Source organism: Methylotuvimicrobium sp. KM1 (assembly GCF_044788715.1).
Classification (GTDB): domain Bacteria; phylum Pseudomonadota; class Gammaproteobacteria; order Methylococcales; family Methylomonadaceae; genus Methylotuvimicrobium.
In genome coordinates, this window is record NZ_CP173170.1 from 3,690,251 (window position 1) to 3,747,921 (window position 57,671).

Here is a 57,671-nt window from a genome sequence, read left to right on the forward strand (position 1 = left end):
GGCTTCGATAGCGGTGGTTGTTACTCGCCGTTCTTGGCTTTGATATCGCGTCTGGGGATCCCTCCCACAGGGGGCAATGGTGCGCGATGCGCAGCCTGCCGATGTTCGGAAATGGGTTGCGATAAAGGGTTTGAACCATTGATGTCATGTGTCGCGAAGCTAGAGCTTCTCGGACGGATTTCCCAAGCTGGAGCTTGGGAAACAGCGTGATCTGGCGCTTGGGGAGCAGCGTGTGTTTCTGCCTTCGCTATGGGGTTAGGGGTCGGCCTTAAAAAGGTTGGCGTGGCCGCAAGCCTTAAGGGATAATGCTTGGCTTTTTAGCCTACGCGGCTTCGATAGCGCTGGTTGTTATCCGTCGTTCTTGGCTCCGATATCGCGATATGGGGATCGCTCCCACAGGAAAGGGTAATGGTGCGCGATACGCACCCTCACTAGCTTTCAGGCAACGGTCAATTGTGTTTCATTGGCTGTCAAGCCAGTTTTGCAGGTCGGTTACGTTTTTAAAATCCAATAAGGCGTCCGCCATGTTTTCCAGCATTGTCAGTTCGATACCCGGCAGCCGTTTCAGCGCTGTTTCGGGAGAAGGCTGGGGTCAGGTTTTGATTTTTTCATGATCCATTACAAGGCGGAGAGATATTAAAATAATACTTCTTCCAAGTATCTCTTTAGTGTTCATCAAAGATGGCTGAAAGTGTCGGCGCGTCGAGCAGTCGTTCGGCCCAAAGGTCCAATTGATCAAGCGTAGCCGTACTCAAGCGGCATTGCGTTTCCTCCGGCAACGGTCCGAATTTTTTGATTAACAGGCGTTGCAGGATCGTGGCTTCGCCTTCGAGTTTGCCTTCGAGTTTACCTTCGAGTTTACCTTCGAGTTTGCCTTTTTTTAGACCTTGTTCCAAACCTTGTTCCATACCGCGTTTAACGGCGTGTCGTTCAACACTGGTAACATAGCGCATTTTGTTTTCTCCTTCGATCGTTTCGATTTCTAACCATAGTTTCTGTTCCAGCTCTTCCGGCAATCGCATCATCCAATCGAGAACGGCAAACAGGTCCAGTATTCGCTGTTTGCCCCAGCCTTGGCGATACAAAAGACGAACCAGGGCTCTCTTGGCTTGGTAGCGGGCCTCCGGGTCATGCTTTGTTTGCCGCGTTTGCAGATGGGCGGTCGTAATCAGTGCGAATGGGTTGGTGTGCGTTTCAAGTTGGTTGATTTGTTCGGCATAGTCCAGCAATTTGACCACCGGAAACTGCAAGCTGTGCCGACATCCCAGTACTTCAAATCCGTAGCCGCCCGGCTTCCAGTCGGGGTCATTATCGGCCAATACGGCAAAGCTGGCAATGGGGCTGTCGTATCGGTCGAACAGTCGGTAATTGTAGGTGAACATGCGCTTGGCAAAATCGATATCGTGTTGTCCCTGTATTTCAATGTGGATATAAATCCAACGCTGTTCTCCATTGATCAGGGTCACTTGCACCAAGACATCTGCGAAGCGCTTGCCTAATTCGGCATCGCGTACCACTTTTCGCAGTTCGGTGTTTTTAAAGTCGTAATCTTGGGTCCAGTCGATCTGAACATGGGCCTCGGGAAAGTAAAACGCGGTGAATTCCGGAAAGGCATGTTCAAGCATGTCTTTCCAAGGGCTATCGTATTCGTCGGTGTAGTTTTCGATTTGTGTGTCGGCTTGTGTCATCGATTTTCAATTTCTCATATCAGTAAACCAAACAAAGATTAGGCCAAGATGAAATCTTGTTGCCGGCCAATTGTAGTTACCTACAAAGTTTGGTCCGGTTTTATTTAAGTCATTGACTATCAGTCTCTTACTTGTATTTTCAATCGGGTCTGTAGGGCGCTTGGCGTGGTTTGCCTCTAGTTTGCGGCATTTGGCTGGAAAAGTACGCGGTTTTTTTTGGTTTTTTTACAATGGGACCGAGGCGACAGTGTTGTTTGTACCATGTGTACTTGCGGTAACTTTTCGGTCCCTCTCTAAAAGATTTCATTTATTGCTTTTTTACTCTTGGCGGCAACGTATCCTGACACAGGGGACTAATAGTCTACACCCAACTTTCTGCCTTGCTAAATGAGTAAAAAAGGAATATTTTGTACTCATGGATGATTTCGAATACGATGACGATAAGAGTCAGGCTAATTTGGAAAAACATGGAATTGACTTCCATGCGGCCCAGAAACTTTGGGATGATCCTGATCTTCTCGAGTTCCCTGCCAAATCCGACAATGAACCTCGATTTCTTGTGATTGGTCGTATCGCGGCGAAGCACTGGTCGGCCGTTGTCACGTACAGAAATAAGCAAATCCGTCTGATATCAGTCAGGCGATCTCGCAAGAAAGAGGTAGAGTTATATGAAAGCTAAAGATTTCGATAAAAAATTTGATGAAGGAAAAGAAGATATTATTGACGATCTTGATCTTTCGCGTGGTCGTCGTGTCAAGCAAATATCAAAACGTATCAATGTCGACTTCCCATCTTGGGTAGTCGAATCTCTGGATCGTGAAGCCGCTCGCATAGGTATTACACGGCAATCAATTATAAAAGTCTGGCTGGTTGAGCGACTAAAGGCTGAAGCTGCTAATAAGCCGCAGAATAGTGACTCCTCAAGCAGCGCACATTAGCGGAACGATAGAATCGCCCGCAGAGGAAACGAGGTCAGGTTTAGCAATATAGCATTTCCTAAACTTTATCTTCATTGCCTCGCTTCAGGATATCGAACAAAGATTACATCAACATGAAATCTTGCTATCGGCCAATTGTAGTTTCATACAAGGTTTAGTACAGTTTTATCTAAGCCATTAACTATCAGCCTCTTGCTTGTATTTTCAATTGGGTCTGCATGGCGCTTGGCGTGGTTTTTCCCCTAGTTTGCGGCATTTTGCTGGAAAAGTACGCGGGTTTTTTGGTTTTTTTTACAATGGGACCGAGGCGACAGTGTTGTTTGTGCCGTGTGTACTTGCGGCGAATAAGGGGTCAGGTTCTGAGGTATCCCCACGAAATAGCCAAATAAAACAATTTTTTGGCTGAAAATTGGTTGATAGATATATTTATTTTTTATCATCGTTCCTACGCTCTGCGCCACTGCCATTAAGTTAAGCCGTCACAGAGATAAGTAATGCTTGCATTCAGGCTCTAATGTGCCTCAAAAGCTTGCCATCCATGGCACTGGATTCCGCCAGTCCATGGCGGAATGACGGGTTTCCCTTAACTTAATGGCAGTGATGCTCTGCGTGGGAACGAGCGTTTTGTGGGGATACCTCAGGGTCAGGTTACTTTTTCAAGAATTAACTGGCTTGAGAGTAAAGCAACTATTCAGTCCCCCTCTTTGAAAAAGACGACTGCATGGGCGCAGGAAGGTAGGGCATCAATAGTAGGCGCTTTAAGCGACAACTATCCTGATATAGGGGGCTTTTTAGCCAATGCGGTTCGATAGCGGCGGTTGTTACCCGCCGTTCTTGGCTTCGATATCGCGATCTGAGGATCGCTCCCACAGGTGGGGGCAATGGTGTGCGATGCGCACACGACTGCTAAGCCTGCTAATTTCAAGACGCATCGAGCAAAGTTTGAACGATTTTTTCGCAGGCATGGCCGTCGCCGTAAGGATTGTGTGCTTTGGACATGCGCTTGTAGACTTCGCCGTCCAATAGTACTTTTTCGACGCCGCTGACGATTTTTGCTTTATCGGTACCGACCAATAAAACGGTGCCGGCATCGACTGCTTCGGGTCTTTCGGTCACTTCGCGCATCACCAATACCGGTTTACCCAGCGAAGGACCTTCTTCTTGAATGCCGCCGGAATCGGTCAGGATCAAGTCGCTTCGGTTCATGATCCAGACGAACGGTTCGTAGTCGAGCGGCGCGATCAGGTAGACGTTATCGAGTCGGTCGAGAATTTCGTAGACCGGTTTTTGCACATTCGGGTTGAGATGAACCGGATAGACTAAGTCCCAATCCGGATGTTTTTGTGCCAGTTCTTTGATCGCATTGCAAAGATCGATGAATCCTTGGCCGAAATTTTCGCGGCGGTGCCCGGTAATCAAAATGAGTTTTCGGCTTGAGTCGCAAATGGTCTTAAACAGTGTTTCGCCGAATTTTTCCTGCCATACGCTATCCGGCTCGTTGATGACTTTGTCCCGGACGATCAGCAAGGCATCGATAACGGTATTGCCGGTTACGACGATGTTTTGCTCCGGAACGCCTTCGGCGAGTAGGTTGTTTTTCGAGGATTGCGTCGGTGCGAAGTGATAATCGGTTATGCGTCCGACCAAAGTCCGATTCGCTTCTTCGGGAAACGGCGCTCTAAGGTTGCCGGTTCTCAACCCCGCTTCGACGTGGCCCAGCTTGATATTTTGGTAGAACGCGGCCAGTCCCGCGGCAAAACAGGTGGTGGTGTCGCCGTGTACCAGCACGATGTCCGGCTGCGCTTCGCGTAATACGTCGCGTAAGCCTAACAGCACTTTCGAGGTGATGTCGAAGAGGTCTTGATTCGGCGCCATCAGGTCTAAATCGTAATCGGGTTTAATGTCAAACAAGTTGAGCACTTGATCGAGCATCTGCCGATGTTGGGCGGTCACGCATACGAGGGATTCCAAACCTTCGGCTTGTTGTAGAGCCAATACGACAGGCGCCATTTTAATCGCTTCCGGCCGGGTGCCGAAAACGGTCAGGATCTTTTTGGTCATAAAATGATTATGTGATGGGTTTGCTGTAATTGATTGAGAACACGCTTTTTCGTTTTAAAAGGCGACTTCTTGATCGGGTACGCTTTTCAGTATACTCATGCCGTTCGGTTTTTTAGCCATTTGCAATTGGGCTTTGATGCGCTTTTGCACCGCTTCGACATGCGAGATCACGCCGACCTTTTTACCGTGCTTCTGCAAGCCTTCCAGGGTCGAAATCACGACATACAGGGTTTCGGCATCCAGGGTACCGAAGCCTTCGTCGAGAAATAGCGAATCGACCGAACGCCCGTTGCCGGCCAGTTCGGAAAGTCCCAGCGCCAAGGCTAAGCTCACGACAAAACTTTCGCCGCCGGACAAGGATTTCGGCAATCGACGGTTGTTGTTTTGATACGTGTCTTCGATTTCGAGCGCTAAGCCCTGCTCGCTCGGCATTTGCCGTAAATAATAGCGTCCGCTGATTTTTTCGAGCACTTGATTGGCTTGGGCCAATAATTTATCGGCCATTTTAATTTGCACGCGCCGACGGAATACGGCGCCGTTTTCTTCGTCGATACGTTTAACTTCCAGCAAGCATTCGTCGACGATTTCTTGCTGCGCAGTCAGTTTAGTCGACAATACGTCGAATTGTTGCCGCATCGCCAGGTTTTTGCCGAGCATCGCTTCCAAACGGGCGGCTTCTTGTCGGGTAATGTCGATTTTTTCGTCGATACCTCGTATGCGAATGACGATATCTTCGACGGTCTGGGTGGTCAATGCCAACGCTTGTTCGGCCGCTAATTCGGCCTGGGTATTTTCCAGCCGGGTTGCAAGATCAGCCAATTCGCTTTGCAATACCGACATGCGCTGCTCGAGCTCCGGCCCGCGCGCAATCAAGTGCAGCAATTCGATAACTTCGTCGACCCGCATGGCTTCATATTTTGTGCCGACTAGTCTTTCGCGGAAAACTTCGCGCATTCGCGCCGCTTCGGCGGTCTGTTGGCCGATCAGTTTTTCCTTGTCTGCAATCAGTTTTTGTTTTTCGATCAATGCCAGATGCAAGCCGGCGGTTTCTTCTTGCTGCAGTTGCGTGCCGGCGGCGGCAATTTTTTCGGATAGTTGCGCAATTTTTCGATTGCTGGCGTCGATCTTTTCGGTAATCGCGGCGATTTCGTCAGTCAGCCCCTTGCGGCGCAATTGATAGGTTTGATATTCCTGACGGCGCTGATTCAAGCGATCGTAAAAGGCGTCTTCCTTTCCTTTGGCGGGCATTTTTTCGCCGACTAAGTCCAATTGATGCAACACCTTCGCGGTTAATTCCTGCTCGTCCTTGCGGCATTTTTCGAGAGTTTGTTCCAATTCTTTCAGTTCTTGAGGGCGGCTTTGCCACTCTTGATCGAGCTGTTTAGCATTTTCCTGCAAACGGCCGATCATCGCTTCGTGCCGAGCCATCAATTCTTTGATTTTGTCGATACGCCTGGCTTGCACGCGATATTGTTGCGCTAGCTTGGTGATATTTTTTAATTCGATCGTTTCAGTTTTCAAAAAGCGCTTGATCGCCCGCGAATTGTTGATTTCCATATCGTCGTTGGCCGCATTCAGGCGGTTACACAAGGTCAACCATTGCGAGCGTAATAATTCGATGCGTTGACGCTTGGCTTTGCTGCCTTCAAGCCGTTTCTCGGTCAATTTGGCTTCTTGTTCGAGGCGTTCGGACGCCGCGACCAAGGATTGGATTTTTGCGCGCTGATCGGCCAGTGCGCGCTTGGAGTCGCCGATTTTCGGTGGCCGAATGACATACGGGTGATCCAGCGCGCCGCATAACGGACATGGCTTGCCGTCTTCAAGATGGACGCGCTCGTCCGCCAGCCTGGCAAGTATTGTCTCGTTCGCTACTGCTTTTTCGAGCGTCAATCTGATATTGTCTTCGCGCATGATGTCGTCTTTGTACTGCGCTAATTCAGCTTGTAAGTCGTCCAGCGTTTTTTCTTCCTTCGCTTTGCCGAAGCCGAAGAAACTAAAGCGTCCGCCGGTTAGGCGCGCATGTTCGCGGCTTAGGTTGTAGAGGGACTGAAAGTCGGCCAAACGCTCTTTTTGATCTTTTAAAAGCTCGTCGATTTCGGCCGCATCTCTACCGAGCGCCACGCCTTCGAGTTTTTGCTCATTGATTTGCAGCTTGAGCTTCAAACGACCGATGGTTTTTTGGGATTTCTGAATTCTAGCCTGATGACCGCTAAGCGAGGCGCCGGTCGCTTGTACCGATTTGGCGGAACGCTTATGTTGTTCGGTCAACGATGCCAGTTCGGCGCGTAATTTTTTTAATTTGGCCGTTTCGGGAAAATTTTCGAGCAGGTTTTCATCGCTCGCGTTGAGTTCCAGCCATTCATCGACCGTCGCCAAAATGCCCTGTTTTTGTTCGCGTTGGATTTCCAGTCCTCGCGTGACATCGGTTTCCAGATGCTTTTCTTGCGTGTGTTGCGAAATCCTAGCTTTTTGCGTTTCTATGGCGTGCTGCTGATCTTCAATCGACTTAGTCGGCGCCGCGCCAAGCGACTCGGGTTCTACGCCCGATAGGGCCAGTTTGTCCTGCAGTCGCTTGAGTTCGCTCCGGTAAGCATTTAACGTTTGCTTGCCTTGTTCGATGTCTTTTTCAAGCGTCTCGAGTTCGTCCGCGGCTTCTTTAAAAGCTAGGGCCTCCGGGTTTTCGGCAATTTGGGTTAATTGTTGCTGGGTTTGTTCGGCTTGGGTCTGCGTTTTTTGCTGTTGCTGGGTTAACGCGGTAATTCGTTTTTCCAGCGTTTCGATATTTTGCAACCAAACTTGCTGTTGTTTGAGTTCGTCGCGCTGTCCGCGAAATTCGCTTATTTGATCTTTGAAATCGGCCAAGTCGTGTTCGGAGGCCTCTTGTTTGGCGGGATCGAGCATATCCAATGCATCGATGTCTTGTTTGAGCGAGGCCAGTAACGCTTGTTCTTCATCGGCTTTGGCGATTACGGCATTTTTGTAGTCGGCGTAGATGTCGCTGCTGATGATTTTTTCGAGTATATCGAGGCGTTCGTTATCCAACGCATTCAAAAACGCCGCAAAATCGCCTTGCGCGAGCATGATCGAGCGGGTGAAATTACGGAAATTCATGCCGGTGATTTCGGCGATTTTTTGACATACCGCATTGGGCGTTTCAGCCAGCAATTGTTCGCGGTCGTCTTCGATTTTTATCAATAGCATTTGCGGCGATTGCAAACGGCCGTTCGAATCTTGCCGTTCGCGTTGTACTTTCCAAGTCGAACGGTAAAGGTTGTCGCCGACCGCAAAATCGACTTCGGAAAAGCTTTCCGCCGTTCGTTTGGTCATGACGTGCACAGCCGGCCGATCGAAACGAAAAGTCTCTCCGTAGAGACCTAAGGTGATCGCGTCGAGAATACTGGATTTACCCGACCCGTTCGGCCCTGTGATCGCGAATAAGCCGGAATCGCTGAACGGCGCCTTCCTGAAATCGACCTGATTATCGCCTTCCAACGAATTGATATTTCTAAATTTTATTTTGAGTATTTTCATTGACGAAAGACTGGGACCGGCAAATGACTTTTCATCGGGTCATTATAGCGCCGTCGGTTTGATTTTTCTCATGTTTGAATCGATCGCGGAATTTAGGGTACGGAAAAAATATCTTTCCGATGGTACCCACGGTCCTCCGTGAGAATCCATACCTTGGTTGCCGAAACAAGATCGGTATGCATTCCCACGCCGGAGCGATGGGAACGAGGAAAAATAATTAACCCTCAACATATTCCCGAATATTTCGAGGGGACAATATGCTATTTTTATAGTCTATTAAAAAAATAACAATGCTTGAGGAAGCGCATCATGTTGAAACCATTTTTGCATCGGTTACTGACTTTTATCTTCAAGGTCGAACTTAAAGGCCTCGATAACTATCATAAAGCCGGCTCCCGCGTAATGATCATTTCCAATCACACCTCGTTTCTCGACCCATTATTGCTTGGTGTTTTTTTACCGGACGATATTACCTTCGCGATCAATACGCAAATATCCGAACGCTGGTGGCTAAAACCGTTTTTGAAGTTGTCGAGAGTGTTTCCGATGGACCCGACCCATCCGATGTCGCTAAAAGAGCTAATCAATCATTTAAAGAATCCTACTAAAACGGTGATTTTTCCCGAGGGCCGCATTACAGTGACCGGCTCGGTCATGAAGATATACGACGGCCCGGGCATGGTCGCCGACAAATCGCAGGCAACCGTTTTACCGATTAGGATTAAAGGCGCCGAATACACGCATTTCTCGAAATTGCGTAACATCGTAAGACTTCGCCTTTTCCCGAAAATTACGATACAAATTCTTCCGCCGACCACAATAGAAGCACCTAACGACTTGCGAGGCCGCCGTCGTCGTCATTTTTGCGGCCAAATTCTTGCCGATATCATGACCGATATGATGTTCGCGACGAGCCATTATCAGCAAAGCATTTTTGCCGCGTTGCTCGAAGCGCGCAGTATTCACGGAGGCAAACACACGGTTGCCGAGGATCTCGAACGCAAGCCGTTATCTTACGACCGATTGATCACGGCGACGTTGTGTCTTGGCCACGTCTTGAAAAAAATTACCGTAACCGGGGAAAATGTCGGAGTCATGCTGCCGAATTCGACTAAAACATTATGTACGATTTTAAGTCTTCAGCTTTACGGCCGTACGCCGGCCATGCTGAATTTCTCGACCGGTTCGGCCGGCATGCTGTCGGCCTGCTCCACAGCAAAAATTAAAACCGTGCTGACTTCGCGCCGCTTTATTGAGCTAGCAAGATTAGAAGATGAAGCCGATCGATTAAGCCAACAGGTCGATCTGCTTTATCTCGAAGACTTAGCTAATCAAATCACCCCGCTAAATAAACTTGTCGGCTTGGTTAAATGCAAAACCGCCAATATTTGGTATAAACACACCGAGTTCAGCTACGACAATCCTGCGGTGATTCTATTTACCTCCGGTTCGGAAGGCACACCGAAAGGTGTCGTGTTATCGCATGCCAACATTCTAGCCAATCACAAGCAATTGGAGGCGAGGATCAATTTTAACGCGCAAGATGTCGTGCTTAATTTTCTGCCGATGTTCCATTCGTTCGGCTTTACCGTCGGCACGATGTTGCCGATATTGAACGGCATGACTACCTTCTTTTATCCGTCGCCGTTGCATTATGCAATCGTTCCTGAGATGGCTTACGAAATCAATGCCACGATCATGTTCGGCACCAATACGTTTTTAGCCGCTTATGCGAAAAAAGCCCATGCCTACGATTTTTACAACATGCGTTATGTCGTGGCCGGCGCCGAAAAATTGCAGGAAGGCACGCGGCAAATTTGGTCGGAAAAGTTCGGCATTCGTATTCTCGAAGGTTACGGCGCCACAGAAACCGCTCCGGTAACTTCGGTTAATACCCCGATGGAATTCAAGGCCGGCACGGTGGGGCGTTTCATGCCGAAAATGGAATACAAGCTGGAGCCGATACCGGGTATCGATCAAGGTGGGCAATTGCATGTTAAAGGTCCCAATATCATGCAAGGTTATTTGCTGGCGAAAAATCCGGGACAACTGGTGCCGCCTAAGTCGGTTTACGGCGAAGGCTGGTACGATACCGGCGATATCGTCGATGTCGACGATGAGGGTTTTATTACGATCAAAGGACGCAGTAAACGCTTCGCCAAAATCGCCGGTGAAATGGTTTCGTTGACTGTCGTCGAACAGTTAGCGACCAAGGCTTGGCCGGATGCGCTTCATGCTGCGATTACCCTACCCGACGAGAAAAAAGGCGAGCAGATTATTTTGCTGACCACGCAAAAATCGGCATCGGCCCACGATTTGGAAGCAGTTGCCGAAGGCGTTGGCAGAATCGCTTTACCGAAAAAGATAATGATTGTCGATAAGGTCCCGGTTTTGGCAAGCGGTAAGATCGATTATCCTGCGGCTACGGAGTTGGCTAAGGCTAGTTAGCGGTTAGCGGTTAGCGGTTAGCGGTTAGCGGTTAGCGGAATTATGTGACATTTTGCGCTCCTTCCCAAGCTCTAGCTTGGGAATGCAGAGACCGGAAGCTCTAGCTTCCCGAGACCTGCCCAGCCGATTGCATTTAGCTTAATTTCTGGTTACCAAGGCCCTCTGCTCGCCGTTATACACAAGTATCGGTAAACTTGCTAAACAGCGTTCGTCGTATACCTGGAAACGGTGCTGTTTGATAAATCTGCGGATATTGAACATCAGTGGCTTCGAAATCGCGACGAAGGCGTCGCTCCCACAAGGGGGGCGGATGCTCTGTGGGAGCGATCCCCAGATCGCGATTTCGAAGTCGGGAACGTTGGGCGACAAAAAATGGTATCGAAGCCTCATTAGCTAAGATTGCAAAACAGTAATTTTTGACTTATGTATAACGATGAGAGGTCCTCCGTGGGAAACCATACCTTGGCTGCAGACTCAAGATCGTTATGCATTCCCACGCTGGAGCGGTAGAAACGAAGATATACATCGGTTTCTCTTTCCCTTTGTACCGCGAAGCTAGAGCTTCACGCATCGGTTTCCCAAGCTGGAGCTTGGGAAACAGCGAATTTCTAATTTCTACTCCCCTTCCCCCGTTCACTACTCACTGCTTTCCGCTGACCGTTCTCAACTCACCGCGCCTCCCCAACAAAAGCTCGAACCAGAGCCCGCAAAGTTTCCTCTGCTTCTTGTAAAGACTCCTTATCAGGCCTGCCGTTAATCGACAATAAACAGACGCCGTGAATGCCGCCCCATAATGCATTTCCGATACGTTGGTTTTGTTGCGGGTTATTTTCCGGATGTAATCGGGCTATTTGCGTTGTAATAATTTCTTCCAACCGATTCATTTTTGCCCGATACCAATCCGGAAAGTGCCCGCTGTCGACAAATCGATTACCGAATAACATCGACCATCGATTAAAGTTTAAACTGGCAAACTTCAAATAAGCTTTGGCTATTTCCTCTAAATCACGAGATGCCGAGCCAGTCTCAACTTTATTCAGCGCACTGGCGATCTCATCTAAGGTTTCAGCATTGACATGAAGAACCAAATCGGCCATGTTTTCAAAAACCATATAGATACTACCGACGGTATAGCCGATAGTCATCGCGATTTTACGAACATTTAAGGCCGCACCACCCTGTTCGACAATAATTTGATTCGCCGCTTGCATAACCATTGCTTTGATCTCTTCCTGGCTATGTTCGTATCGTCTTGCCATAATGACTCTGATTTAAAAATTATAGACGCTCGATCATTCCCACGCAGAGCACTCATCGTTATACATAAGTCAACAATTACTGTTTTGCAATCTTAGCTAATGAGGCTTCGATACCACTTTTTGTCGCCCAACGTTCCCGACTTCGAAATCGCGATCTGGGGATCGCTCCCACAGAGCATCCGCCCCCTTGTGGGAGCGACGCCTTCGTCGCGATTTCGAAGCCACTGATGTTCAATATCCGCAGATTTATCAAACAGCACCGTTTCCAGGTCTACGACGAACTCTGTTTAGCAAGTTTACCGATACTTGTGTATAACGGCGAGCGCAGAGCATGGGAACGATAAACAGCGTACCCTAAGGAGCTCCAGCCTCCCGCTTCTTTATCCTATCCGTGCTGGCATTCATTTGCCAATCAAAATATCGAGTCAAAAAATTCACAAATGTGGTGATCTTCGCCGGAATAAATCTTCTTTGCATATAAGTGACGTAAATAGACAGCGAGGGTATTCGGTAATCTTTTAATATTTCTATTAACTTACCCTGCTCCAAGTAATTGGCAACTGAAATTTCGGGCGCCTGGGTAATACCCATACCCAAGGAAGCTGCCTGACACAATGCCCTGCCGTTATTCGATGCGAAGTGCCAAGTAGTGCGTAACTTTTTTTCCTCGCCATCGACATTAAATACCCAATAATCCTCATGGGGCGTGTCGATATAATGCAAGCAATGATGACGACTCAAATCCTCTATGCGTCTTGGCTCGCCGTATTTGGCTATATATCCTGGCGAAGCGAAAGTACATAATCGAGTTTCCGCGATCTTTCTGGCCACGACACCTAGTTCGAGTGAGTTTGAAACCAATATCGATAAATCATAAATGCCCTCGCTCAAATTAATATGCGCGTTTTGCAACGACATCATGACTTTAACATTCGGGTGTTCGCTTTGATAGGCATTGATCGCCGGCACCATATAAATACCGCCGAAATCGATCGGTGCGGCAATCTTTAAAACGCCTTTAACATTTTGCCCCAATTCGGCCATATCTTCATCCAGCTCGGCGAATTCGTCTAGTAAAGGCTTGCTTCTCGCGTAATAACTCTCCCCGGCTTCGGTCAAACTAATCTTGCGGGTCGTTCTATTCAACAATGCCACGCCGAGCGATTCCTCGAGCTGCGCCATGTATTTGCTCACCATCATTGCCGATACTTTCATTTCGCGCGCGACAGCTGCAAATGTACCCAATTCGACAATTCTGCAAAACACTTTTATATTATTCAATTTATCCATATTGCTGCCACTATAAACTTATGGTTTATAGTTTATAAACTTTTTTTGCTATTTTAAATAAGATTAGTCCTGATAGACTCTTAACCGGAGATAGTTGGACCACCCGGTTTTTTGCATTGACATTGGCCGGGAGGTTCAGTTCTATATTTTCCAATCCTCCATGGCATAAATTAAGCCATAGCGTTACACCTGATACATCCAATTCCTCCCTACACCTCTTCAAGCGAATCCGTGTTTGTATTGACTTATTGACGTGAAAAAGGCTTTATACGGACTTTTGCCAAAATCCATTATCGCCATGCATCAAGAACGCTTATCTATCGTAGACGAAAACGATCGCGTAATCGGCAACGCGCTTCGGAGTATCATTCATCGTGACCGCCTGCTTCATAGGGCCGTGCATATTTTAGTCTTTAACGATTCTAATTTATTATTTTTACAAAAACGCTCCCTGACCAAGGACATCAACCCCGGATTATGGGATAGCTCGGCTGCCGGGCACGTCGATGTCGGCGAAGATTACGACGCATGCGCTTTAAGAGAGCTTCATGAAGAACTCGGAGTTCAAGTCGATAGACTTAGCCCGTTATTTAAGTTATCTGCGACACCCGTCACCGGCATGGAGTTCATTGAAGTTTACCGCTGCGACCATAACGGACCCTTTTCGCTAGCCGCCGAGGAGATCGAAGAAGGACGATGGTTTGATACGAAGGAGATCGACGCTCGGGTTAACGACGACGATCCTACGTTAACCGATACTTTTAAATCACTCTGGCGTCACTATGAATTACTAAGGAACAAACATGAAATAACTTCGACAAATGTAGGAAGGGGGTTCGGTGGCTCGATTGACAAGTGTCGGCGGCAGGGATAGCCGTCGTCAAGCCTACATGGACGTATTCACGGCGTCCTGTCAAGCGAGTCACCGAACCGCCACAAAGCGTAATGCTTGTAGAAATTATTTTGTGCATATTCCTATACAAGAACTAAACGATGATTAGCCGCCAACAATTGAACGATTTTTATCATAACCTGCTGAATCCTGGTGCTTATAAAGATTACGGCCCGAATGGATTGCAGATCGAAGGTACCGAAACTATCGATAAAATAGCCTTTGCCGTGTCGGCAACACGCGATTCGATTTCCCAAGCCATCGAGCAACAGGCCAAGGCATTAGTTGTTCATCACGGCCTATTTTGGGACTTTCACGGCGCACGCACGCTGACGGGTCCTTTTGCCAGTCGCGTATTGCCTTTAGTTCGAAACGATATAAACCTGTTCGCTTATCATTTGCCTTTGGACGGCCATCCTGAAGTCGGTAATGCAGCGGTGTTAGGCAGACTAATCGGCTGCATGCAGCAAGAACCTTTCGGCGATTATAAGGGCTGCGCGACCGGCATCAAGGGAACTTTCGACAAGCCGCTGCCGGCGTCGCAACTACGGCACGTATTGGAATCCGTGCTGAACCATCCGGTTATTCTGGCATCGCCCAATGAAAATGAATCGATTCATTCGATCGGCATCATTACCGGCGGCGCGAATCGCGAATGGAAGTTGGCGGCAAATGAAGGACTCGATGCCTATATCACCGGAGAAATCAGCGAGCATGACTGGCATGACAGCCAAGAACACGGCATTCATATGTTCGCAGGCGGACACCATGCAACCGAAAGATTTGGAATTAAGGAATTGATGAGAAAAACAGAACTGCATTTCGACATTCAATGCAGTTATATCGACAGCGATAACCCTGTCTGAGGAATTGTTGGCGGAGCGGACGGGACTCGAACCCGCGACCCCCGGCGTGACAGGCCGGTATTCTAACCAACTGAACTACCGCTCCGTTGAAGAGCGAGCATTGTATAGGATTTCACGGATACGTCAAGTTAATTAACGCAGATTGTAAAAAATACCCTTTTTTTTGCTCCCTCTGCCTCAGTGTGGGACTGCATACTGATCTTGCATCGGAACCCGAGGTATGGGTTCCCACGGAGGACCGCTCATCGTTATACATAAGTCAAAAATTACGGTTTTGCAATCTTAGCTAATGAGGCTTCGATACCATTTTTTGTCGCCCAACGTTCCCGACTTCGAAATCGCGACGAAGGCGTCGCTCCCACAAGGGGCCGGATGCTCTGTGGGAGCGATCCCCAGATCGCGATCTCGGAGCCACTGATATCCAATATCCGCAGATTTATCAAACAGCACCGTTTCCAGGTATACGATGCCCTCTGTTTAGCAAGTTTATCGATATTTGTGTATATACCTTTCGCACTTCAAATTTCGGCAGTGTCTTAGGAGGCGCCGGGGTGCTCGGCAAAGGCTTTGCCAGCATGGAGCTGGCATAGAGCCTACATGGACGTATTCACGGCGTCCTTTGACGGGCACCCCGGTGCCGAATTTTGATCTCCGATAGGTATAACTAAAGAGCGGAGGACCGTGGGACCCAGAAACTTTTCACTACTAACAAATACAGCTCCAAATGAAACTCGACGATCATCTACATTGTCCGCTCTGCGAGGAATCGAAGATTGAACATTTTCATAGCGATAAGCAACGCGATTATTTTCTTTGCTCGACCTGCGCGCTAGTCTTTGTTCCGCCCGCTCAGCAACTCGATTTGCAACAACAAAAAACGATTTACGACCATCATCAAAACGATGTGCACGATCAAGGCTATCGGAAATTTTTGTCGAGGCTCGCAATCCCTCTTTCCGCTCGTCTATTACCGGGAGCAAGCGGGCTTGATTTCGGCTGTGGCCCCGGTCCCGCACTTAGTTCAATGCTAAAAGAACAAGGATTTCCGACGGCAATATACGATCCGATTTACGCCGATTTTGCGGAGGTTTTGCAGGGCCGATACGACTTCATTAGCTGCACCGAAGTAGCGGAACACTTTACCGCACCGGGCCTTGAATTCAGCCGGCTTTTTTCCATGATCAAAACTCAAGGCATTCTCGCGATCATGACTAAGCGCGTAATCGACCGACAGGCATTTACGCAATGGCATTATAAAGCCGACCCAACACACGTTTGTTTCTTTTCCGACAGGACCTTTCTCTGGCTTGCAGACCGTTTCCGTTGTCAAATCGAATTTATCGACAGGGATGTCGTGATATTGAGTCGGTTGAATTGAAAGTTGATCCTAAAAAAGCAATTCACCATGAAGGGAAGAGAATTGAGTACTTTATGAACTGTCTCAATATCACAGACAAACTCAATGCAGTAATACAGCGTTTTCAGATCCAGTTAATGACTAAAAAATATCAAAACAATGGCGGGACGGAGTCCAGTCAATAATGATGACATAGGCTGTTAACCTAAAAAGAGCAGTTGGCATGTGCAGTAGGCCGTTCATGCTGAGCCAAGTCGAAGCATGAAGGGCCTACTGCACTTTCACCGGCCTGGTGAAGCCTCAAACTACCCTTCACCCTTCGACAGGGCTCTCCTGAGCGTAGCCGAAGGGGCCCTCCTGAGCGCAGCCGAAGTGGCTCAGGGCGAACGGAAGTTTGAGACTCTCAACTGCTCTTTTTAGGGTTAATGGTTAGCGCCGTAGGATGCGCATCGCGCACCATTCCACGGTGTCGAACCGACGAGAGTTCCCGACCCAGGTGCGCGATGCGCACCCTACACCTGCCGCTTTATAGCCTATGAACACCAACAACCATGCAATCGTCATTTTCAAGGAGAGGGATTGAATACTTACAATTTATTAATTCGACAACGGCCAAATTAACGGAATCAGCCCTATCGAGGTAATCGCAATGATGATATTCATCGGCACCCCGACTTTCAAAAAGTCTTTGAAATAATAGCCGCCGGGCCCGTAAACCATCAAATTGGTCTGATAACCGATCGGCGTTGCAAAACTGGCCGATGCTGCCACCATCGTGGCAAACACGAAAGGCTCCGGATTGAGCCCGAGACTTCCGGTAATCGCTAAAACGATCGGCAGCATCAGTAATGCCGCGGCATTATTGGTAATCACCTCGGTCATTATCGAAACGATAATATAAGTCAAACCTAACAACAACCAGGCGTTACCATCGGCAATAGACAAGACATGACGAGCTATGAAATCGGCGGCGCCGCTGATTTGTAACGCATTACCCAACGCAAAACTCGCCGCGATTGTGACGATTACGGTTAAATCCAGGCTTCTTCGCGCTTCGTTGATGCTGCAACAACCGGTCGCGACCATTGCTCCGGCACCGATCAAAGCGGCATTCAACATACTGGTTAAGCCGCTCGTTGCCAGAATAATAACGCCTAGCAATAAGGCCCAGGATAAATTCGCTCGACTGTGATTAGGCCGCGTTTCCGCCAAATCATTGATCATTAAAAAATCGCGCTGCACGCGTTGACGCGTGACAAAAGCCGGCCGCGCTTCCAGTAACAGTACATCGCCTGCCTGCAACTCGATAGACCCTAGATTACCTTGAATGGGCTCGCCGTTCCGCGCTACGGCCAACACGACGGCACCGTACCTATCTCTAAATTGGGAATCCCGAATCGTTGTGCCGATGCTATCGCAATGCGGCGAAACCACCGCTTCAACCAAACACCGCTCCGGCGCATCTTTTTCGATGACCGGATGTTGATTATCGGAAGGCACCAAGCCATTGGTTCTTAAAATATCGAAAATAGCACTGGTTTCCCCGACGAATACCAACCGGTCGCCGCCTTGCAATTTTTCTTCCGAAGATACGGCCGTCACGATACTGCCGTTGCGTTCGACTTCGGCTAAATAGATTTTGTGAAGATTTCTTAAGCCGGCCTCGGCAATGGTCACCCCTTCTAAAGGCCCGTTGAATGCCACGGCCACTTCGAAAGTAAACTTTTTCCTATCCGCGAATTGTTCGGAAGCGCTTTGCCGCTGCGGCAATAATATCGGCAATAAGAAAACGATAAACAGAATGCCGACAAAAGCAACCGGAAGCCCGATCATCGTGATATCGAACAATCCGAAACCGCTTTTACCGGTCAATACTTGGTATTGCCCATTGATAACTAGATTGGTACTGGTACCGATTAGCGTTAGCGTACCGCCTAATATGGCAGCGTAGCTTAATGGAATCATGAGCTTAGACGGACTGACTCCGATACGTTTGGACCAGCGAGTCACTGCCGGAATCATCGTTGCGACAACCGGGGTGTTGTTGAGAAAAGCGCTGAGCGGAATGATAGGCAAAACCAGGCGAAACAAGGCGCTGCGAAGGTTTTTTGGATTACCCAACATGAGATTGACGATCAATTCGACACCGCCGGATGCTCTTATGCCGGCAGCGATAATAAACATGGCGGCAACCGTGATCAGCCCTTCGTTACTGAATCCTGACAACGCTTGTTTGGCATCGAGAACCCCGCAAACGCTCAGTACGGTCAGCGCGGCCATCAATACGATATCGGGGGTTAGGCGGGAAAAAACCAGGGTAGTCAAGACCCCAAGCGTCAAAAATATAGTAAGCCAACCTTGCCAGTCCATTGTTTCCTCTAAAAATAATTGAAGGCGATCGATACGCCTGGGACAGGAGACTTATTATAGAACAAATATCTAATGTACAGCACTTCCCTGTGCTTGTGATCAATGTTGCGCGAATCAACCTTTACCGGGCAACATGCCTACGCTGCCAGGTTTAATACGTTTGCATTGCACAACGACGTCTTCCAAATGACAGGTTACGCCGGTTTTGGATGTATCGGGACAAGCTTCGCAAACTGCTTTCCCGGTATCTTTGACTTTATCGACGTGCCAACCGTAGCCCTGAGTTTGACAAAACTTCTTACTGAACCGCTTGATATTATAATCTCTCGAAGCGTGCGCGATTGCGTCTTCTTCGACCATGCATTTCGGCGAAGCCAATGTATTGGCCATTAGATCTCGATAAATATATTCCGTGGCCATCGACCCTCCCGCGTAGAAGGACAATGTCATCAATAAGCCTATCAACTTTAGTTTCATAACTTTATTCTCTGCTTTTTCTTAAGATAATGGGGCAAATAAACGTTTATTCGTCTTGAATGTTTAATCTATCGTTGATGCTTAATTCAAGACACGAATATTCATCAACGCCTCTTCTTCCTTGAGTTGCTCTTTGATTGGTGCAAATTTTTCGTCCTCGTTCATTTTGACCAATAGCAGCGTTATCACTAAAGCTGATGTCAGGCAACCGACATAAAGCCAAAATCTATCTTTTTTAGGTTCTTCAGTCGTCATGGTTATTTACCTCTCTTATAATTATGTTAACCCAGGCTGATTTTTAAAAGCCGGGTAAAGTGGGTATGATTCTTAACCCATATAACTCAACATCTTAGACGCTACATTTGCTAAGTCTGGGGTAAGTTGTCGAACGATGCATCTCGTCGGAATCCATCTATTATGCAGATCCCATAGACTTCAAAAAGCCTAAAAATCAAGCCATCATCCTTAAAAGAGCTGTTGACATGTTTTGTAGACCGTTCGTGCTGAGCTAAGTCGAAGCATGAAGGGTTTACAATACCTTCACCGACTTGGTGAGGCCTCAAACTATCGTTCACCCTTCGACAGGGCTCTCCTGAGCGCAGCCGAAGGGGCTCAGGGCGAACGGTAGTTTGAGACTCTCAACTGCTCTTTTTAAGATCATGCGCTCCATGAATGCTCGAATCTTTGATCCAACATCATTTTTTAACTTGCATGGGTTAACTTAGCCAGGCCCTTGTCAACCCATGCAAGCCGCCGGATCTTGTTATCATCGTCGACATACAATCGCTACTAAAACGGCAAGTCATTATCGACCCTTTCCATTTAGTAGTGATTCGAAACTATAAGAATGATAGAGAAAAAAGTCAATTAATTATCGATTCGATACCAATTAACTTTCCGAATGCCCCGCGAAAATCGAAGCGGATATAGGATGAAAGGCCTGTTATTGGCGCTTATTCTTTGGCATTGAATGCCGAAAATATTTGCATCGGATGAGTTGAGGACAAATTGTCGGCATCCCTTTAAAAAAAGGGAATTAGGTAGGAATGAATAGAGGCGCCAAATTAAGCGTCATTCCGCCAGGGATTCACTCCGGGCTATCCTGCCCGGAGCCCTTCGGGTAAATGCAAATCCGTTCCATACGGATTTGTCACTCCGGGCTATCCTGCCCGGAGCCCTTCGGGTAAATGCAAATCCGTTCCATACGGATTTGTAGCGGCATCTAGTACCGCGGATGGCAAGATCAAGCACACCTTGAGTACCCGAATGTGTCGGCACAGGAAAATTTGTCGAAAAATGATTTTTTGCCAAATCCTCAAGGAACGGTATGTTCCTGGCAGATTTTTTCGCTATCGGATTTTGTGAGCGGTTCTCCAGTCAAACCGCAAAAGAAACCTTCGGGCTTGGTCGTAAAATATTTGCATGTTCCGCAAAGCCCGAAAGAATGTGACTGGTGCGCTTTTTGCAATGCGGTCAAAGCTTCGATGAAAGGCGCATCACCGACCTCCGGACAATTTTTTTCAAGGAATTCCGCAGCCTTATTAAATAAGTCCTTCGGATAAGCTTGACGCAACACCTCCCATCCCTCCGCAACCAATTGCAAATGGACCATGCGCTTGTCGGCAAGATCGGGGACTTTCCGAATAAATCCTTTTCTTTCCAATAACAATAAAGTCTGTGAAACGGTTCCTTTGGTCATGCCCAAATAATGGGTCAATGCCGCAGGCGTATCACTATATTTATTGCATCGAGACAAATAATCCAAAACTTGAAAATGAACGATCTGAATACCCAGTTCTGTGCATCTTTTGCGTTCTTCGGACCTGATCAAGGCCGCCATGCGCTCAATGACTTTGTATATATCGGCTGTTTCCATGGCAATCGGCTAATTAAGTATTAACTCTCTGTTGACAACTGCAGAGATATTATCATACATTAACACTTGTTTCGATTCGAAACAAATAATGACTTTCTGTCATGCTTTTTTTACATCCAGGAAGGACATTGCTATCCCTCGTATGAGAACTTTAATACCGGCGGATTTTCCGCCGGTTTTTTTAGAGGACTTAATCATTATGCCCATATCCCACGTATACGATACCTATGCTAAGACCGCCAAAGGAAAGATAATGCACTTTGACGTAGTTCTTGATGAAAAAGACCAGGATAAAGCCATGACTTACGCAAAAGAATGGCTTACCGATATTGGCGAACCCGATGCCATTGTCAACCAAACGAATTGCATGTTTTGCCATAGCACCGAAGCACCGCCGGAATTGAGGAAACAAATCGACAAGCAAGGCTACGCAATTTACAAATTGGAAGGATGCCCGGTTTAACTTGAGGACAGCAATCACGACGACTGCTTCTCAAACTCAAGGATATGCAAGGATTATAGCATCAACTGTTTTTAGTAAATAACAACGATATTCCGCTATGAAGGGTATTTACCACTTTACAGAAAGATGAGGATTAGGGGTATTTTGTAGATATTTGAAGACTTGAGAATAACTGATTACATATAAGCTACGGCATTTTGGGGTTCGAATAGGCTTAACCTTATACAAAATGATGATACATATTGTGTTCGGAAATTTGATATGACTATTCCAGGGTAGTCGCTATTTTTGCGAAAGATTTATCCGGACATCCTGCTTGTAAAATCAGCAAAAATTACGCGACTCGCTGCTATTGCCTTCGGCCCCCCGATTCCTCCCAGCGTTCGTACCACTACACCACATCCTCGTAAACTCGATACGGATCCGTAGCACTCTCGCAGATGGCTTGACGCCGGCTCGTAATGCCTTGTATTTATTTTGCCTCCGTCTGCGCTATTCGCACAGATTTCAGCAAAACACTCGGTGCTCCGGCTATCGGTGACTAAAAATGTTCATTTCGCTAGCCCCGTTTCCAAGATTTTCGGCGTAAGACAGTTTCATCGCTCTTTCATGAGATCTTAATTCGCATTTATGGAGCCAAATAATTTTCGAACGGTAATAGCGGCGACATGTTGCCTTCTGCCCCTACCGCTTCGATCAGTAAAAACTCATCTTGCGCTAAATTGGGCGACAAGGTGTGCCCGTCGTTGACTGCGAAATTATCGCCGACATGACCGTGCGGTATTTTTATCTCGGGATGATCGAACGGAGCTTTTTCATACCTAACCCGGTCATCGGTCAATGTTTTTAAGAAAGCAACGAGATCAGCACGATTTTGCTCGGAAAACTGGAGATTCGCGAGTGGAAATACTTTGTCGATTTGTTTGGCGTGATGATGAAAGTTACCTCCACGCGTATAAAATTCGATCACTTCTTCCAAAGCTGCCATGCTGCCGTTATGCATATATGGGCCCGTCAATTCAACATTATGAAGGCTAGGAATTTTAAATGCTCCCTTTACAGCGGCAACCATTTTTACAGTATCCGTTTTACTTAATTCGGCTTGAGCTGCTTCTGGAGATGGTAAATAAGCATGTGCCAACGGAAGAAAACAATCCTCAGTCGATTGCGGTTGCGGTACCACACCATCGAGCGGTGTAAAAAGACTGGTTAGATAAGGGGGAATAGAGTTCATCGCAAGCGGCAATTGAAAGTCACATGCGCGGCTTAATTTAACTACATTATCAACGACTGCTTCTTCGTTTCCGGCCAAATGCTGCATATACTGCAAACTGAACGATAATGGGTGTCCGAATATATCAACACCGCCGACACCGACATCACTATTTTCTTCGGCAACGCCCGTTGAAGCAAATCCACTATCGAAAAATGCTGCAGAAGTGGTAATCAGAATACGATTAACAACATTTTTTGATGCGCTCATATGAAACGCAACGTCTCCGAACACTTCAGGATGCGCTTTATTCAACTCAGCATTCGAATTTATTGCCGCCGCGGTAAAGTTTGGACCTATATGACAGAGATTGCATTCGCTTTCTCTAAACAAATCCAAGCCTCTTCGCTCGGAGGCGGTCAAATCAATAGGTTGTTGATTGCTATCTCTAGCACTTAGATCAAAAGGCGATTCATCCGAAATCAACGTGGATTGATAAAGCTGCAGGGCCAATCCAAAAAACATTGCGAAATTCGCTTCCATCTGATCATAAGGCAATTCACCAGAAGGACCGCCAAATTTGCCTCGCCGAGTATATGACCAATATTTATTGTTAAAAGACTGTTTAATTAAATTCGAATACGTTGTATTCAGCCCATTTTTTAAATTACCGGGTTTACTAAAACTCAGACCACCCAAAACACTGTCGTTCCAATGGACTTTTTGACTTTCTAAAGGCCGACGCGCTAACAATTTCCTTCCGACATCCATCATCGTTCGGTTTCTACAGCCCATTTCCGTATCGCTAAGGGGAGGAACCACTGCCAGTGATGCCAACGAAGAATTGATTAAATGTAACCTTTGTTTGGCAACATTGCGAGTATTGATTTTTACCCAAACACCTGCATCAGGATCACGATCTCCCCATGAACTACTTCCATTGAAAACATTATTTGCGCGTCCATCCCAAAAATTTCGATGATTGAAAACCGAATTAATCACAGTTGGCGTATTGCGGGGTTCGACTCTACGGGTATTGGTTCCATTGACATGAAAAACCGGGTCCGCATCGCGGTCACATGCATCATTTGCATTACCTGTTCGACTGGTATTGATAAATTCGCCACTAAAAGTCCCTGATGACGAAACCACATCGTCAGAATTAAATGATACCGGTGATGCATGACTCAAAGGATTGAATCGGCGATGAAAAGGGAAATCGCGGCGACTAAGAGTATAATTGGGCCCCATTTCATCATTGGATGATGACAGATCGAATGCTTGTTCTTCTAATAGTTTGGACTTAGCCCCCGGATTCAATTGATTTTTGACACGACGATCGGCACCGGCGTGAAAATGGCATGAACCGCAAGCCATTCCATCACTTCCGACATTCGTATCCCAAAACAATGCTTTTCCAAGCGCGATGGCTGCATTTTTGTTAACTACAATTGGCTCGGCACCATCCAGTAAGCCCGGTACTTCAGGCACTTGCAAATGCTTGAGACTAATCGGCATGGGACCTACGCCTGTCGCAGAGACAGAATGGCTTATCATTAAAGCAACCAACCCCAAAACATAAAAATAAACATGACGAAAACTTGTCATCTATCAACTCCGAAGGTTCATTTATTAAAATCCTTCATTATTTTGATTTTAAAAAAATTTAATCTTGACCAGTCATGCTTAAAAAGTAGATTTCTTTAGCAACCTTATATTCAATCCAAGCTCAGTCAATCGCAAACATAGCCAAAGTAAATTGCGCTTCCGTGCGCTTCGATATCTCCTTGAAACTTCTCTTTATGCTTGAGCTTTTCTTCGTGCGCCTCCTATCAAACCGACCAATGCAGTGCCGAACAACCAAACAGCTGCTGGTACCGGAACACTGGATACGGCCATAGTCATCGGCGAACCACCCAATGCACCATCAGCGCCCCCTACATAGATCGCATACCAACCTGCAGCCAGATCATTTAACATCAAACTGGCAGACTCGCCCGCTACAATAGAACCACTCACCAAACCATTGCCGTCATAAGCGCCAATTTGCAACTCCGCGCCCCAGGCTGTTGTCCCGGAAGCGGGACCTGAATTCGCGTACCCCATTGTTTCTAATGCTCCGTTAGCACTGTTGCCGACTGTTTTGTTGTCAACACCATAAGCTGGAGTCGTAATACTGTCATCGGTCATCCAATAGGTTCCGTAAGTTCCAATCGCTCCGACTTGATTGAAAGAATGCGGAACACCTTGTGGACCGCTAGCGATACCAGGCACTTCACCGGTCCCACCTGTCCCACCGTCAAACTCACCATCAGTCCGCCACACCGTAAAGCCCGGCGACATATCACCAGCATTGACTGCTGTAACGGAAACCGTAGTTGTTGCGGATTCTGTCAAATAAAATGTAAACCATTTGTTACCTGCATGAGCCCATGCAGCATTACCCAATGCAGCGTTACTCGCGTAACCATTTACGCTAGTTGTAAAGGCGTTGGTTGCAATAGAGCCGCCTGCACTTGAAATCACATTGCCGCCGACCCAGAACGAATTACCTTGACCAGACCCATTGGGATTGACAGCGCCGGCTGCCATCGCGGCGCCGCTAGTCAATGCCAAAGCCGCTACGACCAATGTAGACTTGAACACAGATTGTACAGATATATTCATTATTTAATTTCCCAAACCACATCACGTTTTTTTTAACCGGGTGTGGTAGATTTAAGTTGTCGTTAAATTTTGGAATTGTCTGATGTTTTTAGGCTGTCCGCCGAAATAAACAACTCCAGTTTAGCGAGCTTGTTTTGCGGGACGGCCGTATCGATAACCCCATTATCGATATGCTTTCCTGCTCTCCCTAAAGCTCCTAGGAGGCAACCCGGCTGTCTGAATCAGACCCGCGGCTTTCCGACCCCGCCTTGCGACGAGTGTGGCAACTTACCATAGCTACAAAAATGCAACTTTTTAAGTTAAGCAAAATACGAGCCACACTGCATATGAAGATAAATTTTCCTAGACTTAAGTCGAAACGAACTTTGATGCGTTTTTATTACTTTGTTTTAGCTAGCTTTTTATTATTTAAAAGCCAGCCGAAACGCTTTAGGTTTACGGTTTGCAGTTGCGGCTTCGATAATCAAACCCCCGATAACCATGTTAAAAACACGTGACTAGACACAAAAGTGCGTGATATCACACACTCTCCTATCGATGTTTCACTTTCCCGATCTTGCTTGCGGCACTGATATTTTTAAAAATGAGGAGAGCGGCTAAATTACTCGGATAATGCGCTTAATAAACCTTTCATTACGCAAATGCGAAGTAATTGATGTAAAGAAGAAAAAACTAACCTGCCTCAGGGTAAACGCATTAAAATAAATGCCATATCAATATGTTATGACTATTCAACCTAAGCTTGCAGAACATTTTATTTGTTAGTTTTTATTTTGTGGCACTAATAACTACTATGAAATTACTAAAAACACTACGCATTATAACCATTTGATTTTATATTCTATTTTAATGCGTTTATCCTGCAGCCCCCCCAGCCCCCTTTTTTGTTCTTTTGTTTTATATTTGGATACCTTACGAGAATAACGCCAGAATTAATCCCTAATCATCAATGCCGTTTCGATTTTGGCTGAAGCCTATCTTTAATCAAGTTGGTTTATGTGTGATATGACACAGTACATTGAGTCATATCACCTATCGACAACCAAGCCTACCCTATCGATCAACCAGTCTCTCGCTAAATTTAAGCAAGGGACTACTTAACCGGAATACCCTCCAAAACGACCTGCGTATAGCTAATATAAATCAATAAGATAGAGCCGCACTATTATAATGACTCGTAAAAAGAATTAATCCTATTTAGAGCAGCCTAAATGGTAAAGATGGCATTTTTTTTGCTTTTTAACTAACGGTAGTTAATTTCGGCAGAGGATACAATCTCGAGCGACTTAAGGTAAGCCTCACATTTATTGAATGTCCCTTAAATACCTATGCATCTTGGTATAAGCCTTTAGACAAATCGTTACCCCGATAATCAAATGAAAGACCTCAAAAAGATGCGTATTTACCCAGAACCACTTGGCAGCCCCTCCCTACAAGGGCCGGAAACAATACAACCAATCTTACTAAAACATACCTTTGCGCATTATGTTTCGACAGCGGCCTATGAAAACGTTACCGAAATTTAAAATGCAAAAATATTTAACTAAACAAGGAGTTCAATCGATGAAAAAAAAACCATTAGCTAAAGCAGTTGCTATGGCCGTTACCAGCGCAGCAATGACTGTTGGCGCCATGCCGAATGCCTCTGCTCATGTTATGTACAACACTTACATAGCCTCATCCGGTACCGATGGATGGACCCGAGTAGACGGTTCCGGAAATTCCGGCGCACAGGTCCCTTGGGTCGGCACAACGGGCGGCGAAAGCCCATTCGGCTATGTCGGTAAACAGGCGATGAACTGGGCGGTAGCCATTCACTCAGCCAATGAAAGCCATGAGGTTTCACAGGCACATGCCCTTTCGGTTTACGGCGCTAACGTTGATATAGATACCGCTGACGGCGCCTGGGGCTCCTGGCCCGTTAACGAGTCTAACCCGGGGTTTACGCAAGGTTGGGCGCATCACACGGATTACGGATTATTGAAATCTCATGTAACCGCCGTGATCACTCTTAGCCCTGAATCGTTAGGCCCTTTGATCAATAACTTCGGAATAAGCGTATTTAAAGGAATGGATGATGGAACGGCCGGCTATAGCCGTCATGCCGCATGGAATATCGGCTATATATCCGGCGCCTATGAAGACCCTGCCAAAGAGAACAACCCTCACGGAACGAACAACGTTATTTATGAAACACATTCCGATTCCGGAGATATCACCTTTACCGCATTAGCTGGGCAAATTTATTCGATCTATTTAGGTGGTAATGTGGTCAATGGACAAAATTTCGGTCCTGTAGAAAATTATCAGTTAACCATTAGCGCATCACCGGTGCCAATTCCCGCAGCAGCCTGGTTACTGGGCAGTGGTTTAATCGGTTTGGTCTCTTTCAGCCGAAAAAGAAACCGTATAAGTCCGGAATCCGCCTGTCATTAATTACTTCCGAAGCGGGTTGGGGTTTATATAGAGGTAATAACGCGTCATTCCTCCAGGGATTCACTCCGGGCTATCCTGCCTGGAGCCCTTCGGGTAAATGCAAATCCGTTCCATACGGATTTGTGGCGGAATCCAGCTGCCATGGACGGCAAGCTTACCTGACTTCCAGTTTCTCACACCCCCGCAGGAAACCACTCCTTAAGCCGAGCCAAGATCGGTATGCATTCTCACGCAGGAGCGCTCGCCGTTATACATAAGTCGTAGATACCGTCTTGCCAGCTTGGCGAATGTGACCTCGATACCCTTTATTGTTGATTAACGTACCCGGCTTCGAAATCGCGACGAAGGCGTCGCTCCCACAAGGGGCCGAATGCTCTGTGGGAGCGATCCCCAGATCGCGATTTCGAAGCCACTGATGTTCAATATCCGCAGATTTATCAAACAACACCGTTCCCAGGTATACGATGACCTCTGTTTAGCAAATGTACCCATATTTGTGTATAACGATGAGCGCAGGAGCGTGGGAACGAGGAAAAGCGATAGATACTAACAATCGGCTTGTTTTCTGAGACCGTTAGCAACTAACCCGAACAATGCAGAACCGAACAACCAAATAGCGGCCGGTAACGGAACGGCAGATGCTGTTCCGAATTGATTAACATCCGCCAAAATCAACTGGTCTTCAAATGCTCCAAGCGTAAATAAAAACTTATGCGACCCCGTCAATTGATCGGTCCCTGTTTCAAACACGGAAAGATCCTCAAAAAAATACTCATTAGTCAATTCTTCCCCATAATCCAGGAACATTTCAGCAAATACATCTTCGCCAACCGTATTAACCGACAGGTCATAAGCAAAATCGACATCGATAGCGAAGCTATCATTCGAAGCATTGATAAACTCCAAGTCGAAGAAAACCAAATAATTCGAGGTTACATCACCATTACCGACGGAGCCGCTCAATGAAAATGTTTTGGAAAATACATTACCCTCGACCGGGCCATAGTAACTATCGGAATGATTAATTGAACTTGTTCCATTGCCCGTATATTCCGTGTAAGTTTGGGAATCTTCCAATTCAAACGATCCGTTGACCGTCAAACCGGTAAGATCGCCCGGATTGTCGAGATTGACAATACTATTGATAGTATAGGTAAGCGTAGCGCTACTCTCAAAACTGCTAACCGCATGAGCGGTTGACGCATTCGCCATAAGAAAGAAAGAAGCAATTGATAAGATTGATAAACTTTTAATCGATTTCATTTCTAAACATCCAAAACTCTATGAGCATAAAACTCAATACATAAAATTCATTAGCAGCGGCATTGCCCTAACCGAAGAACAATACCGCCCTACCCACATTAATCGTCGAGCAACGCTTCAAACGGAAGGAGCGGCTCAATTGAACCGTTGGCACCGACCGCCGGAATTACCAGAAACTCATCCTTGGCCCATTCAGCATGTAATGGATGCCCAGCCGTAACAAAATCCCTATCCCCGACATGACCATTTGGAATCATGATCTCGGGATGATCAAACGGAGCTTGTTCGTATCGCACTCTTTCGTCGGTAAATGTTTTCAATAACGCAATCAGATCTTCTCGGGCCTGGACATTGTTAGCCAAAGGAAGCGCAACTTGCAAACCGTGCAATTGAGGGTTGTCGAAGTTACCGCCCCTAGCATAAAACTCCACAACCTCTTTCAACGTTGCCATACTACCGTTGTGCATGTAAGGTCCGGTTAACTCAATATTTCGCAGAGTCGGCACCTTAAACGCAGCCTTAGTTGCCAGACCCAATTTAGGTCCGTTTTTATGAGCCTGAGCCGCTTGAACCGTAGGAATATAATTCCTTGTTTCTATTAAACAACCTTCAGTTCCGTTCGGATCCGGAATCAAACCGTCCAGCGTAGTAAACATATCTCCAAAGTTAATTGGGATATTCAATGACAACGGAGCAATAAAGTCACAAGCTCTATTGGTTGTTACTCCCTCATCCAAAACTTTATCCGTTTCACCGGCCAAATACTCTACATATTGAGCGGCAAGCGATAGCGGGTTACCAAAATCATCCAAACCGCCTACGCCAGGGTCGCCATCCGGGTCCGCAACACCGGTATTAAAGTAACCGAAGTCCATCAGCTTAGGGCTACTTAGACCGCCTTGGGTCGTATCGCGAGTAACCGTGTTGCCGTATTTATTAATGCCGGCCGAGGCGGCGCCGCTAAAAGGCCCCATGCCGTTAGGTCCAAGTTTATCGATAATCATTGCATTGGTTACTACCGCCGCTGTCGACAATGTCGGGCCGGCATGACAAAGATTGCAATGCGCCAACTCCATTACGGCAATACCTCGTTTAGCGGATTCACCAATACACTCGGCCAACGGCTCGAAAGTTGCCGGATCACGCGGACAGGTATCGATGGGCGCCTGGTCGGAAATCAAAGTCGCCTGATAGAGCTGTAATGCAATACCGAAAAACATTGAAAAATTGGCTTCGGCTTGATCGTAAGCCTGCTGACCGGGCCGACCGCCAAATGGGCCGGTGCGTGAAAAAGACCAATATTTTTGGTTAAACGACTTTTTAACCATATCCTTATAGGTAGTATTGAGGCCGGGCTGCAGACTCTCCGGAGAACTCAACGTCAAATTAAGCGGCGCAAAAACGCTATCTTCATGATGAACCTTTTGGTACTGCAAAGGCTTTCTTGACAACAATTTTCTGCCGATATCCGGCCATGTTCTATTACGGCAACTCATCTCTACTGAATTCAAAGGCGGCGCTATCGCCTGCGAAGCCAATGATGAATTTTCAAGGCTTAACCGCTGTTTTTTTACTTTTCTTGCACTAACCTTCACCCAAACACCGGCATCGGGGTCTCGATTTCCCCAAGGACTGCTACCATTGAAGATATCATTGGCACGACCGTCCCAGAAGTTTCTATGATTGAAAACCGCATTGATGACGGTAGGCGCATTTCTCGGCACGACGCGTCGGGTGCCGACATTGTTGACATGAAACACCGGATCGGCTTCTCGACTACATTCGTCGTTTATACCCCTCAACCTGGAAACGCCGGTAAACTCTCCGCTAAACGTACCGGACGATCCAACGACATCGTCACTGCTAAAAGCTACACCACTATTACGATCGAAAGGGTTGTTAAACCGATGAAAGGGAAAATCATCCCGGTTCAATGTGTGATTAGCCCCGCCCAAACCGGATGCAGTAACATTAAAAATTTGCCCTGACGGTTTACTGCTATTGTCGCCTGGGTTCAACTGATGCCTTACTCTGACATCCGCTCCGGCATGAAAATGACAAGAACCGCAAGCCATGCCGTCACTGCCGACATTGACGTCCCAAAACAACGCCTTACCCAAAGCAATTGCCATGTCTTTATCAACGACTATCGGGTCGGGACCATCCACCAAACCAGGAACCGGAGGCACCGCCGCATCGGTCAACGGAGACGGGACCGGACCATGGGCAAAGGCTATTTGTGTCGCCACCAATAAATAACCCGATATCAGTTTATTCATAAATCTCATTTAAAATTCACCGTTTTTATTATCCGTCAAATCTAAAAAAACTCGGCCCCCCGAAAATTTTCGAGAGACTCGCTCAACATATTACCTGATTAGCAAGTTTCTTCAGTTAAAGCCCAAAGATCAGCATATCCCTAGCAGGACGGGGCTCACAAGCTATGCGCGTCAAGCTAAAAACGGCCAACCCACATCAAGCTTTTTCCCCAGCTCCAGCTTGGGAAAAACACCCCGGAAGCTAGAGCTTCCTGAACAGGTTACCCAAGCTGGAACTTGGGTAACAGCATATTGTAGTTTGTGCGACTACGACTGGCCCCTGCGCGGACACTTGGCTTCGGCAAGCTGAAGCATCTTGCTAATCAGCACATATTATTTGCGCGCAATCTTTAGTGAACAACGATATGAAGTCAAACATTGCACAAAAACTACAACCCTTAATCGAACAAGGTTATCAGCAAGAACCTAGCCATAACCACATTTATTTTATATCTCATAGGTTTACTAGAATAATTAGCTCGAGCTCCTTTCAAATCTCAGATAATAAATAAGCGATATGCCCTTATTTTTAATAAATTGTGTGATATGACGCACATTGAAGCAAAAAGACAGCCTATTCCTGCCGCAAATCATAATGAAACGCCTTAATGTAAGGATCTAGTACGTCAATGATCGAGTCAAACTCGGACTCATAGTTTTTCCACCGCGCCAGTGACGATTGATAAAGGGGCTTGGATACTTGATTAAAACTCGGACTAACGATTATTTTTTTCGACGCATTTTTATGAAATTCAATAGCCTTCTCCTCCCAGCTCAAGCCCAAAAAATCAAAGACCGGCCTAAATGTCGCTTCAAACTGCAATACCGCATCTTCATAGCGAAATTCGATCCACTCAAGCGTTAACGATTGCTTGATAGATATCCACCAATCCATGACTGCCGCATAAAATTCTGCTGTCGACCGCCAATCAAGCAAATGCACAGTCGCCGGCGTAGGAGTCATCACTTGCATAAAGCAGCTCAAGCAAATATCGCGTGGATCGCGCGTCACAAATATCACTTTTGCATCGGGAAATACGCAATTAATCAAACCAATATCGATCGTGTTCATGGTCGTTTTATCTAGAAACATTTTGCTACCGATATCATCGCCAAATCGACCTTGCGCTCGTCTCCAATAAAACGCTCGCAATTCTTTTATTGCCGACAAATCCAGCGCTTTCAGTTGTTCCGGCGTCGTACCCTGATATCCCGATATACGATTGAGTTCATTTCTTAACGCAACAATTAAATCAGGCTCGTCCGCCACCAAAATATCGCCGTGCGTACCGATAACCTCTTGACTCAACGTAGTCCCCGAGCGCATAAAGCCCATCAAAAATACCGGCGCCCTCAACTCCTGTTTAAACTCGTCCACCGACCAACGCCCTAAAAGCTCTCGATCAAAGCCCGCTTTATTTGCTGCCAGCATGTTCGGAACCAAAAGCTCATTTTGCTTGTTTATTTCAGGCAATCGTTTCGCAAAACCGGCCGCGACGTGCAAATGTTCAAAGACTTGGTCATATAGCCCCTCTTTATCGAGCAACTTGGCTAGCTCTTTATGGGCCCGGTATTTTTCTTCGGCACTAAACGACGCGCGTAAGACTTTTTCAAGACGTATCTTCGCCGAATCCACTCGACCCTCTGCCGCTTCTAGGGTCGCTAACAAGATATTCAACACCATATTCTCAGGCGCTAATTTTAGGGCTCGCTTTCCTGCAGTTAACGCATCACGCCCTTGATTGAGTCTCGAATAGGCTAATGAAAGCAACTGAAAACCCCTAACTTCATTAGGCTTAATTTGTACCGTGCTTTTGAGCAAATCAAGAGAGCCTTCGTAATCATTCCAAAACTGCAATTGCTCGGCTAGCATCACCAATTCCTTAGTATCTCTTTTCTTTTTAGCCTTTTTTTCTAAAAAACGACCTGCCAAACGCAGATAGGCCAATCCATCCTTGATTCGCCCATGCCAACATTGCGCCTGTCCAAAGCAAGCAAGCGACTGAGCATCTTTCGGATCCTCTTTAACAGCTAATTCAAACCATTTAATCGCCTCTTCAGTATTCCGCGCTTGGATTGCGGCTTGACCGCGACTTAAATAATCGTTCATAACATCTTCTATCCTTACTATGAAAGTTTGTAGATATAGACTCTTTATCTAATTTTTCGATATGCAAAAGCTCAGCAACAAAATACCGCACCCTCCTTACGCCTCGAATTTTCATTTGCAGAGGAGATGGACGGGCCTTCATGAATGTTACTTTGACTGCCGTTACAGTTTGGATTTAATGACAAAACCCGGAAACAGGCATTTTTCACACCATGAGCGCTTGATTTAAGAAGGCATTTGTTACTATCCATCGCAAATAACGAGAGCAAAATAGCCTATGTTTACTATAGGCATCCGAAAAAGGCGGATTCTTGGGGAATACAACGCTAAACTATCACCGCCTCTGAATAATCAAAGCATATTAATTAAACTATGTTATTTAACGACTCATGCAGCTTTTCCCTCACCATTGCTCATTTAGGATTCACGCTTTAGCGCCAGCATGGATTAGCCGAAACAGCGACGCTATCTACATAAGCAATGATTTACGGATTTATGTGAAGTTTTGGCCTTAATTTTGCTGTTTAAATTTAGTTAAACTTCATGCCTCGCTAATCTCATGACCGTAAGCCTGTCGAAATTACCATTCAATTTTTACCCAAAGCAAAATGAACAAGCTCTATACCCTCAGCAAAGGCTATGTTCGCGTTAATAGTTGAAATTAATACGACACCAATGTCGAAACTTGAAGACTGTTGGGTACACTTTGCGTACCACAGCAGTCCCACCCGTAGTTTAACATGCCCTCATGTATTGCCTTGTGCTGACGCTAGGTACACGCAGCATACCCTACAATTCACTTTGGATTTATAAGTGCTCCGGTAGTGGCGGATGTTTTCAACGATTACCGCATACATAGCCTTTTTAAACCAATCGCAGAAAGCCTATTGCAAAACATTTGTAACATTTACAATTAACAATAGCCTTACTTATCGCCGATCACACCATGATTTATTAGAACTCTACCTTTTATAGCTCTTGTCCTTAGCTATACTTTCAATCACTTCTTTACCTAATAATGCAACGGAAACTTTAAATGAAACTACGCAAACCTACTCGATTGTTACTGCTGATGAGCGTGCTGCTTCTTGCCGCGTGCGGGAGTGCCGAAGATCGCGAACAAAAATATCTGGAAAAAGCTCAATCTTTTTTCGACCAAGATAACTTCGATAAAGCGCGTGTCGAATTAAAAAACGTACTGCAAATCAACCCCAAAAATTCTGATGCCGCTTATATCCTTGCCAAAGTCGAAGAAAAGGACCAAAACTGGCAAAAAGTATTCGGCCTTCTATCCTCGGTCGTCGAGTCGAATCCGGACCACTACGAAGCGCAACTGCTGCTTGGCAAACTATTTCTGGTTAGCGGCAATGCTGAACAAGCCGAGGAAAAAGCCGACCTAGTATTGGCGAAACAACCGGACTATGCCGACGCGCTCGCGTTAAAAGCGGCTATTTTTTTACGAAAAAACGATAACGCACAAGCCAAGGAACTTTTGAACAAGGCACTGACCTTAGAACCCGGCCATCAAGAAGCAACGATGCTGATGGTTAAGATCTACGGCGACGAGAAAAAACTGCCTGAAGCGCTCGAAGCCATCGATACGGCTTTAGCTCAGAATCCCAAGGCAATTAGCCTATCCTTGATCAAAATCAACATACTTAATGCTCAAGGCGACAAAGCATCGGCAGAACGGGAAATGGTTTCGTTAGTCGACCGTTTTCCGGATAAACAAGAACTCTACATAGGCTTAGCGAAGTTTTATACCGCCGATAAACGTCTTGACGAAGCGGAGCAAGTCTTGAACAAAATGATCGCCCAATTCCCGGACGAAGAATCGCCGAAATTGGCAATGGTGGATTTTTTGATCGCACAACGCGGTAAAGAGGTTGCCGAACAAAAGCTGCAAGACTTGATCCAACAAAATCCGAAAAACTTCAGCTACCGTTTTGCGATGCTTAAGATTTACCAAGACCAGCCCGATCAAGTCAAAGACATCCTCAATAAAATTGTCGCCGACGATCCGATTGGAAAAGACGGGCTCGAAGCCAAAAACCGTTTGGCCGCTCTTGCCTTGAAGGAGAAAGATCTAACCACGGCCCGCAGCTTGGTGGATGAAGTCATCGAAGCTGACCAGCGCAACAATGCCGCGTTGTTGATGCGCGCCGGCTTGCTGCTGCAAGACAAGCAATTCGATGGGGCGACCGCCGATTTAAGAACCGTTTTGAGAGACGCCCCCGATTCGGAACGAGCCTTGTTATTGCTAGCGAGCACGCATCTGCAAAACGGCAAGATCGATTTGGCCAAAGAGTCGCTCGAAAAAGTTCTTGCCGTCAATCCCAAAAACCTTTCTGCCGCCAAAGACTTGGCTAGATTAATGGTGCGCAATAAACAGGAGGACGCAGCAATAGAATTATTGAGCAAAATGCGTACTCAATTCGATAAAGACACCGATTTAACCATCATGATGGCCGATCTATACGCCCAGCAGAAAAAATGGAACAAAGCCGAAGAAACCGCCCGGTTGTTGTTCGATAACGAAGAAAAACCGGAATTAGGCCACTTCAAACTCGGTCAGCTTTACATGGCGCAAGGCAAAACCCAAGAAGCGACCGAGGCATTTAAAAAGACGCTTGAAATCAAACCATTTGCTATGGACGCAGTGAGCGGCTTGGTCTCAAGCTATTTAGCGCGCAAAGAAGTCAAACAGGCTGAAAAAGTGCTCGACGATGCCTTGGCAAAACAACCGGAAAACGGCGCATTCTTGGCGATGCGCGGACAATTGTACCTACAGGATAAGCAATTCGAAAAAGGCGAAAGTCTCTTTAAAAAAGTCGTCGAACTCTACCCCGAGTTCGAACAAGGCTATTTGGATTTGGCGTCGGCCTATTTGAGACAGCAACAGATCGATAAGGCCATCGAAGTCTACGAAAACGGACTTACGGCCCTCTCCGATAAAGGCGCTAAAGTCGCCAACCAACTGATAGAATTGTACGGAAATCAAAAAAACTGGGAGAAAGCCGAAGCCACCGCAAAAAAACTGCTTGAAATGTCGGAAAACAAAGATTTGGCCTATTTCCGCCTCGGACAAATTTATATGGCGCAAGGGAAATCGCAAGAAGCGACCGATGCTTTGAAGAAAGCCCTGGAAATCAAACCACTGGCTGTCGACGTCGTTAGCGCTCTGGCTTCCAGCTATATGGCTAGACAAGAAGTCGCGGAAGCGGAAAAGCTGTTGGACGACGTACTGGCCAAGCAGCCTGAAAACGGAACCTTCCTCGCGCTTCGCGGCGAATTGCATCTACACAATAAACAATTCGAACAAGGCGAAAAACATTTCGAAAAAGTCGTCAAGCTCTATCCGAAATTCGAAAAGGGTTATCATGATCTCGCTTCGGCCTATATGAGATCAGAGCAGACCGACAAAGCAATCAAAGTCTATCAAGACGGCCTTAAAGTTTTACCGGACAGCGTTCAGTTGCTGATGGGTAGCGCCGCGATCAACGAACTGTCGAAAAACCCAGACGCCGCGATCGAAGCTTATGAAAAAGTGCTGAAGATCAAACCGGACGTTACCCTGGCGACTAACAATCTGGCGGCCTTGCTGACAAATAAAGGCGATGATGCCAGCCTAAAACGGGCCTTCGACCTGGCTCAAGCCTTGAAGGAATCCGACGCACCGTCGTTCATGGACACCTACGGCTGGCTCAATTATCTAAAAGGCAACTACGACGAAGCTTTGAAACACCTGGAAAAAGCCGTCGCTAAGGAAGCCCGGATACCGGACTTGCACTATCACTTGGGCATGACTTATCTGAAAAAAGGCCGGAAAGCGGATGCCATAAAAGCGCTGGAAAAAGCGCTCGAAGGGGATACGGCTTTCGAAGGCAGGGAAGAAGCCAAAGCCGAACTGGATAAGCTGAAAGCGAAATAGAGGGTTGAGCGTTAGCGGTAAGCGGGGCTATCGGGAAGCCTTGTATGGACTGTTTGCGCTCATTCCGAAGCTTCGGTCGGGAAATAGCGCCGGCTTCCCGAGTCTCAGTCGCGACAACGAAGCGTCGCGAATGGCTTGTTCTTTCGCTCCTTCCCAAGCTCTAGCTTGGGAAGGCAGAAACCGGAAGCTCTAGCTTCCCGAGACTTGTCCGGCCAATTGAATTTGGCTCGGTTGTTAACACTTCAAACGATGGAGCATTAAATACATCGGCTACATCTTTTCCTTTGTACCGCGAAGCTAGAGCTTCACGCATCGATTTCCCAAGCTGGAGCTTGGGAAACAGCGAAAAAATCTGCCCTGCTGCCGAACCTGTCAATCGAGTTACCGAGCCCTCCGTAAAATAGGGAAGTTATTTACGACCAAATCCTTAGCTTGATGCGTATAGTGGGAATCCCCGAGCCGGCGCTTAGGAACAAGACGATGGGTGACCTCGGTTTCCCGACTGGATTAAAAAAACCGCACCGCAGCAATCGTTAGACCCGCGCAGCTCACAATAAAACCGACTAGCCACAGAAAATGCCGATCGTGACGCTTAAGCATTTCATCAAAACGCTTATCGATTTGTTCAAAACGTTTGTCGACTTGTTCAAAACGCTTTTCGATTTGTTCAAAACGTTTGTCGACTTGTTCAAAACGCTTCTGAGTCATCTCAAAACCTTGCATCATCAACTCCCGTTGATGCTTAAGCTCCTCCTCTACCCGAACAATTCGTTCACGAAGCTCAAGCTCATAACGGACATTGGCATTAACCAGCTCCGGACGGGCGGCAATACTCTGATCAATCAGCCTTTGAATTTCTATTAAATCTTCTTGCGCAAGCGCCATCTCAATGGCTCCATGAAAACTTGAATAATCGCTATAGTAAGCTACAACAGATATCAAAAACAACATCATGCGTCATTTCCTGTATTACTGAATGGTGCCGAAACATGGAATCAAAAGAAATTGTCAACAATAAAGCCTAACTTTGTTTTTTTCATCATTCACCGTTTACCCTAAAAAGATCATTTGAGTGTATCAAACTACCGTTCGCCCTGAGCCCCTTCGGCTGCGCTCAGGAGGGCCCCTTCGGCTAGGCTCAGGAGAGCCTTGTCGAATGGTAAACGATAGTTTGAGACTTCACCAAGCCGGTGAAAGTGTTGTAGACCCTTCATGCTTCGACTTGGCTCAGCACGAACGGTCTATGCCAACTGCTCTTTCTTGGTTTACTACTTACTGCTTACTTCTTTCCCTTTTCCCCTTTAAAATTAACCTACATCCAGCCTAATCCATACTCCCATGCCTCCAACCAGCAACGAAACCTTCATCGAACTCAACGGACTAACCAAAAACTACAGCGAATCGGGACGGCCCGTTACGATTTTCGATAACCTGCAGTTATCAGTAAAACGCGGGGAATTGTTGGTTTTGTTGGGGCGGAGCGGCTCGGGAAAATCGACTTTGTTGAACTTGCTCGGCGGTATCGACAGGCCCGATAGCGGCCGTATCGTTATTGACGGTATCGATCTGACCGTGCTCTCGGAACATCGGCGCACCTTGTTTCGCCGACATCATATCGGTTTCGTGTTTCAATCCTATCAATTGATACCGACGTTGACGGTGTTGGAAAATTTATTGTTGCCTTTGGAATTGATCCGGCGCATAACTAGAAAAGACCAAGACAAGGCAACCGATTTATTGAACTCTCTGGGATTGTCCGATCGGCTCGATACCTATCCCGACCGACTTTCCGGCGGCGAACAACAACGCGTCGCGATTGCTCGCGCGCTGATTCACGATCCGGGATTGGTTCTGGCCGACGAACCGACCGGTAATCTGGATTTACAAACCGGTCAACAGGTCATGTCATTATTGGATAAACTGGTTCGGCAAAGCGGAAAAACGCTGATACTTGCCACGCATAGCCGTGAAGTCATGGGCATCGCCGACCGTATTTTGACCATCCGCGACCATGCATTGATCGAAACCGACGATTAACCCATGAATACGATACTCAACCGTGCCGGCCGTAATTTTCTCTTGCGACACCCTTGGCAACTAGCGCTCGCCTTGCTCGGCATCACGCTTGGCGTCGCGGTCGTGATCGCTATCGATTTAGCGCTCGATAGCGCGCTACAGTCATTTAAACAAGCCGAACGAACGGTTTCGGGAAAAGCCACGCACCGCATTGCTGGTGGCGAAGGAGGGCTTGATGAAATGCTTTACCGCAAGCTGAGAGTCGAGCATGGAACCCGCAACCTGGCACCGGTACTGCAAACCTATCTTCCTATCCAACAAAATCCGGAAATTAAACTCCGTGTGATCGGTATCGATCCATTCGCCGAAAACGCCTTTCGTTCCGGCTGGCAAAGCGGACAAGACGGTGCGCAAGCAGCGATTCGCTTAGTCGCCGAAGCGAATACCGCATTAATCGGCAGACAGACCGCCGAAGCTTTGGGATTGAATATCGACGATGAGTTGGTCGTGACGACCGGCACCGGCGACCATCGGTTGCGTATCGTCGACTTGATCTCCCCCGGGAGCGCTGCCGCAACGGAAGCGCTTCGCAATATCGTGATCGCCGATATCTCGACAGTTCAGGAAATCACGGGCTGGTTCGGCAAGCTCAGTTATATCGATGTCATTATTCCGGATAACGGCACTCGGAATGTCCAACCTCGACTCGCCGACCTTTTGCCGGGCGATGTTTCGTTGGTCTCGATCGAAACGCAATTCGAATCGATGCAGCAAATGACCGAGGCCTTTTCCATCAATCTCTCCGCGATGGGCCTTTTGTCGCTGTTGGTCGGCATGTTTTTAATCTATAACACCATGACGTTTTTAGTACTGCAAAGGCGCGGCTTAATCGGCAATTTACGCCTGATCGGCGTAACGCGGCAGCAAATCAGCCGAATGATTATAGCCGAAGCACTGATGCTGGCCGCCATTGGGACAACGCTCGGCATCGGGCTCGGGCTGTTGCTCGGCCAAATCATGCTGCAACCCGTTTCAGCCACAGTCGATACGCTTTATTTCAGAGTCGATAGATTATCGTTATCGGTTTCTCCGCTGCAAATCGGCAAGGCCATTCTCCTTGGTATCGGCGCCACGCTACTAGCCGCGATACCGCCGCTTCGCGAAGCGAACCGTTTCTCGCCGAAGCACGCACTGACTCGCTCGCAATTGGAATCCGGAACCCGGCGGTTGACCCGGTCGGTATTGCTGTTAGGCCTACTATTGATCACGGCCGGATTCGCCGTCGGCTTTTTGTCCGAAACCAGCATACAACTGGGACTCGCCAGCGTATTTTTACTGTTGTTCGGCTTTGCATTGCTTACGCCTTCGGCAACTTTGGGCTTCATGTCCGTGGTAGAAGCGTTGAGCGGCCGGCACTTCGGCATTCTCGGCAGATTACCACCGCGCATGGTTGGCGCTGAAATTAGCCGTACCGGCGTCGCGATCGCGGCACTGATGATCGCGGTTGCCGCAACCATCGGCATGAATTTGATGATCGACAGTTTTCGCGTAACCGTCGCACAGTGGCTCAACACAACCTTGCAAGCCGATCTCTATGTCTCGTTAACTAGCGATAAAACGACCCGCGACAAAGCCGTCAAGGATCAACAATTGAAAGCGGTTATCGCAGAACTTGCCGAAGTCGATCAAGTTAGCACCGTTTTGCATAGCCAAGTCGTCGCCGGCAACAAGCCGGTCAAGATATCTGCGTTCGAATTGACCGATGCGTCGAAAAACGGCTTCATCTTCAAGCAAACATTCGGTGCTGATTTGTGGAGAGCCTTCGAGGAACAACAGGCAGTTATCGTGACCGAACCTTACGCTTATCACAATAAACTCAAAACCGGCGATAGCATCAAACTGCAAACGGCAGACGGATTGCAAGACTTTAAGATACTCGGAATTTATTACGATTACAGCGGCGACCGAGGCCGACTTGCGATGAGCCGAACGCAATATCTTCGTTATTGGCCGGACTTGGGTTATACCGGCATCGGTGTTTACGGAGTAATGGGAATCGATTTGAACGTATTGGAAAACCGTGTGCGCGACCTGCTTCAGCAAGGCATGGAACTCAAATCCAGCCGTGCGATTTTCGATGCTTCAATGCAAGTTTTCAACGAAACATTTTTGATTACCGAAACCTTGCGTTGGCTCGCGGCCGGCATTGCTTTCGTCGGCGTATTCGGCGCACTGATGGCGCTACAATTCGAGCGCACCCGGCAACTCGGCATTCTGCGCGCAATCGGCATGACGCCCCGCCAATTGACCGGTTTGATTTGCACGGAAACCGGTTTAATGGGATTAACGGCCGGTTTGATCGCCGTTCCGGTCGGCCTGTTTGTCGCTTACGTGCTGATCCATATCGTTTACTTGCGTTCATTCGGCTGGACAATGGCCTTTCATGTCGACCCTGCCGTGTTGGTTCAAGGTTTACTGCTGGCGGTATTCGCGGCGCTGTTAGCCGGTATATTGCCCGCCTATCGAATGGCTCGTACCCGTCCGGCCGAAGCATTGCGGGCTGAATAATGAAAAAAATCGTTCTCTTTTTCGTGCTTTGTCTTATCGCCATACTAACAGTGTGGCTGCATTTCAGTTCGGTCGGCGAAGACCAAGTCCTTGAGGAATCCTCGTTCAGCAGTCCGTTGACGGCCGATAGCGAAGGCTACGCGAAGGTACTAGAGCCCCGTCCGTTCCTGTTTCCGGAAGATCATGGCGCGCATGACGATTACCGTAGCGAATGGTGGTATTTTACCGGCAATCTGGAAGGCCCGAATGGACGCCGCTTCGGTTATCAATTGACTTTCTTCCGCTTTGCACTGGCGCCCGACAATATAGAGTCGGAATCAGCCTGGCGTGACCAACACTTGTACATGGCGCACTTTACAGTAACCGACGTTAAAGGACGACGGTTTCACAGTGCCGAGCGTTTCAGCCGAACCGCCTTGGATTTGGCCGGCGCGCGTAACGACCGTTTTCAGGTCTGGTTGCATGATTGGTCTGCCGAAGGAATAAACGGCGGCATTTTTCCGATGCACCTAAAAGCCGAACATCGGGATATCGCGATCGACCTATTATTGAGCACGCAAAAACCGTTGGTCTTACAAGGCGACCGCGGTTTCAGCCGAAAAAGCGATAAGGCCGGCAACGCGTCTTATTATTATTCCTATACCCGGCTTTCGACCGAGGGAAGCATTAGGATCGACGGACAAAATTTTCCGGTGTCCGGCAGTAGTTGGATGGACCGGGAATGGAGCACCAGCGCTTTATCGGAAGATCAAGCCGGCTGGGACTGGTTTTCGCTACAGCTATCGGACGATACCGAACTGATGGTTTACCAACTTCGGCTCAAGGACGGCGGCATCGATCCGCATAGCTCCGGTACGTTGATCCCGGCTCGATCAAACCCGGTCGCGCTACAGGTTGGCGACGTGAAGATCGAAGTACTAGACGAATGGACCAGTCCGAATTCCAAGCGAACTTATCCGTCCCGCTGGCGTTTGACGATACCGAAACAGCAATTGCAACTCGAAGTCGAGCCGCTGCTCAACGATCAGGAATTGAATTTGGCTTTCCGTTATTGGGAAGGCGCAGCAAGGTTAGCGGGCACTCATCGCGGGCTGCCAGTTACAGGATTCGGCTATGTGGAGTTGACGGGGTATTGACGAGGGTGAGCAGTGAGCGGACAGGAGATTATCTTTCATCTTGCCCCTTTCCCCTTTCCCCTTTCACCTTTCACCTTTCACCTTTCACCTTTCACCTTTCACCTTTCACCTTTAATACTATTCTTCCAACTCAATCAAAACCCGATCGCCTTGCACTATTTCCAACCGTGCGACGGTTCCCGCATTTACCTCCAGCATATACAACGCCTTGACTCGCGAATCGTAGACCCCGCAAACAGGCGTGATACAAGGTTTAACATGCTGCAAAATCGACACGATTTTGCCTCTGGGCGATATAAACAAAATATCCAACGCAATTTTGGTGTTTTTCATCCAAACCCCGAGTACATCTTCTTTAGGATGAATAAACAGCATGCCGGTATTTTCGGCAAGCGCTTTGCGAAACATCAAGCCTCTGGACCGGGCGCTTTCGGTCATCGCCACTTCGAGCTCGATCGCTTGTTGCGACTTTTCGAAAACCAAGCGGCCACGGCCCAATCGTTCGGCTGGATAACGTTCTTGAGCTTCGGCACTGATCAACCAAAATAAACAAACCGCCAAACCAAGAAATATTTTTTTCATACGATTTCTCGCCATTGAATTTTCTCGATAGCGCGATCGATCACGACCGCGCAAAAAATGTCACGTTTCCAATAGTTACAGGCAATCCGCCAGTCCGATGCCGGTGCGAATTCTTCGGGCACTCGCAACATCCGTCCGGACTCGTTCGGGTCGACCACGCAACGATTCAAACCCAAGGCGATGCCTCGGCCGGTCGCTTTCACAAAGGCTTCCTTACGAGTCCAAAAACGGTAAAACGCTGAAACCCGCTCCTCTTCCGGCAATGCTTCCCAATATGCTATCTCTTCGATCGCGAAACATTTCTTAACGATACCGGCCAGATTCGACCGGCTTCTTGACGCCTCGAGATCGATACCCAAACGGCACTGTCGAGCCACGGCCAACGCAAAATAATCGCCCGAATGCGACAGGTTGAATGTCCAGTCCGGATAATCGGGTAAATAGGGTTTGCCGTTCGCCCCGGCCGCAAAAACGAGGGCTTCGGGTTTACATTTCAAGAGTTCGGACAACGCCAGACGTTTTTTTGCATGAATCTCGACATAGCGGTTTTGCATTTCGGCCGTGCGCCGCTGCATCGCAGTCGACCGTTCGCTGTCGCTCAGCATGTCATAATAGTTTCGATTCAATACATTTATACTGTAAAGCTTGCCGTATTCTATTTCGATGCAACCGGGCTTCAGAGTCGCTTCAGTCATTGCGAATCACCGCCAAACCTTCGCCACGAGGGTCGCTCGCGGCACTGAAGCGGCCTTCCCGCTTATGCCATTGCAGCGCTTGCATATCGCCGTACCGGTAGGATGTTTCGCGTAACCGATGGCCTAATTTTTCAAGACCTTGCAATTCTTCAGAGGACAAGCCGCCGGGTTCGTATTGCACGGCATCGGGAATATATTGATGATGATAACGCGGCACGCTCACCCAGGAATTCGGACCGTTGCCGTCGGCAAAGTCCAATATCCCCAACAAGACCATCGAAATAATGCGGCTACCGCCCGGCGTTCCCAATACCGCGATGCGCTCGCCGTCTTCGAGAAAAGTCGGCGACATACTCGACAACATACGCTTACCGGGCGCTATTGCATTCGGCAATCCGCCGATCAAGCCGTATACGTTCACCGCGCCCGGCCGGCTATCGAAGTCGTCCATTTCGTCGTTCAAAATCACACCGGTACCTTCGGCAACGAACCCGGAGCCGAATGGATAGTTAACGCTCAAGGTAGCGGCAACCCGGTTGCCTTCGCCGTCCATCACCGAAAAATGCGTCGTGTTGTCGCCGCCGGCTTGTTCCGGAATACCTCCCGAGAGCATCACGCTCGGCATCGGTCTATCCTTGCGAATCGTACTTCTAAGGCCGGCCGCATAATCAGGATTAATCAAACGCGAGACCGGAACATCGATAAAATCGGGATCGCCCAAATACAAAGCCCGGTCATGATAGACTCGGCGCAAAGCTTCGATTGCCAGGTGTTTGCGGGTAAGCGCATCGATTGCGGTCAAATCGTATTCGGATAGTATATTCAAGGACTGCACCAAGCCGATGCCGCCGGCTGACGGCAGTGCCGCGCCGGTTATCCGAATGCCGCGATAAGTCCCTTTGACTGGTTCTCTTTCGACTACCCGGTAATTGTCGAGGTCCTCTTGAGTCCAAATACCGCCGGCTGCTTTGACCGAACTCAACAGTTTTTCCGCTGTTTCGCCGGCGTAAAATCCGACTACTCCAAATTCGGCGAGCCGCTGTAAAGTCTTCGCTAAATCGGGCTGACGCAAAGTCCAACCGGGGCCGGGTACTTGGCCGTTATCGAGAAATATCGCGGTCGCCGCCGAGGATGCCTTGATTTGCGCTAAGCGAAATGACAATAAGCGGCGATAGCGCGGTCCGACGATAAAACCGTCGCGCGCATAGCGAATCGCCGGTTGCAGCGAAGCCGATAAGGGTAATTTACCGTAATGCTCGGCCAAGTGAACCAAGGCCGCAGGGACGCCTGGAATTCCGGCCGACAGAGGCCCATCGATCGACAGTTTTGGTATGACCTTGCCTTCGGCATCGAGATACATGTCTTGGTGTGCGGCCAACGGAGCTGTTTCCCGTCCGTCCAGCATCGTTTCGAAACCGTCGGAAGCGCGGTGCAACAACCAAAAACCGCCGCCGCCCAACCCGGAGCCGGCCGGTTCGACTACAGCCAATACCGCGCTAATCGCAACCGCGGCATCGAAGGCATTGCCGCCTTGATCGATCATCTCCAGCGCGGCATGGCTCGCCAACGGATGCGCGCTGGCGACTGCGATTTTGTTTTCCGTTGCATGACCGGTCATGGCCGACAGCGTCAGGAATACGGCCAGAACGGCAACGGGCGGTGTTTTTGCAAATTTCAAAATTGTCTCCTTGGGGTTTCATTGGTCTTGCGCAGAGGCGCGGAGGCGCAGAGTTTTTCATGACGAAGGAGCGTCACTAAAGACTTGTATTTTAGCCTATGCGACTTCGATATCGCGCATTGTTAATCAACGTTTGCGGAAACTTAAGCTCTGCGCCTCTGCGCGAGTAATTATCAAGCTTTTGCAAACGCCGATCGATTGCATTAAGATTCTGCTCCTTACAGCAGACTGGCTACTCACTTAACGCGGGACAGCTTAAGGTTAATCCGTTCGTGGTGAGCTTACGGTTAATCCTTAGTGCTTTTGTCCCACCTTAAGTGGGAAACTCGCAGACTAAACCACCTCAGCTTTAACCCTACTGCAACGTACGAATTGGAACAAAAAACTCAAGCATGACGCAACACAAAAGAACCTTAGGCTTCATCGGTATCGGCTTGATGGGCAAACCAATGACTTTACGCTTGCTCGATGCAGGCTTTCGCGTCAACGTCTGGAACCGTTCCCGAGACAAGCTGACACCGGTCGTCGAAGCGGGCGCGCTTGCCTGCGATTCGATCGAGCAATTGGTCCAGTCTTCCGATATTGTTTTATTATGCCTGTCCGATTCGCAAGCCGTCGCTTCGGTCGTCGAAAATCATGTTCTTAACTCCGGCGCACCCGGTAAACTGCTAATCGATCTATCGAGCATCGATCCTGCCACGACACGTCGTCTGGCCGAACAATTACAACAACGCTGCGGCATGACTTGGGTCGATGCGCCCGTTTCCGGCGGAGTGCAAGGAGCGGAACAAGGCAACTTGGCGATCATGACCGGAGGCACCGATAACGATATCGAAACCGCGCGCAAAGTTTTGGCTCCGCTCTACCGCCAACTGACGCACTTAGGGGAGGTCGGCTGCGGACAAATTGCAAAAATCTGTAATCAAATGATCGTCAGTTGCAATGTGCTGGTGATCGCCGAAATGATGGCTTTGGCGAAACAGGCCGGCGTCGATGCCGCTAAAATCCCCGAAGCTTTGGCGGGCGGCTTTGCCGATTCGAAACCTTTACAAATCGTCGGACCGGAAATGGCGGACGGCATTTTCGAACCGATTAAATGGCGCGTCAAAACCTTGCTAAAAGACTTGAATATGGCGGTGGATTTGGCGTCCGATCAAGGTAATGCCATCCCGATGTCGGGCCTTGCCGCACAACTGATGCAATTACACGGCAGTCAAGGCTTTCTCGAACAAGACCCGGCTACGTTGATCAAGCTATTCGAACGGTGATGATAAAAAAGCTATACCAAATATTAATTACGTTATCCGCAACCTATTTATCAATAGATAAACATTCCCGATGATCAATTTCAGCGCCAACCTCAGCATGCTGTTTACCGAATTGCCGCTATTGGATCGTTTCGAAGCGGCCAAAAACGCCGGTTTTAGCGCGGTCGAAATTCAGTTTCCTTATAGCGAAAGCATAGATGCGCTTCGCGCCAAATTGGATGAAACCGGCTTGCAATTGGTGTTGTTTAATGTCGAAGCGGACGATTTGTTGATAGGCGGCGAAGGCTTGGCCGCAGTTCCCGAGAAATGCGAGCGCTTTAAAACCGCCTTGGCCCAAACTGTCGACTATATCGAGGTTTTGCAACCTAAAGCAGTCAACGTGCTTCCCGGGCGCTGTATGAATCCGAGCCGGCTCGATGACTATCTGCAAACATTCGGCGACAATCTGCGTTTGGCGGCCGACACCTTTGCACCGTTCGGCGTCAACACGGTTTTCGAAGCCATCAATACAATCGATATGCCGGGGTTTATTATCCATAGCGGCGCGCAAATGCTCGACTGGCTCGAACGACTCAATCACCCCAATATTTTATTGCAAGTCGATATTTATCACTTATCGATGATGAACGAAGACCCTGAGGCCTTGATTCACCGGCACCCCGAAACGATCGGTCACATCCAATTTGCAGATAACCCGGGACGCGGTCAGCCAGGAACGGGGAACATCGATTTCAAGCGTTTGTTCAATACGATACGGAATTCAGGTTATTCCGGTTGGACCGGTGCCGAGTACAGACCATTCGGAACGACTCTCGACAGCCTGAACTGGCTTGAACAATTTCAGACAAAAAAACTCTGAAAAATTTAGTGCGCGGAGGTTCTGTTATTGAGTATATTTAACGCTTGAGCAAGAGGCAGTAAGATTATCCGGGCTACCTTTTACTCTACGCGTTTCGACAATTAGAAAAAATATAAGGAAACATTATGAAACTCATCAAACCTTTGATCGCTTGTTGTTTATTATTGCAATTCAGTTCAGTCCATGCTCAAGGCAATTCCAGTATGCATGACGGACATGGCGCCGGCGGTGGCGGCGGTTCCGCTTGTCAGAAATTAAGAATCAACAAAAACAAACTGGTACCGGCACATTTGGCCGAAGTCGCGCCCGAATCGGACATCACCTTCAATGCCTTCGGATTCGACAAACCGGAAAATCTTGAGGTCACCGTCAAAAAGATTCCGATTGCGATTACCACCGAATTCAAGGACCCTTTTTATGTCGTGCGAGGCAAACTGCCCCCCGAATTAAAAGGTACTCATGCGAGAATCAACGTCAAGCTTAGGTCGCCGATCATTAAATGCATCAGCGAAGACGGTTGGCTGGTAAAAATTTCGGAATAATCCTAAAAAGATCAGTTGGTAAGTGTTGTAGACCGTTCGTGCTGAGCCAAGTCGAAGCATGAAGGGTCTACAACACTTACACCGGATTAGTGAAGCCTCAAACTACCGTTCACCCTTCGACAGGGCTCTCCTGAGCGTAGCCGAAGGGGCTCAGGGCGAACGGTAGTTTGAAGCTCTCAACTGCTCTTTTTGGGATAATACATTCTGAACATAACCTTAATTATCATCAGGCAATTCGAAAACTACGCTTATTCCACCAAACGGCGAATCTTCCAGTCCTATTTTGCCGTGCCTGCTATCGACGATACGCCTTGCGATAGGCAAACCGATACCGGCACCCGCAGGCTTATCGGTCGTAGTCAATCGCTCGAAGATTTCAAAAACTCTCTCCCGGTATTGCAGAGGAATACCGGGGCCGTTATCGCTGATGCGATAACGGCTGAGTTTGCCGACGCGTTCCCCGCTGATATGAATTTCAGGAACGGCGTCATCATCGGTAGGCAAGCCATGGCTTAGTGCATTGTCCATCAATATCCAAAACAAATCGGTCAACCGCGATTTATCTAATGTAGCCGGAGGTAATTTATCGATGTGTAATCGCACATTAGCGCGTTTAATGCGAGACTCTAGGCGTTGCAGTAGATTAGACAGCAGCGCATCGACATCCTGAATGCCAACCTTTTCGACCGGCTCGCCGGCCGCTAGAAATAATTGAATATCCTTAACCAACATTCGTAAGTGCGCGGCGTCGCGTTCCAAAACTTGCAAGTCTTGATAAACCTCATCATTATGCGAATCCGGCATGGTTTTTAAGTGTCCTTGCAAGCGTTGGCTATAACTCACCAGACGCCGGATCGGCTCCATCAAATGATGAGCCGAAATTTCGGCGAATCGAGTCAGATACGCATTCGCGCTGACAATTTCCTGATTTTTTCTAATTAATGCAGCCTCGTTAAGCGTTCGCTCCTCGACGCGCCGCCGAATTAATAATCCGATGGCATAGATAGCAGCCAAACCCATTATCCAAATAACGGTCAACAATAGCATTTTTTCCGGATCGACCCGCGCCGCACCCTCCAGATAAGATTGCAGCGACACGGAAACGCCGACGCCTCCTAAGACATCGCCGACACGGTACCCTTGCCTGCTGTGGCATTTCAAGCAATATTCGTCGGCCACTAGAGCGCTCATCAAGCGAAGATAAGGCTCGCCGTTAATCAGGGTTTTCTCAAAAACCTCCGTTTCGCCCCGCTCGAATTGGCGCAAGGCCGCCGCCTCCCATTCATCGGGAAAGTTATCGGGGTTCAAAGGCTTAAAGCCGGTGATTCTTCCTTTCACTTTATAAAGCTCTTCGTATTCATCCATGACTTGCCTAATCAAATACGCCGGATTCATTAATGTCAGTTTGATTCCGGACGGTGTGCTGATATCCCGCTCGGCAATATGCGATAAGGCAGGATTCGGGCGAGTCCTTGCATCGACTGGAACATAGACGCCGCCATGGCGTGCGGCCCATTTGCGCAAAGCCACGTCTTTATTGAAATGACTACGCGCTTCCTTGATAGCCATTTCCTGCGCGTACCAAATAGACATATGGCTATCCCAAAAAAAGAAGCCTGCCACCGAAGCGGTCCATATTATCGAAACGCCAAGCAATGCTTTCAGCGGGGTCGAAGCCTTACTCATCAAACGCTCCCTCGGCATGTTGTTGCGACGGCTTGTTAAGAGGGAGTTCGAAACTAAAAGTGCTCCCGCAACCCTCGCCTTGCGATTCCGCGCGAATATTTCCCCCATGATGTTCGACGATTTTGCGGCACAATGCCAGCCCCATGCCGGTTCCTTCGTAACGGGACCTTAATTGAAGACGGCTGAAAAACTGAAATAGCCGATCGATTTGCGTAGGATCGATACCGATGCCATTATCTCGAATAGACACCCGCCAGTTAGCCGAATCGACACCCGAACTAATTTCGATGCGCGGCTGACTATCCGCTTCCCGATATTTAAGCGCGTTACCGATCAAGTTTTGGAACAAACGACTCAATTCGTCGCGGCTGGCAAAGACAGTCGGCCACTCTCCTCGCACATCAATTTCAGCCTGCGTGCCGACAATATCCGGCTGTAAAAACCCCATCGCTTCATCCAGCGCTTCCTTGCTTTCCAGCCATGTCTTCGGCTCGGTTTTTCGCCCCACGCGCGAATAATCTAGTAACGAAACGATCATCGCGTCCATGCGTCTAGCCCCATCGAGCGCGAAAGCCATATTGGTTCTGCCTTCATCATCCAAGGTGTCGCGCAAAGCGCGTTCCAATAATTGCAGATGACCTGTGATCATGCGTAAAGGTTGGCGCATATCGTGCGACACGCTATAGGCGAATTGCTCGAGATCGACATTGGATCGGAGCAATTCTTCTTCGACTCGTTTCTGTTCGGTCACATCGCGGCTAATACCGAACAATCCGACAACCGTCTTGCCGTCGCAGTCGAATACCGGCCACTTATTGGTATTGACCCAGCGGAGCTGTCCTTGTAAGTCATAGTAAGGGTCAATCTTATTGATCAACGGCTTTCCATCCTTAAAAATAGGCTTTTCTTCTTCATCATAGATACGCGCGATATCTTTCGGAAAAATTTCCGAATCGTGTTTACCGACTAATTCCCGCCAATTGCGGTAACCGGTAACCGTCGCCAATGTTTTACTGCAAAAGCGAATACGACTGTCTTGATCCTTGAAATACACATAATCCGACGTATTGTCGAGAAAGGTATTGAAATCGCGGTTTAATTCTTGAGCGGCTTGCTCATAAAGTTTTCGCTCGGTGATATCGGTAATGAAGCCGTGCCAGAGCACACTGTTATCTTCAAGCCTTTCCGGTCGACCATCCCCTCGCAGCCAACGCAAACCTTGTTTCGGCAATATTACACGATATTCTTGATGCCATGGCGTCATCGAGATAGCCGACTCCCGGATAGAAGACATCACGTTATTCCGATCCTCGGTATGTATTCTCGCGATCACCAAAGCGGCATCTTCACGCACTTGCTCAGGCGTGACTTCATATATGTCTTTAATGGCGCAACTGGCGAAAGGGAAACAAGATCGACCATCGGAAAACAATCGAAATTGATAAATAACGCCGGGAACCTGTTCGGACAGCTTCGTCAATAGATCGTGACTTTCCTGTAATGCATTGTCACTCAGCTCTAAATCGGCCAGCTGTCGCCGTATCAGATACAACAATACGAACAACACTGACGAAACGACTAAAAACAGCACTATCGCCCAAGCAATCATGGCGCGCTCGGCGGCCATCACCGAAGTCATTTCGGCGGACGTCACTATTCGCAAAGGAAAATCGGCCATGCGCTTTTCATCAACCCAATACGCCTTACCGTCAAAGGGCGATATCACCCTACCCGACCGTTGTCTTTTGTCTCGATAAGGCTCCAGCACTTCACGCAATCGAGTGCCGGAGTCGCCAGGCACGCGCGGGTTGCGAAACCACACCTCATTATCATTATTGATCACGACCAAAGTCGACCCTGGCGCACGTTCAATAGCGGCAAAAACTTCGGCCAAGCGATCAATCGAAACAATCGCAACCACCGTTCCGGCAAAATGTTGTTCATCATCGAAATAGGGCCGGCTCAATGAGACCTCATAGCTCCCTTCGCTTATCGATGAAGATATTGGCGAGCTCACAAACAGTTGATCTTCGGAACTATTTAAATGATAGGTGTAAGAGGGATGATCATGCAAAACCGGCTTATCGCCGGAACTGGTCCAATGAATGACCGCACCGTCGCGATCGACAATTAACAAATCGATTTGCTCAGGATTGGCTGCCAATTCGCTCTGCAATGAACCACGCAACAATTCATCGGCCTTACTCTGTTTCAGCAAGAGCCGTGTTTTCAATAAAACACGATCGATATCGACCAGGACACGATATAGCAAAATCTCGTTGACACTGGTCGCGGCAGAAGTATGAGTTGCCAAGCCATGAAGGCGATTGATACTTTCATTCTTGACCACATAAACGATGAACAGTGCAAACAGTAACAAAATCCCGCATACGCCCAACGTCACGGTGCGGCGTAGTTTTCGATAAGACCCATTGCTGTTCTGATTCATGGTGCGTTGGTTGAAAAACTAATCGGGTGCATTATTCTGCGCCAATGGTATTTCAAAAACAAATGCGCTGCCTTTGCCTTCCCCTTCCGACTCGGCCCAGATGCGACCGCCATGATGCTCGACAATGCGGCGACACAAGGCCAAGCCCATGCCGTTGCCCTCGAAGCGCGCCCGTGACTGCAATCGGCTAAAAAATTGAAACAATTTATCGATTTGCTTGGGTTCGATCCCGATACCATTGTCGGCAATGCGTACCGTCCAAAGCCCCGCGTGTTCGGTTGAAACCACGGTTACATGCGGCACCCCTTCGCTATCATGATACTTAATGGCATTGGCGATCAAATTTTGCAACAAGCGTGTCAATTCATCCCGGCTCGCGTACAAAACCGGCCAATCGCCCTGCACGACGATATCGGCACGCTTCTCTTCGATTTCCACCTCTAAAAATTGCAATGCTTCATTCAAGGACTCGCGGGTTGCCATGCAAATTTTAGGCTCGGTCTTACGACCGATACGAGAATAGTCGAGTAACGAAACGATCATCGCATCCATACGTTTGGCACCGTCGAGCGCAAAGGCCAAGTTCTCCTTATTGTCTTCGTCCAATTGCTCAGCCAAGCCGATCTCCAACAAGTGCAAATGTCCGGCAATCGTTCTTAGCGGTTGCCGCATATCATGCGAGACACTGTAGGCGAATTGCTCGAGATCGGCATTCGAGCGCGACAAAGCCTCGGATTGGGTTCGAAGTATCATTTCCACCTGACGACGTTCAGTGATGTCGGTACCCGATCCGATGTAACCGGAAAAATTTCCATGATCATCGAAGCGCGGCACACCATGATCGTCGACCCATCGATAGTCGCCGTCGAAGCGCCTTAAGCGATATTCCATACGAAACGGTTCGCGGCGATTGAAATGATCTAGATAACAATCGATACAGCACTGTCTATCGTCAGGATGGACACCTTCCAGCCAGCCGTTATCCTTTTCTTGCTCCAGGGTTCGCCCCGTAAAATCTAGCCAAACCTTATTGAACCAAAAACAGCGGCTGTCAGTCCCGGAAATCCAAATCAATACCGGTGCCGAATCGGCCATTTGCCGAAAGCGTGCCTCGCTCTCGCGTAGCTCACGCGTCATCTCGGTTGCCAACGCCAGCGCTCTAGCGCGCCCTGACGCCAATTGCCAAATAATTGTCGCCAACAAAACACTCAGCGCTGCCCCCGCTGCAGCCATATAACGCGGCTTATCTAAGCTAATCCGTTGTTTGAAGCTCGCGCCAGGGCTCACCGCTAAAGTCCACTCATGGCCATCTATCTCGATCGTTCGTATCGTTTTTAGATCCTGGAGACTCGATAAAGCCTCGGACGAGCTACTGTGCATTCTCGCTTCCTCGGTCATCGTGTCTCCATCGTATATTTCCAGACTCAAGTCGGATGCGCGTTCTCCGCCAACCCCCGCCATGAAATCATCCATGCGAAACGGCGCATAGACCCAGGCAATGATATTGCGGCGCCGTTCTTCGACAGAATCAGAAACTGCGTTTTCGCGGAATAAAGGCAAATACATCAAAAAACCGGCTTGCACAGCTTCATCGGTTTCTTGAACCAGTATGACTTTGCCGGAGATGCGTGTTTCATTCAGGTCGCGCGAATCGGCCATCGCTTTTCTGCGGACCGGCTCGGAATACATATCGTAACCAAAGGCTCGTAGATTGCGGTCGACGAACGGTTCAAGATATAAAATCGAACTATAAATATCACGTTCGCCTTCCGGTCGAATCGAATAGTTCGAGAACCCTTGAGTTCGAATATCGGCAATATGCTTATCTTTGTCATGACTGGGCACGACCACCGAAAAACCGATACCTTGAATACCGGGAAAATTCCGGTCGATTTTCAGCGTATCCACATAGATACGAAACTCTTTTCGATCGACATGATCGGAAGAAATAAACAATCCCTTTACGCCCAATAAAACTTGCTCGTAAGCCGCCATACGTTGTTCGATGCGGTCTATAATCTCCCTAACCCTGAAATCGAAATCGATTTTCAAATTGCGCTCAAGATCGGCTTCTGCATTTTTCCAAACTCCGAAGGTCGCCCCAAGCGAAAGTAGCAAAACGAGACTCGATATCAGCAGTGGAAAAAAATGACGTAAAAAGGGTGAGCCCGAAGAGTGTACCGGCATGAGAAATATGATGAATAATAAATCTTTTCCGTTTCCCACGCTCCTCCGTAAGAACACATACCTTAGCTGCCGAAACAAGATCGGTATGCATTCCCACGCTGAAGCGGTGGAAACGAGGAAAAACCAAGAAGTTCAAAGAACCAAGCTGCATATAACGGGTCTACACTTATAACCTTACGCATAAAAATGTTACCGTCATGACAATGATAGCATTCCTTTTGCTTTTGATAGCCATCAGCCCAACTGTTGATGCCGATGTTTTTAAATGTATCGCATCATCGGGAAAAATCACTTACCAAGGCAAACCTTGCTCATCCGATGCGCAACAAGAAAAAGTACCGATAGAACCCACCGACCCTCGTCAATTGGCCGAGGCCGAAAGACGACTCGCCATTTGGCAAATGGAACGGGATAAGCAAAAAGCCGAAAGACTGGAAGCCGAAAGAATGCAGAAGGAGGAACGGCGTCGCATCGAAGCGGTTGAGGCGCTGAAACGTAGCGCGGAAGCGCAACGCCAACAAGCTGAAGCCGAATTAAGGCAAGCCGAAGCACTAGAGAATCAATATCGAATGCAGGCTTACCCCTTGTATTATCTTCCCTATCAGTCAAGATTCCCTTACAGGGATCGCTATAGGAACAATAACCAACCGCCTAGAAAGCCGATACATGATTCAAAATCGACCTGGATGACAAACTCCCCTCGCCGCTAGCTCTTTAATGGTTTGTCATAACTTTTTCAATACGCAGAGCTCGCAAGCTGTCATAATAGAGCTAATAACCGATTAGAATAGAAAATATGATGCGTTTAACTTTAACTTACAGCTTGCTGATTATTCCGGCATTCGCATTATCGGCTCCGCCGCCCATTTTAATGGATATTCCCGACGTACCGGATATACCGGCAACCGTGCAAAGCGGCCAAGTGATGGAGCCAGATCGAACGGTAATACGCAGAAGCAAGGAAACTACCGAAGCCATTCCCGAACTTCCCGATGCACCGATGCCTGTCGAAAGCGGCGAACCGATGGAGCCCGATATCACCATCATTCGGCGAGGCAAAGAACAAATACAGGAATACCGGATCAACGGCGAGTTGTATATGATCAAAGTCGTTCCCGATATCGGCCCGGCTTATTATTTGATCGACACTGACGGCGACGGCAACATGGACGTCAGAGAAAGCGATTTACATCGCGGTACGCGAATCAATCAGTGGAAATTGCTTGAATGGAATTGATCGAAGAAGCTACTCCCTTTTGATCGAAAAACCGTCTAAGAATAAAAGGCATGAGGTATGTCTATCGAGGACCGCCGTAAACCCATCCCTGGGGGCTTGACGGCAGCTAAGCGCCAAGGATGGCGTGTATTAGGGCAATGCAGGAGCAATTGCCGAGGAGCAAAAATCTGCCCCTGCTGCCGACATCCTCGCTAGCCACACCCCACACCTTCATAAAGTTAACTAATTTTTGAGGAAATTGGCGCGCGATGCGACGCCCTACGAATGATCGATCGTTTGTCGGATGTAGTTTGCGGTAAATGCAATCGTCAACGCAAAAGAACATCCATGCCGACCCGCTCCAACAACACCTTACGATAGGCTTCGGCCTTACTGACCTGAAGGTTTTCCAGCGGATTAAAATCGTCGGTAACAACCAAATCTCCTTCGACCATCGCATAGCGCCGCTTGCTCAATAGCTCCAGCATTTTGTGATTACCCTGGCCGGCATGAATCGCGATCGGTTCATCCGACGCCATGAAAATAAAATCGTTAAACTCGGAACCCGGTTCGGAAATATAAACCCGGCGTTCGCTGAACACTTCGCCGAGCGTCCGGTAAACCAATTGCGCGGGGCGTTGCCGCTTGTTATCGGTAAACCCGACAAAATTGATCGCTAAAATCCCGCCGGGATTCAAATGCGACTTCAACTCCCGAAGCGTTTCGATACTCATCAAATGCGCAGGCTCTGAACCTCCGGTAAAACAATCGTGGATAATCAAATCATACGTCTTAGTCAATTGGCGGATTTCATAACGCGCATCGCCGACGATCAAATCGCCTGACGGACGGTAATCGAAAAACCTCAATGCCGCCTCGGCCACCGCCGGATCGATCTCGATCGCATCGGTTTTGACGCCCTGCTTTTCCAAACCGTCCGCGATATGTCCACCGCCTAGGCCAATCAGTAACGCATTTTTTGCCGCAGGGCGAAACAACGGCAATCTCTGAGTAACCCATTGATAGGTCAACAAACCTTGCCGAACATTAGCGATATCCGCTGCACTGATCGTCGAGGCATCGGACATCATGAAGCGGACTTTTTGCGCTTCGTCGTCGATCACGCGCACCCAACCGTAAACGCTCTCGGATTCGTAAAGCAAAGTCAAACCTTTACCCCAAGGCTGCGTACGATTATTTTCATACGCAAAGGCAGCGCCGCCCAAGCATGCAAAAAAAATCAAGGCCATGCTCATTATTGTAAATTGCTGACCGGTACCGCGCCGTTCGTAAAGCGCCAGCATCAATGCCAACATGCCGAGCAAAGCGCTTAAA

The 57,671-nt window shown here is 48.0% G+C and carries 39 protein-coding genes, 1 tRNA gene, 2 pseudogenes and 1 riboswitch (1 of these 43 cut by a window edge); of the genes and pseudogenes, 18 read left to right on the forward strand and 24 right to left on the reverse strand.

Annotated features, from left to right (window positions below):
* Positions 1 to 460 precede the first annotated feature (460 nt).
* Together ACINK7_RS15845 and ACINK7_RS15850 are read right to left on the reverse strand one after the other, a co-directional pair.
* Positions 461 to 571 (reverse strand): annotated as a pseudogene (locus ACINK7_RS15845) (DUF4351 domain-containing protein); the annotation flags it as partial.
* A 94-nt stretch (positions 572 to 665) separates the two neighbouring features.
* Positions 666 to 1,688: an Rpn family recombination-promoting nuclease/putative transposase gene (locus tag ACINK7_RS15850; RefSeq protein ID WP_404356707.1), complete on the reverse strand. Its 1,023-nt coding sequence runs from the start codon at positions 1,686 to 1,688 to the stop codon at positions 666 to 668.
* Between the two features lie 415 nt (positions 1,689 to 2,103).
* Here ACINK7_RS15850 and ACINK7_RS15855 point away from each other — a divergent pair, with 415 nt between their 5' ends.
* Both ACINK7_RS15855 and brnA read left to right on the forward strand, forming a co-directional pair.
* Positions 2,104 to 2,367 (forward strand): BrnT family toxin, encoded by a 264-nt coding sequence (locus ACINK7_RS15855; RefSeq protein ID WP_404356709.1) that lies wholly within the window; start codon positions 2,104 to 2,106, stop codon positions 2,365 to 2,367.
* Entirely contained in the window at positions 2,357 to 2,626 is a 270-nt protein-coding gene (brnA, locus tag ACINK7_RS15860; RefSeq protein WP_404356711.1) for a type II toxin-antitoxin system BrnA family antitoxin, read from the forward strand. The genes ACINK7_RS15855 and brnA overlap by 11 nt, the downstream gene beginning before the upstream one ends.
* A 921-nt stretch (positions 2,627 to 3,547) precedes the next feature.
* On the opposite strand, the gene wecB is transcribed toward brnA, so the two are convergent.
* Together wecB and ACINK7_RS15870 are read right to left on the reverse strand one after the other, a co-directional pair.
* Positions 3,548 to 4,687, reverse strand: coding sequence for a non-hydrolyzing UDP-N-acetylglucosamine 2-epimerase (gene wecB / locus ACINK7_RS15865; RefSeq protein ID WP_404356713.1), 1,140 nt, complete (start codon positions 4,685 to 4,687; stop codon positions 3,548 to 3,550).
* A gap of 54 nt (positions 4,688 to 4,741) precedes the next feature.
* Entirely contained in the window at positions 4,742 to 8,218 is a 3,477-nt protein-coding gene (locus tag ACINK7_RS15870) for an AAA family ATPase (protein WP_404356715.1), read from the reverse strand.
* A 309-nt stretch (positions 8,219 to 8,527) separates the two neighbouring features.
* On the opposite strand from ACINK7_RS15870, the gene ACINK7_RS15875 reads away from it, so the two are divergent.
* On the forward strand, positions 8,528 to 10,666 hold the full coding sequence (locus ACINK7_RS15875) for an AMP-binding protein (protein WP_404356717.1): 2,139 nt from the start codon (positions 8,528 to 8,530) through the stop codon (positions 10,664 to 10,666).
* Positions 10,667 to 11,334: 668 nt separating this feature from the next.
* On the opposite strand, the gene ACINK7_RS15880 is transcribed toward ACINK7_RS15875, so the two are convergent.
* Complete coding sequence (locus tag ACINK7_RS15880; RefSeq protein ID WP_404356719.1) at positions 11,335 to 11,925, reverse strand: TetR/AcrR family transcriptional regulator; 591 nt, start codon at positions 11,923 to 11,925, stop codon at positions 11,335 to 11,337.
* A gap of 354 nt (positions 11,926 to 12,279) precedes the next feature.
* A complete protein-coding gene (locus ACINK7_RS15885; protein WP_404356721.1) occupies positions 12,280 to 13,215 on the reverse strand; it encodes a LysR family transcriptional regulator in 936 nt (311 codons plus the stop codon).
* A gap of 298 nt (positions 13,216 to 13,513) precedes the next feature.
* Between ACINK7_RS15885 and ACINK7_RS15890 the strand changes: the two genes are divergently transcribed.
* Entirely contained in the window at positions 13,514 to 14,089 is a 576-nt protein-coding gene (locus ACINK7_RS15890; RefSeq protein WP_404356723.1) for an NUDIX domain-containing protein, read from the forward strand.
* 119 nt (positions 14,090 to 14,208) lie between these two features.
* A complete protein-coding gene (locus ACINK7_RS15895; protein WP_404356725.1) occupies positions 14,209 to 14,973 on the forward strand; it encodes a Nif3-like dinuclear metal center hexameric protein in 765 nt (254 codons plus the stop codon).
* 8 nt (positions 14,974 to 14,981) lie between these two features.
* On the opposite strand, the gene ACINK7_RS15900 is transcribed toward ACINK7_RS15895, so the two are convergent.
* Positions 14,982 to 15,058 (reverse strand) — tRNA-Asp (locus ACINK7_RS15900).
* Positions 15,059 to 15,697: 639 nt separating this feature from the next.
* Here ACINK7_RS15900 and ACINK7_RS15905 point away from each other — a divergent pair.
* The gene (locus ACINK7_RS15905; RefSeq protein ID WP_404356727.1) at positions 15,698 to 16,351 is read left to right on the forward strand and encodes a class I SAM-dependent methyltransferase; all 654 of its coding nucleotides are present in this window, start codon (positions 15,698 to 15,700) and stop codon (positions 16,349 to 16,351) included.
* Between the two features lie 576 nt (positions 16,352 to 16,927).
* Here the strand turns inward: ACINK7_RS15905 and ACINK7_RS15910 are convergent.
* The 4 genes from ACINK7_RS15910 to ACINK7_RS15925 form a co-directional block, all read right to left on the reverse strand.
* Positions 16,928 to 18,655: an SLC13 family permease gene (locus ACINK7_RS15910; protein ID WP_404356728.1), complete on the reverse strand. Its 1,728-nt coding sequence runs from the start codon at positions 18,653 to 18,655 to the stop codon at positions 16,928 to 16,930.
* 159 nt (positions 18,656 to 18,814) lie between these two features.
* A complete protein-coding gene (locus ACINK7_RS15915) occupies positions 18,815 to 19,177 on the reverse strand; it encodes a hypothetical protein (protein ID WP_404356730.1) in 363 nt (120 codons plus the stop codon).
* An 81-nt stretch (positions 19,178 to 19,258) separates the two neighbouring features.
* Positions 19,259 to 19,432 carry a hypothetical protein gene (locus ACINK7_RS15920; RefSeq protein WP_404356732.1) on the reverse strand — a complete coding sequence of 58 codons (174 nt, stop codon included), beginning with the start codon at positions 19,430 to 19,432 and terminating at the stop codon, positions 19,259 to 19,261.
* A gap of 1,060 nt (positions 19,433 to 20,492) precedes the next feature.
* Positions 20,493 to 21,053: a MarR family winged helix-turn-helix transcriptional regulator gene (locus ACINK7_RS15925; protein ID WP_404356734.1), complete on the reverse strand. Its 561-nt coding sequence runs from the start codon at positions 21,051 to 21,053 to the stop codon at positions 20,493 to 20,495.
* Between the two features lie 199 nt (positions 21,054 to 21,252).
* On the opposite strand from ACINK7_RS15925, the gene ACINK7_RS15930 reads away from it, so the two are divergent.
* Entirely contained in the window at positions 21,253 to 21,516 is a 264-nt protein-coding gene (locus tag ACINK7_RS15930) for a DUF2024 family protein (RefSeq protein ID WP_341325990.1), read from the forward strand.
* 628 nt (positions 21,517 to 22,144) lie between these two features.
* Here ACINK7_RS15930 and ACINK7_RS15935 read toward each other — a convergent pair.
* Positions 22,145 to 23,755 (reverse strand): annotated as a pseudogene (locus ACINK7_RS15935) (cytochrome-c peroxidase); the annotation flags it as partial.
* Positions 23,756 to 24,529: 774 nt separating this feature from the next.
* The gene (locus ACINK7_RS15940) at positions 24,530 to 25,396 is read right to left on the reverse strand and encodes a hypothetical protein (RefSeq protein ID WP_404356735.1); all 867 of its coding nucleotides are present in this window, start codon (positions 25,394 to 25,396) and stop codon (positions 24,530 to 24,532) included.
* 199 nt (positions 25,397 to 25,595) lie between these two features.
* A riboswitch (cyclic di-GMP riboswitch) is annotated at positions 25,596 to 25,670 on the reverse strand.
* Positions 25,671 to 26,772: 1,102 nt separating this feature from the next.
* On the opposite strand from ACINK7_RS15940, the gene ACINK7_RS15945 reads away from it, so the two are divergent.
* Entirely contained in the window at positions 26,773 to 26,922 is a 150-nt protein-coding gene (locus tag ACINK7_RS15945) for a hypothetical protein (protein WP_404356737.1), read from the forward strand.
* Between the two features lie 37 nt (positions 26,923 to 26,959).
* Positions 26,960 to 27,832, forward strand: coding sequence for a VPLPA-CTERM sorting domain-containing protein (locus tag ACINK7_RS15950; protein ID WP_404356739.1), 873 nt, complete (start codon positions 26,960 to 26,962; stop codon positions 27,830 to 27,832).
* Between the two features lie 546 nt (positions 27,833 to 28,378).
* Here ACINK7_RS15950 and ACINK7_RS15955 read toward each other — a convergent pair.
* The 3 genes from ACINK7_RS15955 to ACINK7_RS15965 all read right to left on the reverse strand — a co-directional run bounded on the left by ACINK7_RS15955 (position 28,379) and on the right by ACINK7_RS15965 (position 33,523).
* Entirely contained in the window at positions 28,379 to 29,044 is a 666-nt protein-coding gene (locus tag ACINK7_RS15955; protein ID WP_404356741.1) for a hypothetical protein, read from the reverse strand.
* 149 nt (positions 29,045 to 29,193) lie between these two features.
* On the reverse strand, positions 29,194 to 31,374 hold the full coding sequence (locus tag ACINK7_RS15960; RefSeq protein ID WP_404356743.1) for a cytochrome-c peroxidase: 2,181 nt from the start codon (positions 31,372 to 31,374) through the stop codon (positions 29,194 to 29,196).
* 613 nt (positions 31,375 to 31,987) lie between these two features.
* Positions 31,988 to 33,523: a tetratricopeptide repeat-containing sulfotransferase family protein gene (locus ACINK7_RS15965; RefSeq protein WP_404356744.1), complete on the reverse strand. Its 1,536-nt coding sequence runs from the start codon at positions 33,521 to 33,523 to the stop codon at positions 31,988 to 31,990.
* A gap of 1,036 nt (positions 33,524 to 34,559) precedes the next feature.
* Here ACINK7_RS15965 and ACINK7_RS15970 point away from each other — a divergent pair.
* Positions 34,560 to 37,454 (forward strand): tetratricopeptide repeat protein, encoded by a 2,895-nt coding sequence (locus tag ACINK7_RS15970; RefSeq protein WP_404356746.1) that lies wholly within the window; start codon positions 34,560 to 34,562, stop codon positions 37,452 to 37,454.
* Between the two features lie 507 nt (positions 37,455 to 37,961).
* Here ACINK7_RS15970 and ACINK7_RS15975 read toward each other — a convergent pair.
* The gene (locus ACINK7_RS15975; protein ID WP_404356748.1) at positions 37,962 to 38,408 is read right to left on the reverse strand and encodes a hypothetical protein; all 447 of its coding nucleotides are present in this window, start codon (positions 38,406 to 38,408) and stop codon (positions 37,962 to 37,964) included.
* A gap of 384 nt (positions 38,409 to 38,792) precedes the next feature.
* Here ACINK7_RS15975 and ACINK7_RS15980 point away from each other — a divergent pair, with 384 nt between their 5' ends.
* Genes ACINK7_RS15980 through ACINK7_RS15990 form a run of 3 tightly spaced genes read left to right on the forward strand, consistent with a single transcriptional unit; the run spans position 38,793 to position 43,174 of the window.
* Entirely contained in the window at positions 38,793 to 39,491 is a 699-nt protein-coding gene (locus ACINK7_RS15980) for an ABC transporter ATP-binding protein (protein ID WP_404356750.1), read from the forward strand.
* A 3-nt stretch (positions 39,492 to 39,494) separates the two neighbouring features.
* Positions 39,495 to 42,038 carry an FtsX-like permease family protein gene (locus tag ACINK7_RS15985; RefSeq protein WP_404356751.1) on the forward strand — a complete coding sequence of 848 codons (2,544 nt, stop codon included), beginning with the start codon at positions 39,495 to 39,497 and terminating at the stop codon, positions 42,036 to 42,038.
* On the forward strand, positions 42,038 to 43,174 hold the full coding sequence (locus ACINK7_RS15990) for a lipocalin-like domain-containing protein (protein ID WP_404356753.1): 1,137 nt from the start codon (positions 42,038 to 42,040) through the stop codon (positions 43,172 to 43,174). Before ACINK7_RS15985 ends, ACINK7_RS15990 begins: the two co-directional genes overlap by 1 nt.
* Positions 43,175 to 43,291: 117 nt before the next feature.
* On the opposite strand, the gene ACINK7_RS15995 is transcribed toward ACINK7_RS15990, so the two are convergent.
* The 3 genes from ACINK7_RS15995 to ggt are packed head-to-tail and all read right to left on the reverse strand — an operon-like array spanning position 43,292 to position 46,129.
* Positions 43,292 to 43,756: a DUF192 domain-containing protein gene (locus ACINK7_RS15995; RefSeq protein ID WP_404356755.1), complete on the reverse strand. Its 465-nt coding sequence runs from the start codon at positions 43,754 to 43,756 to the stop codon at positions 43,292 to 43,294.
* Positions 43,753 to 44,451, reverse strand: a complete 699-nt coding sequence (locus ACINK7_RS16000) for a 4'-phosphopantetheinyl transferase family protein (protein WP_404356757.1) — start codon at positions 44,449 to 44,451, stop codon at positions 43,753 to 43,755. The genes ACINK7_RS15995 and ACINK7_RS16000 overlap by 4 nt, the downstream gene beginning before the upstream one ends.
* Positions 44,444 to 46,129, reverse strand: a complete 1,686-nt coding sequence (gene ggt / locus ACINK7_RS16005) for a gamma-glutamyltransferase (protein ID WP_404356758.1) — start codon at positions 46,127 to 46,129, stop codon at positions 44,444 to 44,446. Before ggt ends, ACINK7_RS16000 begins: the two co-directional genes overlap by 8 nt.
* Positions 46,130 to 46,521: 392 nt before the next feature.
* On the opposite strand from ggt, the gene ACINK7_RS16010 reads away from it, so the two are divergent.
* The 3 genes from ACINK7_RS16010 (at position 46,522) to ACINK7_RS16020 (ending at position 48,798) form a co-directional block, all read left to right on the forward strand.
* Positions 46,522 to 47,397 (forward strand): NAD(P)-dependent oxidoreductase, encoded by an 876-nt coding sequence (locus ACINK7_RS16010; RefSeq protein WP_404356760.1) that lies wholly within the window; start codon positions 46,522 to 46,524, stop codon positions 47,395 to 47,397.
* A gap of 70 nt (positions 47,398 to 47,467) precedes the next feature.
* The gene (locus ACINK7_RS16015; protein ID WP_404356762.1) at positions 47,468 to 48,256 is read left to right on the forward strand and encodes a hydroxypyruvate isomerase family protein; all 789 of its coding nucleotides are present in this window, start codon (positions 47,468 to 47,470) and stop codon (positions 48,254 to 48,256) included.
* Positions 48,257 to 48,381: 125 nt separating this feature from the next.
* Positions 48,382 to 48,798, forward strand: a complete 417-nt coding sequence (locus tag ACINK7_RS16020; protein WP_404356763.1) for a hypothetical protein — start codon at positions 48,382 to 48,384, stop codon at positions 48,796 to 48,798.
* 216 nt (positions 48,799 to 49,014) lie between these two features.
* Here the strand turns inward: ACINK7_RS16020 and ACINK7_RS16025 are convergent, their stop codons facing one another.
* The 3 genes from ACINK7_RS16025 to ACINK7_RS16035 are packed head-to-tail and all read right to left on the reverse strand — an operon-like array spanning position 49,015 to position 55,051.
* A complete protein-coding gene (locus tag ACINK7_RS16025; protein WP_404356765.1) occupies positions 49,015 to 50,484 on the reverse strand; it encodes a DUF3365 domain-containing protein in 1,470 nt (489 codons plus the stop codon).
* Positions 50,477 to 52,933: an ATP-binding protein gene (locus tag ACINK7_RS16030; RefSeq protein ID WP_404356767.1), complete on the reverse strand. Its 2,457-nt coding sequence runs from the start codon at positions 52,931 to 52,933 to the stop codon at positions 50,477 to 50,479. The genes ACINK7_RS16025 and ACINK7_RS16030 overlap by 8 nt, the downstream gene beginning before the upstream one ends.
* Positions 52,934 to 52,951: 18 nt before the next feature.
* A complete protein-coding gene (locus tag ACINK7_RS16035) occupies positions 52,952 to 55,051 on the reverse strand; it encodes a CHASE domain-containing protein (protein WP_404356769.1) in 2,100 nt (699 codons plus the stop codon).
* 266 nt (positions 55,052 to 55,317) lie between these two features.
* Between ACINK7_RS16035 and ACINK7_RS16040 the strand changes: the two genes are divergently transcribed.
* The gene (locus ACINK7_RS16040; RefSeq protein WP_404356771.1) at positions 55,318 to 55,830 is read left to right on the forward strand and encodes a DUF4124 domain-containing protein; all 513 of its coding nucleotides are present in this window, start codon (positions 55,318 to 55,320) and stop codon (positions 55,828 to 55,830) included.
* Positions 55,831 to 55,916: 86 nt separating this feature from the next.
* Entirely contained in the window at positions 55,917 to 56,357 is a 441-nt protein-coding gene (locus ACINK7_RS16045; RefSeq protein ID WP_404356773.1) for a DUF2782 domain-containing protein, read from the forward strand.
* A gap of 308 nt (positions 56,358 to 56,665) precedes the next feature.
* Here the strand turns inward: ACINK7_RS16045 and ACINK7_RS16050 are convergent, their stop codons facing one another.
* Positions 56,666 to 57,671 carry the 3' portion of a fused MFS/spermidine synthase gene (locus ACINK7_RS16050; RefSeq protein ID WP_404356775.1) on the reverse strand. 566 nt of this gene lie beyond the right edge of the window, so 1,006 of the gene's 1,572 nt are visible here — the last part of the coding sequence; the start codon falls outside the window, past its right edge; it ends in the stop codon at positions 56,666 to 56,668.

Coding starts and splice junctions, on each gene's coding strand:
- ACINK7_RS15920 (WP_404356732.1), bottom strand. CDS start 19,432: ATGACGACTGAAGAACCTAAAAAAGATAGATTTTGGCTTTATGTCGGT.
- ACINK7_RS15945 (WP_404356737.1), top strand. CDS start 26,773: ATGAAAGACCTCAAAAAGATGCGTATTTACCCAGAACCACTTGGCAGC.
- ACINK7_RS16030 (WP_404356767.1), bottom strand. CDS start 52,933: ATGAATCAGAACAGCAATGGGTCTTATCGAAAACTACGCCGCACCGTG.
- ACINK7_RS16020 (WP_404356763.1), top strand. CDS start 48,382: ATGAAACTCATCAAACCTTTGATCGCTTGTTGTTTATTATTGCAATTC.
- ACINK7_RS16045 (WP_404356773.1), top strand. CDS start 55,917: ATGATGCGTTTAACTTTAACTTACAGCTTGCTGATTATTCCGGCATTC.
- ACINK7_RS16040 (WP_404356771.1), top strand. CDS start 55,318: ATGACAATGATAGCATTCCTTTTGCTTTTGATAGCCATCAGCCCAACT.
- ACINK7_RS15875 (WP_404356717.1), top strand. CDS start 8,528: ATGTTGAAACCATTTTTGCATCGGTTACTGACTTTTATCTTCAAGGTC.
- wecB (WP_404356713.1), bottom strand. CDS start 4,687: ATGACCAAAAAGATCCTGACCGTTTTCGGCACCCGGCCGGAAGCGATT.
- ACINK7_RS15940 (WP_404356735.1), bottom strand. CDS start 25,396: ATGAATATATCTGTACAATCTGTGTTCAAGTCTACATTGGTCGTAGCG.
- ACINK7_RS15925 (WP_404356734.1), bottom strand. CDS start 21,053: ATGGAAACAGCCGATATATACAAAGTCATTGAGCGCATGGCGGCCTTG.
- ACINK7_RS15890 (WP_404356723.1), top strand. CDS start 13,514: ATGCATCAAGAACGCTTATCTATCGTAGACGAAAACGATCGCGTAATC.
- ACINK7_RS15955 (WP_404356741.1), bottom strand. CDS start 29,044: ATGGCGAATGCGTCAACCGCTCATGCGGTTAGCAGTTTTGAGAGTAGC.
- ACINK7_RS16015 (WP_404356762.1), top strand. CDS start 47,468: ATGATCAATTTCAGCGCCAACCTCAGCATGCTGTTTACCGAATTGCCG.
- ACINK7_RS15985 (WP_404356751.1), top strand. CDS start 39,495: ATGAATACGATACTCAACCGTGCCGGCCGTAATTTTCTCTTGCGACAC.
- ACINK7_RS16010 (WP_404356760.1), top strand. CDS start 46,522: ATGACGCAACACAAAAGAACCTTAGGCTTCATCGGTATCGGCTTGATG.
- ACINK7_RS15850 (WP_404356707.1), bottom strand. CDS start 1,688: ATGACACAAGCCGACACACAAATCGAAAACTACACCGACGAATACGAT.
- ACINK7_RS15885 (WP_404356721.1), bottom strand. CDS start 13,215: ATGGATAAATTGAATAATATAAAAGTGTTTTGCAGAATTGTCGAATTG.
- ACINK7_RS15995 (WP_404356755.1), bottom strand. CDS start 43,756: ATGAAAAAAATATTTCTTGGTTTGGCGGTTTGTTTATTTTGGTTGATC.
- ACINK7_RS15895 (WP_404356725.1), top strand. CDS start 14,209: ATGATTAGCCGCCAACAATTGAACGATTTTTATCATAACCTGCTGAAT.
- ACINK7_RS15965 (WP_404356744.1), bottom strand. CDS start 33,523: ATGAACGATTATTTAAGTCGCGGTCAAGCCGCAATCCAAGCGCGGAAT.
- ACINK7_RS16025 (WP_404356765.1), bottom strand. CDS start 50,484: ATGAGTAAGGCTTCGACCCCGCTGAAAGCATTGCTTGGCGTTTCGATA.
- ACINK7_RS16000 (WP_404356757.1), bottom strand. CDS start 44,451: ATGACTGAAGCGACTCTGAAGCCCGGTTGCATCGAAATAGAATACGGC.
- ACINK7_RS15970 (WP_404356746.1), top strand. CDS start 34,560: ATGAAACTACGCAAACCTACTCGATTGTTACTGCTGATGAGCGTGCTG.
- ACINK7_RS15975 (WP_404356748.1), bottom strand. CDS start 38,408: ATGATGTTGTTTTTGATATCTGTTGTAGCTTACTATAGCGATTATTCA.
- ACINK7_RS15880 (WP_404356719.1), bottom strand. CDS start 11,925: ATGGCAAGACGATACGAACATAGCCAGGAAGAGATCAAAGCAATGGTT.
- ACINK7_RS15960 (WP_404356743.1), bottom strand. CDS start 31,374: ATGAATAAACTGATATCGGGTTATTTATTGGTGGCGACACAAATAGCC.
- ACINK7_RS15915 (WP_404356730.1), bottom strand. CDS start 19,177: ATGAAACTAAAGTTGATAGGCTTATTGATGACATTGTCCTTCTACGCG.
- ACINK7_RS15855 (WP_404356709.1), top strand. CDS start 2,104: ATGGATGATTTCGAATACGATGACGATAAGAGTCAGGCTAATTTGGAA.
- ACINK7_RS15980 (WP_404356750.1), top strand. CDS start 38,793: ATGCCTCCAACCAGCAACGAAACCTTCATCGAACTCAACGGACTAACC.
- ACINK7_RS15905 (WP_404356727.1), top strand. CDS start 15,698: ATGAAACTCGACGATCATCTACATTGTCCGCTCTGCGAGGAATCGAAG.
- ACINK7_RS15870 (WP_404356715.1), bottom strand. CDS start 8,218: ATGAAAATACTCAAAATAAAATTTAGAAATATCAATTCGTTGGAAGGC.
- ACINK7_RS15990 (WP_404356753.1), top strand. CDS start 42,038: ATGAAAAAAATCGTTCTCTTTTTCGTGCTTTGTCTTATCGCCATACTA.
- ACINK7_RS15930 (WP_341325990.1), top strand. CDS start 21,253: ATGCCCATATCCCACGTATACGATACCTATGCTAAGACCGCCAAAGGA.
- ACINK7_RS15950 (WP_404356739.1), top strand. CDS start 26,960: ATGAAAAAAAAACCATTAGCTAAAGCAGTTGCTATGGCCGTTACCAGC.
- brnA (WP_404356711.1), top strand. CDS start 2,357: ATGAAAGCTAAAGATTTCGATAAAAAATTTGATGAAGGAAAAGAAGAT.